This is a genomic window from Sphingomonas sp. CV7422 (genome assembly GCF_027945725.1).
Taxonomy (GTDB): Bacteria; Pseudomonadota; Alphaproteobacteria; order Sphingomonadales; family Sphingomonadaceae; genus Sphingomonas; species Sphingomonas kyungheensis.
Window position 1 is genome coordinate 396,522 of record NZ_CP115900.1, and the last position, 57,074, is coordinate 453,595.

Genomic DNA, 57,074 nt, shown 5'->3' on the forward strand with positions numbered 1-57,074 from the left:
CCCGGTTATCATCATCTTTCCGACACTTAGCCTCTCTCGGCAACCCGCATCGCACCCGGCGCCCACGCCGCCGCTTATACGTCTGATGACGTATCACGCCGCCGCGCACTTACCGACATAAGGCTGTCGGATCGTAGCGATGCGAGGTGCAGATGGACGGTGTTCGGGTAGGCAAGCGGGTGATCGGCGCGCAGGCGCCCGTCACCGTCGGATGGGAGAATATCCCGAAGGTCGAGGGCGGTCCCGCGAAGCGGCTGTTCTTCACCTGGTTCCAGCCGGTGATGCTGTTCGCGCTGCTCGCCTTCTGGTTCTACGCGCCCAACAGCATCGCCAAGGCGTCCACCGCCGTCGCGATCGGCGTCGGCTTCAAGGTGCTGCTGCTCGGGCTCGAATGGCTCGCGCCCCGTCACGACAGCTGGCGGCTGACCTGGAAGGAGCTGACCAGCGACCTGTTCTACGTCGGTCTCGGCTACACGTTGCTGCGCGTCGTCGACAGTTACATCGGCGATGGTGCGATCATCAAGGCGGTGCAGCATTCGTTCGACTGGGACAAACTGTCCTGGTTTACCAGCCTGCCGTTGCTGTTGCAGGCCTTCCTGATCTCGTTCGTCTTCGACTTCGGCCAATATTGGATGCATCGCGGCATGCACAATTGGCATCCGCTGTGGATCGCGCACGCGCCGCACCATTACATCACCCAGCTCAACATCAACAAGGGCGCGGTCGGCAATCCGGTCGAGCTGTTCCTGATCGGCCTCGGCGTCGGCGGCTTCTTCGACTTCGTGCCGCGCGCCGTGCTGCTTGCCGGCGCGTTCGGCCTCGCGGTCGGCACCTACCAGCATATCAACGTCCGCTTCAATTCGCCGCGCTGGTGGCGCTTCCTGTTCAACACCACCGAGCATCACAGCGTCCACCATTCGCAGGACTTTGAGGCGAGCCGCAGCAATTACACCAACACCTGGGTGATCATCGACCGGATGTTCGGCACCTGCGTCGACGGCGAGGCGGAACTGCTCGGCATGGAGGGCGGCCGGCCGATGTCGATCGGCGAGACGATGAGCTTCACCTTCGTGGAAGCCTGGAAGAGCATCAAGGCGCGGTTCTCGCCCAATGCCTATCCGCACGCGGTGCCGGCCGAATGACGACCGCCGCGATGATGACCGCCGACACCCTGCCGACCGGCGCAGCGCAGCCGGATGCGTCCGGAGCGCCGACGCTGCGTAAGCGGCTGACCGACTGGATCTGGCATATCCATGGCAGCGTGCCGCTCGACCCCGGTCAATCGCCGGACGAGGCGTTCGACCGGCTCGATCCGCTGTTCCGCACCACCGGCACCGCGCGCGAGCGGAACGGCGACACGCTGACCTTCAGCAAGCGCGACGCGGCGGCGCAGGACCGGATGGCGGTGTTCAGCGGCGGCATGCTGTGGATCGAGGCGCAGGCGGAGGGGCTGGTCCTGCGCTATCGGCTGCTGAGCAAGGCGTTGCTCTATTGCTTCCTCGCGCCTTTGCTGTTCCTCGCCTTCGCGCAGGCGACCGTCGCGCTCGGCAAGCTCGAATCCCCCAAGATCGAGGCCAAGAAGCCGAAGGCGAAGAAGACGCCGGCGCCGCTCAATCCGATCGACAAGGCGCTCGGCGCGCCGGCACCCGAGCAACCCAAGAAGAAGGGCGGCGATGACGACAAGGACAAGAAGCCGTCGCCGACCGCCGGCTATGTCTTCGCCGGGATCTTCGCCACGCTCTATGCGATCGGGCGGGTGTTCGAGGCGCGGCGGGTCGGGGCGCTGTTCCGGCGCAGCCTGCGCCAAGGCTGAGCAGCCGGACGGCGCGGCCCCGGTCGCGCGGATGGCAAGGGCGTTGCACGGGCAGGGCGCCCGGCTAAAGGTGTGCCGCACGGGGTTGCGGAGCTGGCCATGTGATCGACGACGTGATGCTGCCTGACAAGACGTTTGCCAGCCGCGTCGACTGGAACCTGCTGCGCACCTTCGTCGAGATCGTCCGCGCGGGCGGCATCGGCGCGGCGGCGCGCAAGCTCAACAGGCAGCAGCCGAGCATCAGCGCCGCGCTCAAGCGGCTCGAGGAACAGGTCGGCGTGCAGTTGCTCAACCGCTCGGCGGGGGGCGTCGAGATGACCGCCGCGGGAAGCGCGCTGCTCGCCTTGTGCGAGGAGATGCTCGAGGCAGCGCGGATGGTGCCGCACCAGGTCGCGCAGGCAACCAAGCGGATCGAGGGCGTCGTCCGCATCCAGCTGATCTCCGCGGTGTCGTCGCTCGAATTCGACGAGGCGATCGCCAGCTTCCATCGTCGCAACCCGAACATCCATATCGAGATCCGCGTCTCGCCGTGGCGCGCGGTGCTCGACGCGCTCGAACATGGCGAGGCGGAGATCGGCGTCGGCTATGACAGCAACGTGCGCGGCGGGCTGATCTACGAACCTTTACTGGTCGAGCGTCAGCAACTCTATTGCGCGCGCAGCCATCCACTGTTCGGGCACCGCGTCGAGCGGCTCGGCGAGCTCAAGGACGAAGGCTTCGTCCTGACCGGCGAGGACGAGCTGGAGACGATCACCCGGCTGCGCCGGCGTTACCGGCTCGGCACCCGCGCCACCGGCCGGGCGGAGGATATCAACGAGGCGATCCGGCTGATCTCGCTCGGCGTCGGCATCGGCTTCCTGCCGGTGCTCGCCGCCGAAAGCGCGGTCGCCAGGGGGCGGCTATGGCCGCTGCTCCATCCCGATGCGGAGCCGTCCTACGATATCTTCCTGCTCGCCCGCGCCGAACCCTCGCGCGACACCGCGACGCAGCTGTTCCTCGACGAGGTGATGCGCCGCAACCGGGCGCAGCGCAGGGCATAGACACGGTCTATGTCTTCCATCGGAATTTTGCCCCTTCATCGATGATCTCCGGCGCGGCAACCTTGGCGACGAGGGTAAGGCGCTGATGCGCGCATGATTTCGCCGGTGTCTTCAATGGCTTGGCGAGGGCGGGGCGCATCGGCACGGCAAAGGGACCGCTGAATGGTAGATCGACCGTGGCTCGGCGGCATGGCAGCGATAGCGGCATTGATCGCGCTGGGCGGGTGCGGCAGCAAGCCGGCCGGTTCGGCGGCGGGCGCCGGCGCCGTCAAGAAGGACTTTGCGATCGGCTGGTCGATCTACACCGGCTGGATGCCCTGGCCCTATGCGCAGCAGGCCGGCATCGTGAAGAAATGGGCCGACAAATACGGCATCACCATCCGCATGGTGCAGGTCAACGACTATGTCGAATCGGTCAATCAATTTGCCGCCGGCAAGCTCGACGGCGTCACCGCGACGACGATGGACGCGCTGACCATTCCCGCCGCGGGCGGCAAGGACACGACCGTCCTGCTGATCGGCGATTATTCCGACGGCAATGACGGCGTCGTGCTCAAGAACGGCCGGACGATGGCCGACATCAAGGGACGCTCGGTCAAGCTGGTCGAACTGTCGGTCTCGCATTTCCTGCTCGCCCGCGGTCTCGAGCTCAACGGGATGAAGCTCGCCGACGTCAAGACGGTCAACACCGGCGACGCCGATATCGTCGGCGCCTTCGCTTCGCCCGGCGTCACCGCGGTCGCCACCTGGAACCCGCAGCTGGCGACGATCCGCGCGACGCCGGGCGCGACCGAGGTGTTCGACAGTTCCAAGATCCCCAACGAGATCCTCGACACGCTCAACGTCAGCACCGAGACGCTCAAGGCCAATCCCAACCTCGGCAAGGCGCTCGCCGGCATCTGGTACGAGACGATGGCGCTGATGACCCGCACCGACGCGACCGGCAAGGCGGCGCGCGCCGCGATGGCGAAGGCCGCCGGCACCACCGAGGCCAGTTTCGACGAACAGCTCAAGACGACGCATCTCTACGCCAACGCGAAGGATGCCGCGGCCTATGCCGAGAATCCCGACCTCATCACCGTCACCGACCGGGTGCGTCAGTTCGGCTTCGCGCACGGTCTGTTCGGGCCGAGCGCCAGATCGGTCGACGCGATCGGGATCAGCTTCGCCGGCGGCAAGTCGCTCGGCGATCCCAAGAACGTCAAGCTGCGCTTCGATCCCACTTACATGAAGCTGGCGGCGAGCGGGACGCTGTAGCCGCACCCTGAGCGAGAGACGGAGGCCGCCGGGGTGCCGCCCCGGCGAACGGAGCGCCGTGCCGGTGGCATGGCCGAACAGAAGGACGGGAATGGCACCGCGTACGACCATCACGACCCGGCCCGCGGCTCGGCCCGCCGCATGAGGCGGCTGGTCGACATCCGGCCGCAGCGCGCATCGCGGCTGTTGCTCGGCGCGCTGCCGATCGTCGCGCTGCTGCTCGTCTATCTGCTCGCCTCGGAGGCGCGCCACGCCGCCAATCCGGCCGACAAGGTGCTGCCGACCTTTGCGGCGATGGCGCAGGCGGCGCACGACTTCACCACCCAGCGCGACCCCGCGACCGATCGCATCCTGCTCGTCGCCGATACGCTGGCGAGCCTGTACCGCCTCGGCATCGGCCTCGCCATCGCCACCGCGACCGCGCTGATCCTCGGCCTGCTGCTCGGCACCGTGCCGCTCGCCCGGGCGCTGCTCGGGCCGATGGTGGCGATCATCGCGGTCATTCCGCCGGTCGCGGTGCTGCCGATCCTGTTCATCGTGCTCGGGCTCGACGAGGCGTCGAAGATCGCGCTGATCGCGATCGGCATCGCGCCGTTCATGACGCGCGACCTGACCGGCTTCGTCACCGGGCTGCCCGCCGAGCAGTTCGCCAAGGCGCAGACGCTCGGCGCGAACAGCTGGCAGCTCGCGATCCGCGTCGCGCTGCCGCAGCTGATGCCGCGGCTGATCGAGGCGTTGCGGCTGTCGATGGGGCCGGCCTGGGTGTTCCTGATCGCCGCGGAGGCGGTCGCCTCCGACGTCGGGCTCGGCTATCGCATCTTCCTCGTCCGCCGCTATTTCGCGATGGACATCATCCTGCCCTATGTCGCCTGGATCTCGCTGCTCGCGATCCTCGCCGATGCGCTGCTGATGGCGATCAGCCGCCGCGGCTTCCCCTGGGCGCACGGAGCAGGCCGATGACGCCGCTGCTCGAACTGCGCAACATCTGGGTCGAATATGGCGACAAGATCGTGCTCGAACGCGTCTCGCTCCAGCTCGACGCGGGCAGTTTCGTCGCGGTGGTCGGCCCGTCGGGGGCGGGCAAGAGCACCTTCCTGCGCCTCGTCCTCGGGCAGGAGGCGCCGACGCGCGGGCAGGTGCTGCTCGACGGCCGGGCGATGCCGGCGGCCTGCGGCCCCGATCGCGGCGTCGTCTTCCAGCGTTATTCGGTCTTTCCGCACCTCACCGCGCTCGGCAACGTGCTGTTCGGGATCGAATGCGCCGGTGCGCCGCTGACCGCGCGGCTGTTCGGCGCACGGCGGCGGGCGGCGCGCGACCGCGCGGTCGAGATGCTCGCCGCGGTCGGGCTCGACCATAGTCTCGACGTCTATCCGGCGCAGATGTCGGGCGGGATGCAGCAGCGGCTGGCGATCGCGCAGGCGCTGGTCAAGCATCCGCGCATCCTGTTGCTCGACGAGCCGTTCGGCGCGCTCGATCCCGGCATCCGCCTCGACATGCACGCGCTCATCACCCGGCTGTGGCAGGATCACGGCCTGACCATCGTCATGGTGACGCACGACATCGGCGAGGCGTTCAAGCTCGGCACGCGTGTGCTCGCCTTCGACAAGCGGCGCCACGATCCGCACGCGCCGCACCGCTTCGGCGCGACCGTCACCTACGACCTGCCGCTCGATCGCAAGACACCGCCGCCGCCCGCGCTGCTCGCGGCGCTCACCACGGACCCGTCCGGGAGACCCATTGCATGACGACGACCACCGCCGACCCCTCCGGCGCGCGCGATCATGCCCGCGCGATGGCGGGCACCCGGGTGGAGGCGATGCCGACATTGCCCGCCGCCGCCGCCGATGCGCCCGGAGACGTGATCTGGGAGGAGACGATCGCGCCGGGCGGCTATGCCGCACGGCGGATCGCGCGCGGCACCCGGCTGCGGCTGATCGACCTCAACGGCGATGCCTGCGCGGCGATGCTGCTGTTCAACGCCGACATGCCGACCGAGCGGCTCAACGTCGCCGATACGGTCAAGGTGCAGTGGAACGGCTATCTCGGCGCCGGGCGGCTTTTGCTGTCGGACATGGGCCGGGTGATGATGTCGATCCTCGACGACGAAGCCGGTACGCACGACGCCTTCTGCGGCGCGTCCAATGCCGCGTCGAACGCGCGCCGCTATGGCGTGGGCAGCAATTACGGGCCGTATCCCAATGCCCGCGACCGGTTCATGCTCGCCGTCGCCAAGCACGGGCTTGGCCGCAGGGACGTCCACCCCTGCGTCACCTGGTTCAAGGGCGTGCGCATCGCCGACGATGGCGCCACCGAGCCGCAGATCGGGCCGTTCGCACCCGGCCGGACGCTGGTGCTGCGCGCCGAGATGGAGCTGATCGTCGCGCTCGCCAACTGCCCGCACGTGCTCGATCCGCGCGACGCCTATACCGTTACGCCGCTGCGCGCGACCGCGTGGCGCGGCGCGCCGGCGGCGACGGACGATCCGCTGCGCCAGGCGACGCCGGAAGGCCTGCGCGCCTTCCTCAACACCGAAGACCTCTACGCGCGCTGAAGGATGACGATGACCCTTGCCCCTCTTCCCGGCGCCATCCGCCACGACGAGACCGTTCCGGCGCGGGCGCCTTGGATGCACCGCATCGCCGCCGGCGAGACGCTGCGCATCATCGACCTTGAAGGCAATCAGGCGGTCGATTTCCTGATGTACGCCGCCGCTGACGACGCCGAACGCTATAGCGCACAGGACACGATCGCGACGCAGCGCAACCTGTTCCTGCGCACCGGCGCGGTGCTGCTGTCCAACGAGGGGCGGGCGATGATGACGATCGTCGCCAGCGACGTCGCCTATCACGATACGATCGGCGGCGCCTGTTCGTGCGAATCGAACACGTTGCGATACGGCCACCACACCAAGGCGCAGCATAGCTGCGTCGACAATTTCCTCGACGCCAACGTCCGTGCCGGCCGCGGCAAGCGCGACATGGTGTCGAACATCAACTTCTTCATGAACGTGCCGGTCGAGGCGGACGGGACGCTGGGGATCGTCGACGGCATCTCCGCGCCCGGCCTCAGCGTCGATCTGCGTGCCGAGATGGACGTGATCGTCGTCGTCTCGAACTGCCCGCAGATCAACAATCCCTGTAACGGCTTCAACCCCACGCCGGTGCGCATGCAGGTGATCGGCTGATGTTCACCAAGGTCCTGATCGCCAACCGCGGCGCGATCGCCTGCCGCATCATCCGCACGCTCAAGCAGATGGGCGTCGGCTCGGTCGCGGTGTTCAGCGACGCGGACGCGGGCTCGGCGCATGTCGCGCAGGCCGACGAGGCGGTCCGCATCGGCCCCGCGCCCGCCGCCGAAAGCTATCTCGACGTCGCCGCGATCCTCGCCGCGGCAGAGGCGACGGGCGCGCAGGCGATCCATCCCGGCTATGGCTTCCTCTCGGAGAACACCGCCTTCGCCGAGGCCTGCGCCGCGCGCGGGATCGTCTTCATCGGCCCGACTCCCGAGAATATCCGTGCCTTCGGGCTCAAGCACACCGCGCGCGACCTCGCCGCCGCGCACGGCGTCCCGCTCGCCCCCGGCACCGACCTGCTCAGCGACGAGGCCGCCGCGCTCGCCGCGGCGGAGCGGATCGGCTATCCGGTGATCCTCAAGGCCACCGCGGGTGGCGGCGGGATCGGCATGAAGGTCTGCACCGACGCCGCCGACGTGCGCGACGGCTTCGCCACCGTGGCGCGGCTCGGCGCGGGCAATTTCGGCGACGGCGGCGTCTTCCTCGAACGCTATGTCGCGCGCGCGCGTCATATCGAGGTGCAGGTGTTCGGCGACGGCGCAGGCCACGTCGTCGCGCTCGGCGAACGCGACTGTTCGCTCCAGCGCCGCAACCAGAAGGTCGTCGAGGAAACCCCCGCGCCGCTGCTGCCCGAGGCGACGCGCCGCGCGCTGATCGACGCGGCGGTGCGGCTCACCGCCGCCGCCGACTATCGCTCGGCCGGCACGGTGGAGTTCCTCTACGACGCGGAGCGCGACGATTTCTTCTTCCTCGAGGTCAACACCCGGCTTCAGGTCGAACATGGCGTCACCGAGCAGGTGACGGGCGTCGATCTGGTCGAATGGATGGTGCGTGGGGCGGCGGGCGATACCGGCTTCCTCGACGGCTTCGTGCCCACGCCGCAGGGCGCCTCGATCCAGGTCCGCCTCTATGCCGAGGACCCGGCGCAGGACTATCGGCCGAGTTCGGGCCGGCTGGTCGGCGTCACCTTTCCGGAGGGGCCGCGCGTCGATCACTGGATCGCCGCCGGGACGGAGGTGTCCGCCTGGTACGATCCGATGCTCGCCAAGCTGATCGTCACCGCGCCGACCCGCGAGGCGGCGGTCGCCGCGATGCAGGAGGCGCTCGACCGGACGAGCATCGCCGGGATCGAGACCAACCTCGACTGGCTGCGCACCGTGGTGCGCTCCGACGTGTTCACCTCCGGCGCAGTATCGACGCGCGCGCTCGCCGACATCGCCTATACTCCGCGCACGATCCGCGTGCTGGCGGGCGGCGCCTTGACCACGGTGCAGGATCATCCGGGCCGGCTCCACCTGTGGCACGTCGGTGTGCCGCCCTCGGGGCCGATGGATTCGCTCGCCTTCCGCCTCGGCAACCGATTGATCGGCAATGACGAGGCGGCGGCGGGACTGGAGATCACCGCCGCGGGACCGACCCTGTTGTTCAACGCCGCGGCGCGCGTGTGCCTGACCGGCGCCGATTTTGGCGCGACGCTCGATGGCGTGCCGATCGGCTGCTACGCACCGGTCGACGTCGCCGCCGGGCAGACGCTCAGGATCGGCCGCGTCACCGGCGGCGGCATGCGCGGCTATATCGCGGTCGCCGGCGGGCTCGACGTGCCGCTGTTCCTCGGCAGCCGCAGCGCCTTCACGCTCGGCGAGTTCGGCGGTCATGCCGGGCGCGCGGTGATGACCGGCGACACGCTGCATCTCGCGCGCACCGATCCGCCCGCCGCCCCCGCGGCGGCGCTGGCCGCCGCAGACCGTCCGGCGATCACCCGCGACTGGACGCTGCACGTCCTCTACGGCCCGCACGGCGCGCCCGACTTCTTCACCGCCGACGATATCGCGATGCTGCGCGCCACCGCGTGGAAGGTGCATTACAATTCCAACCGCACGGGCGTCCGCCTGCTCGGCCCCAAGCCGCAATGGGCGCGGCAGGACGGCGGCGAGGCGGGGCTGCATCCGTCCAACATCCACGACAATGCCTATGCGATCGGCGCGGTCGATTTCACCGGCGACATGCCGATCATCCTCGGCCCCGACGGTCCGTCGCTCGGCGGCTTCGTCTGCCCGTTCGTCGTCGCGCAGGCCGATCTGTGGAAGGTCGGGCAGCTCGCACCGGGCGACAGCGTCCGCTTCGTGCCGATCGACACCGCCGCGGCGGTGGCGGCGGAGCAGGCGCAGGACCGGCTGGTCGCCACGCTGGCGGCGCCCCCGGCCGATCGCGCCGGCGCTCCCGGGGAGGAAACGCTCGGCTCGCCGATCCTGCACGCGATTCCGGCGCAGGGCGTCCGGCCGGCCGTGACCTATCGCCAGCAGGGCGATCGCAACCTGCTCGTCGAATATGGCCCGATCGTCCTCGACCTCGAACTGCGGCTGCGCGTTCACGCGCTGATGCTCGAGATCGAGGCGATGGCGCTACCGGGGATGATCGACGTGACGCCCGGCATCCGTTCGCTCCAGCTCCATTACGACAGCCGCCTGCTGTCGCAGCGGGACCTGATCGCCGCGCTGGTCGCCGCCGAGGAGCGGCTCGGCGGCCTCGACGATTTCGAGATCCCGTCGCGCGTCGTCCATCTGCCGCTGTCGTGGCAGGACCCGGCGATCTATCAGACGATCGACAAGTATATGGAATCGGTGCGCGACGATGCGCCCTGGTGCCCGGACAACATCGAATTCATCCGCCGCGTCAACGGGCTGGACAGCATTGACGAAGTCAAGCGGATCGTCTTCGACGCCGACTATCTCGTCATGGGGCTGGGCGACGTCTATCTCGGTGCGCCGGTCGCGACGCCGATCGACCCGCGCCACCGGCTGGTGACGACCAAATACAATCCGGCGCGGACTTGGACGCCGCCAAACGTCGTCGGCATCGGCGGCGCCTATATGTGCATCTACGGCATGGAGGGGCCGGGCGGCTATCAGCTGTTCGGCCGCACCATCCAGGTGTGGAACGCGTGGCGGCAGACCGACGCCTTCCAGGACGGCAAGCCGTGGCTGCTGCGCTTCTTCGATCGCATCCGCTTCTTCCCGGTCAGCCATGACGAACTGACCGAATGGCGGCGCGACTTCCCGCTCGGCCGCCGCGCGATCCGGATCGAGGAGGAGGTGTTCCGCCTCTCCGACTATCGCGCCTTCCTTGCGGAGAATGACGCGTCGATCGCCGCCTTTCAGGCGCAGCGGCAGGCGGCGTTCGATGCGGAGCGCGCCGCCTGGGAGCGGAGCGGCGAGTTCGATCGCGTCGCCGCGCTCACCGAGGAAGCCGACGCCGGCACCGCCACCGCCGAGATCGCGGTTCCGGAAGGCTGCGAGCTGGTCGAGGCGCCGTTCGGCGGCAGCCTGTGGAAGCTGCTCGTCACCGACGGCGCCAGCGTCAGCGCCGGCGAGACGATCGCGGTGATCGAGGCGATGAAGATGGAATCGCCGGTGGTCAGCCCGGTCACCGGCATCGTCCGCGCGGTCTATGTGCAGGAGAAACAGTCGCTCGCTCCGGGCGGCGCGATGCTCGCGGTGGAGGTGGCATGAGCGACGGACGTATCCGGGCCGGCGCGATCGCCGCGGCGGTGACCGCGGGAGAAACCAATGCGGTCTCGGTCGCCCGCGACGCGCTGGCGCGGATCGAGGCCTATGCCGCGATCCAGCCCGCGGTGTGGATCACGCGGCTGGCGGAGGCGGACGTGCTGGCGCGCGCCGCGGCGGTCGATGCCCGGATCGCGGCGGGCGAGACGCTGCCGCTCGCTGGCGTGCCCTTCGCGATCAAGGACAATATCGACCTTGCCGGCGTGCCGACCACCGCCGCCTGTCCCGACTTCGCCTATCGGCCGGCGGCATCGGCCGAGGTGGTGGCGCGGCTGATCGCGGCAGGCGCGGTGCCGGTCGGCAAGACCAACCTCGACCAGTTCGCCACCGGGCTCAACGGCACGCGCAGCCCCTATGGCGCGCCCGCCTGCGTGTTCAACCGCGCCTATGTCAGCGGCGGGTCGAGCTCGGGGTCGGCGGTCGCGGTCGCGGCGGGGCTGGTCGCCTTCGCGCTCGGAACCGACACCGCGGGCTCCGGGCGCGTGCCGGCGGCGTTCAACGGGTTGGTGGGCATGAAGCCGACCAAGGGGCGGTGGAGCACGACCGGGCTCGTCCCCGCCTGTCGCACGCTCGACTGCATCACCGTCCTCACCCACGACATCGCCGATGCCCGCGCGGTCGATGCGGTGGTCGCCGGCTTCGATGCCGCCGATGCCTATTCCCGCCCGGTCGCGGATCGGCCGGTCGCCCTGCGCCGGATCGGCGTGCCGCGGCCCGACCAGCGCCTGTTCCTCGGCGACGCCGCGTCCGAACGCCTGTATGATCAGGCGCTGGCGACGCTCGCCGCGAGCGGTGCCGAACTGGTCGAGATCGACATGGCGCCGCTGCGCGAGGCGGCGATGCTGCTCTACGGTGGGCCCTGGGTGGCGGAGCGCACCGCCGCCGCCCGGCCGCTGCTCGACGACCGGCCGGAGGCGATCGATCCGACCGTCCGCGCGATCATGGAACACGGGCGGACGGTCAGTGGCGTCGACGTGTTCGAGGGCCAGTATCGCCTCGCCGAACTCCAGCGCCACGCCGACGCGATGTGGCAGGACATCGACCTGCTCGCGCTGCCGACGACGCCGACCATCTACCGGATCGCCGAGATGCGCGCCGCGCCGATCGCGCTCAACAGCAACCTCGGCCTCTATACCAATTTCGTCAATCTGCTCGACATGGCGGCGCTCGCGCTGCCCGCCGGCTGGCGTGATAATCGCACCGGCTTCGGCATCACGCTGATCGCGCCCGCCTGGACCGACCGCGCGTTGCTCGACGCGGGGGACGCCTATCTCGCCGCCGCCGCGCTGCCACCGTCACCGCCCCTGACCACCGAGGACCCTATGGACATTGTAAAGCTCGCCGTCGTCGGCGCCCATCTCGACGGCATGCCGCTGCACTGGCAGCTGACCTCGCGCAATGCGCGCCTGGTGGCCGCGACCAACACCGCGCCGACCTACCGGCTCTACGCGATGGCCAACAGCACGCCGCCCAAGCCGGCGCTGGTCCATGCCGCCGACGGCGCGGCAATCGCGGTCGAGGTCTATGAACTCGACGTCGCCGCCTTCGGCAGCTTCGTCGTCGAGGTGCCGGCGCCGCTCGCGATCGGATCGGTGACGCTCGCCGACGGTTCGACGGTCAAGGGCTTCGTCGCCGAGCCGCGCGCGATCGAGGGCGCCGAGGACATCACCGCGCTCGGCGGCTGGCGCGCCTATATCGATGGTCTCGCCCGTCCGGGGGGATCATGATCGCGCCCACCGCCAGCGATCCGGCGATCCGCGCCGAACTCGAACGCGCCAAGGCGGCGAACGAGGCGAAGACGCGCTATCTCGCCGCGGTCAGCCACGAGATCCGCTCGCCGCTCAACGTCATCTACGGCTATGCCCAGTTGCTCGAACGCGATCCCGGCATCTCGGGCGCGGAGGCGGGGACGATCATCCGCCGCTCGGCCGAGCATGTCACCAACCTCGTCGAAGGGCTGCTGGAGATCTCGCGGATCGAAAGCGGCGTGATGACGATCCGCGCCGAGCCGATCGACATCCGCGCGCTGCTCCAGCAGGTCGTCGCCATGTTCCGGATGCAGGCGGCGGCCAAGGGCCTCGCGCTGACGCTCGAGATCGACGCGCGGCTGCCCGATCGGGTCAAGGCGGACGACAGGCGGCTGCGCCAGATCCTTATCAACCTCGTCTCGAACGCGATCAAATATACCGATGCCGGCAGCGTCGCGGTGCACGTCGGCTATCGCAGCCAGGTGGCGGACATCACCGTCCGCGATACCGGCATCGGCATCGCCGCGGAGGATCTCGACCGGGTGTTCGCGCCGTTCGATCGCGGCAGCTCGAGCGAGGCGCAGCGTCAGCCCGGGATCGGCCTCGGCCTCGCCATCACCCGCGTGCTGGCGAGCGTGCTGGGCGGCGACATCGCCGTGACCAGCACGCGCGGCGCAGGCAGCGCCTTCCGCTTCCGGGTGATGCTGCCGGCGGTCGATCGCGCCGTGCGCGGCGCCAACCCGGGCGGGGCGATCACCGGCTATCATGGCGCGCGCCGCACGGTGCTGGCGATCGACGACGATCCGGCGCAGCGAGCGATCCTGCACTCGCTGCTCGTCCCGCTCGGTTTCCGGGTCGAGACCGCGGCGAACGGCCCCGACGGCCTCGCGCTCGCTGCACGGATCGCGCCCGACATCGTCCTGCTCGACATCCAGATGCCGGGGATGACCGGCTGGCAGGTCGCCTCTCGGCTCCGCGCCGATCATGGCGGCGCATTGCGCATCGTGCTGGTGTCGGCCGATGCCCATGATCTCGGCGCGCCGCGCGAGGGGCGCGACAGCCACGACGCCTTCATGACCAAGCCGGTCGAACTCGATGCCCTTGTCACGTTGATCGGCAGCCAGCTCGACCTGCGCTGGGAGCAAGTGGACACGCCGGCGCCGGCGTCCGCCGACGATGCGATGCCGCGCGACGCCCTGCCGCCCGAAGCCGGGGCGCTGCTCGAACAGGCGCGCGCGCAGGCCGGGATCGGTCATGTCCGCGGCGTCGAGCGGGCGCTCGACGCGCTCGCGACGTCGGTTCCGGAAGCGGCGGGGCTCGTCGCCATCCTGCGCCGCCATTTGCAGGCGCTCGACCTGCGGTCTCTGGTACAGACGATCGACGATGCCGCATAGCGACCCCGCCGATCCCGTCCGGCCGGTGATCCTGGTCGTCGACGACACGCCCGAAGCGTTGCGCTTCCTCACCGCCACGCTGGAGAGCGCCGGGATGACCGTGCTGATCGCGATCGACGGGCTCGCCGCACTCGACTCGCTCAAGACGGTCGTCCCCGACCTCATCCTGATGGACGCGGTGATGCCGCGGCTCGACGGGTTCGAGACGACGCGCCGGATCAAGGACCAGCCCGGCCTGCGCCACCTGCCGATCATCTTCATGACCGGGCTGACCGAGACCGAACATGTCGTGCGCGGGCTCAGCGTCGGCGGCGTCGATTTCGTCAGCAAGCCGATCGTCGTGGACGAGCTGCTCGCGCGCATCCGCGTCCACCTCGCCACCGCGCGCGTCGCCCACGGCAGCCAGCTCGCGCTCGACACCAGCGGTCGCCCGGCGCTGGCGGTGGATCGCGCCGGCACGCCGCAATGGCTCACCCCGGCGGCGAGCCTGATGCTCGAACGGCTGTTTCCCGGCTGGTCGTCCGCCGCCGGCGGTCTGCCCGATCCCGTGCGCGCGGCGCTGCGCGACCTCCAGGCGGCACCGCCCGCACCCGGCGCACGGATCGCCGTCGCCGCGGGGGAGCGGACGCTCGAAGCCACGTTGCTGCGCTGCACCGCCGCCGGCCAATGGGTCTTCCGCCTCGCCGAGCGGCATGAGGGCGAGGAGCGCGAGATGCTCGCCGCGCAGCACGGCCTCACCGCGCGCGAGGCGGAGGTGCTGCTGTGGATCAGCCGCGGCAAGCAGAATCGCGAGATCAGCGACATCCTGCAGATCAGCCCGCGGACCGTGAACAAGCATCTCGAACAGATATTCGAGAAGATGGGGGTGGAGAATCGCGCGTCGGCGACGGCGATCGCGGTGACCACCCTGACCCGCTAGGAGGACGCCGCCGCATGACCTCTCCGTCACCGCGCGCCGCGACGATCCGCGCGCTGCTCGCCCGCGGCGAGACCGGCGCGGCCTTCGATGCCGCCACCCGCTGGCGGATCGAGGCGCCGCACGTCGCCGAGGCCTGGTTCCTCGCCGGCATCGCCGCGGCGTTGCTCGGCAAGGTGACGATCGCCATCGAGCTGGTCGAGGCGGCGGCGGGGCGCGACGGGCAGGGGGAATATCACGCGCAGCTCGCCCGCCTCTACACGCTGGTACGCCGCGACGACGACGCCGCGCGCGCGCTGCGGGCGGCAGAGGCCGCGCCGCCGGGCGACGCGCTCGGGCGCGACACGATGGGCTGCGTCTATGCCCGGCTCGGCGACCATGCCGCCTCGCTGCCGCATTTCGACGCGGCGGTGCGGCTGGAGCCGGGGAACGTCGAGTTCCGCTACAATCAGGCCGCCGCGCTGAGCTTCGTCGGCCGGCAAGAGGCGGCGGAGCAGGCGGTGGAAGCGCTGATCGCGCGGTCGCCGGGCCATGCCCGCGCGCATCACCTGCTCGCCGGGCTGCGCCGGCAGACGCCGGAGCGCAACCATGTCGACCGGCTGACCGAAGCACGCCGCGCCGCGCGGGCGGGGCCGGACCGGCTGCTGCTCGGCTATGCGCTCGCCAAGGAGCTCGACGATCTCGGCGAGCCGATCACCGCCTTCGCCGCGCTCGCCGAGGCCAATGCCGAGCATCGCGCCGCCTTGCCCTATCGCTTCGCCAGCGACGCCGCCAATTTCGATGCGGTCGAAGCGCATTGGCTGCGGCCCGCCGCCGCGCCGGCGAGTCCGGCGCCGGGCGCGCGGCCGATCTTCATCGTCGGCATGCCGCGGACCGGGACGACGTTGGTCGATCGCATCCTGTCGTCGCATCCCGAGGTCGAGAGCGCCGGCGAGCTGCAGGCGATGCCGCTCGCGGTCAAGCTGGCGAGCGGCACGCGCAGCCGCACCGTGCTCGATCCCGAGACGATCGCCGCGGCGGCGGCCGTCGATCCGGGTGCGATCGGTCGCGATTACCTCGCCCGCGCCGCCGCGCACGTTGCCGGCGCGAAGCCGCGCTTCATCGACAAGTTTCCCGGCAATATGATGTACATCGGCCTGATCGCCCGCGCGTTGCCCGATGCCGCGATCGTCTGCCTGCGGCGCAATCCGATGGACACGATCCTCGCCAACTTCCGCAACCTGTTCGCGATCGGCTCGCGCTATTACGATTATAGTTACGATCTGCTCGACATCGCGGCTTACTATCATCGTTTCGACCGGCTGATGGCGCTGTGGCGCGAGGTGCTGCCGGGGCGGGTGCTCGAACTCGGCTATGAGGATCTGGTGGCGAACCAGGAGCAGGCGACGCGCCGGCTGCTCGCCCATTGCGGTCTCGACTGGTCGGACGCCTGCCTCTCCTTCCAGAGCAATGCCGCGCCGGTGTCGACGCCGAGCGCGGCGCAGGTCCGCCGCCCGCTCTACCGCGATGCGGTGGATCGCTGGCGCCGCCATGCCGAGGCGCTCGCGCCGGCCCGCGCCTTCCTCGCCGAACGCGGTATCGTTGTCGAATAGTCGCGTGCGCGCGCCAGCCGCGGCTACGTCATTTGCCCACCTGTGCTGCCGGTCCGCCGCCTTATCGTCTGCGCTGCGGCCGGCCCCGTGGCGCCGGCAGATCGGGCGGAACACGATGACGACGACCCTCTTGCGCTATGTGCAGCCGATGATGGTGGCGGCGGTGCTGTTCGGCTGGGCGGTCGCGCCCGCCGCGGTGACCGGTAATCCCTGGTCGATCGTCCTCGCGACGTTGCTCACCACCGCGCTGATCCAGGGCCTCGAATGGGTCAGCGAGCGGCACCGCAGCTGGCGCCTCACCCGGCAGGAGTTCCTCACCGACCTGTTCTACCTGACGCTCAACTATACCGCGATCGCCTGGCTGTCGCGCACGCTCGCCGATGCGCCGCTCACCGCCGCCAAACATGCGCTCGGCATCACCACCGCCTGGGCGATGCACCTGCCGTTCGTGGTCCAGGTCGCGATGGTGATCGTGCTGATCGAATTCGGCCAATATTGGATGCACCGGCTGATGCACAATCAGGCGTTCTTCTGGTCGACGCACGCGCCGCATCACCATCTGACGCAGCTCAACGCGATGAAGGGAGCGGTGGGCAATCCGATCGAGCTGTTCCTGATCAGCCTCAGCGTGCTGGCGCTGTTCGACCTGCCGCTCGCCGCGGAGTTCTGCGCGCTCAACATCCTCGCAATCGTCTCCACCTTCGCGCACGCCAATACGCGCTGCGATCCGCCGCGCTGGTACGCCTATGTCTTCACGACGATCCGCAACCATAGCCTGCACCATTCGGTCGGCTATGAGGAGACGCGGTGCAATTACGGCAATTCGCTGATCCTGCTCGACCGCATCTTCGGCACCTATTGCGACGGCGAGGCGGAGGCGGTGGGGCAGGACGCGCGCCGGCGGCTGACGATCCGCGAGCAGTTCCTGTTCCCGGCGCAACCGCTGATCGCGCGGGCGCGCTGGCGCCGCGACGCCGCGGAGCAGACCGAAGCCGCGATCTGATCGCCATCGTTGACGGGGGACTATGTGCGCATGACAGCGAAGACGTGGGTGGCGGCAGTGATCTCCGCCTGCCTGATGATCGCGCCTGCGCTGGCCGCGACGCCGTCCGCGCGCGTGCTGACCGTGCCGGGCTTTGCCGATTTCCTCGCCGTCGACGGCAAGAGCGTCTGGGCGACCAACGTCGGCCGGGTCGAGCGCTGGTCGGTGCACGGCAAGCAGGCGGCGGTGGCGATGGCGCATCCGTGCGGCGCGATGACGATCGCTTATGGCTCGCTCTGGGTGGCGGATTGCAAGGCGCTGACGCTCAACCGCATCGATCCGAAGACCGCGACGATCACCGCGGTGATCGGCACCGGCATCGCCAATCCCAAGGGCGAACTCAACGTCGCCGCCGGGGCGGGCGCGATCTGGGTGGCGAGCGACGCGGGCGGCGTCATCGCGCGGATCGATCCCGCGACCAACGGCGTGATCGCTTCGATCCCGGTCAATCCGGACAGTTTCTATCTGGCGTTCGGGGAGGGCGCGTTATGGGCGGTGAGCGGCACCGGCCGCAGCCTGCAACGCATCGATCCCGCGACCAATACGGTCACCGCGACGGTTGCGCTGGGTCGTGAGCCGGGCTTCCTCGCGGTGGGCGAAGGCGCGGTCTGGGTGCAGGAACAGGGGGACGGCACCGTCGCGCGGATCGACCCCGCCGGCGCCACGGTGACCGGCCGGGTCAAGGTCGACGAGACGTTGAAATACGGCGATATCGATACCGGCGGCGGCAAGGTCTGGCTGCGCACCACCGCCGGCCAGACCTTCGTCGTCATCGATGCGCGGACGCTCGCCATCACCGCGCGGGTCGGCGCGGCGGCGGGCAGCGGCGCGTTGCGCTACACGCGGGCGGGCGTGTGGACGAGCGCGCACGACGCGCACACGCTGTCGTGGTGGAAGAGCCCCAAGTCGATCGGCCGCTGACCGCGGCGCGATCAGCGCGGCTTGGGATCGATGGGGTAGACGATGAAATCGGCGTGGCGATCGATCGCCGGCGGCGTCGCGGCCGCATCCACCGCCGCGTCGAGCTCCGCGATCGCCGTCGGCGGCAGCGCCAGACCATGTTCGGACGGATGCGACGCGGCCTGCATCGGATAGTCGCGCCCCGGCGTCGTCGTCATCTCGATATGCGCGCCGAGCAGGGCGCGGATCGGATGCGTGCGGGCGAAGGCAGCGAGCCGGTCGGCGCTGGCGCGGAAGACGGCGAAACGGTCGCGCGGCACGTAGAGGCGGCCCGGATAGAGCATGTCGCCCGAGAAGAGCAGCCGCGTGCGCGCGTCGTAGACCATGATATGCGCGGGTTCGTGCCCCGGCGTCGGCAGGATCGCGAGCGGGCGGCCGCCGAGGTCGTAATGGCCGATCGTCCGGGGCCAGTCGCGAACCGCGAAGACGGCGGCGACCTGTTCGGGGGCGAGGCCGACGATCTGCGTATCCGGGCGGTCGCGGAATTCGTCGTCGCCGGCGTGATGATCGCCATGACCGTGCGAATGCGCGACGATCAGGCGGATCGGCCGGTCGCCATGGCGCCGGCGCCAGTCGGCGATCAGTCGGTCGACGACGGGCCGGATGCGCAATCCGCCGGCACCGCTGTCGATCAGCAACGCGCGGTCGCGTCCGAACAGGAGGTAGAGGAACGGCGCCTCGAAATTGGTGCGCACCGACTGGCGGATCACGACGGTGTCGGCGTCGATGCGTTGCACCTGCGTTTCGGGCTCGCCCGGCGTGGTGCCGTCGATCCAGGGCGCAAATGACGGCCCGCCGGGCGCCGCCGCGCCGAGTGTCAGCCACGCCGCAGTGGCGAGCATGAGCGCCCGACGGACCGAAGGCCCGACCGGTCTGCTAAACATGGCTGACGAAGGCATCATCCCGTCAGCCTAGGCGGAGCGATCCGCGCGGCCATGGGGCGTTTGACGGAGCCGGAATGCGGCTCCGTCGACGCCTCAGCGCATCGCCAGCTGCGTGCCGTGCGCCTCGCCGCGCGCCGCGGTCGCGGCGGCGATGCGGGTGCGGATGTCGGCGATCACGTCGGCACGGCATTCGCGCGCCTGCGCACCGAGCGCGAGATGGACGCTACTCAGCTTCTCGCCGCAGACCGTGCTGGCGACCTGATCCATCCGGATCGCCAGCCGCTGCTGGCCGTCGACGGTGGTCAGATCGAGCCCGCGCAGGTTGAGCACGGCGCTGTCGGCCGAGAAGGGGTTGCCGCCGGGTGCGGCGAGGGCCGGCGTGGCCGCCAGAACAGCGGCGAGCGCCGCGACACCGAGTTTCATCATCATCTCCTGCATTCGGGCCTGTCGCTCTTCCGGCAACACGGTCGCATGAATGTAGGAGTGATGGTGCCCGTCGACAAGCACCCGGCCGCCGCCACCGCGGCGCGGATCAGTGGGCGGCGATGACCAGCGAGGCGAGCTCCAGCCGGCCGCCGAGCGATCCGGGCGGCAGGGCCACGGTCGCGGTGCGCGCCTGATCGTCGTCGCCGTCGGCAAAGGTGATCGGCACCGCATAATGGCGCGTGATCGGCCAGCTCCGGGCGGTCGCCAGCGGCACGACGATCCGCCAGCGGCGTCCACCCTCGACGGCGAGCGCCCGCCCGCCGATCCGCACCGGGGTGGCGGCATCGGCGCGCTCCCCCGACAGGCGCAGGCAGGTCTCGGTGCCGCAATGCACCAGCGTCGCACGCGGCGCTGCCGCCGCGGCAGAGGGCAGGGCAGCGACGGTCGCCGCAAGCAGGAAGAGCCGGATCGCCATGGGTCCTGGCTAGCGCGACACGCGGCACGGCGGCATCCGCCGTTTGACGTAGGCGGTGCGGACGATCGGCCGGTTACGTCAAACGCCCCATGTCGGTTCGCCGCCAATATCCACACTCTGCTGCACACGCGAACGGCCCGATCGGGACGCCGGCACCGACCGGCAAAGCCTCGGCGGCCGTTGGTTTTGTGACAAGGGGGCGTTGATGGCAGTAGGTTTTTCCCGCGCAGGCTTGATGGGCGCGACCGCGCTGATGAGCATCCTCAGCGCGCCGGCGCTGGCGCAGGAGGCGCCGGCGAATGCTGCGGGGGCGGCGGACCCGTCGATCGTCTCGGACGCGAACGACATCGTCGTCACCGGCAGCCGGCGGCGGACGACGTTGCAGGACGCGCCGATCAACATCAGCGCCGTCTCCGCCGAGACGATCCAGACGCAGCGGCTCGACGACATCCGCTCGCTCGCCTCCTTCACGCCGGGCGTCACCGTCGCCGACACCGGCCCGGGCTCGACCGGCGCGATCATCCTGCGCGGCATCGCCTCGGGCGACACCAGCGTGGGCGGCGCAGACAGCGGCAATGCGGTCGGCGTCTATCTGGGCGAAGTGCCACTCTACCTCGACTTCAAGCTGATCGACGTCGCGCGCGTCGAGGTGCTGCAGGGGCCGCAGGGCACGCTCTACGGTCTCGGCACGCTCGCCGGTGCGGTGCGCTACATCCCCAACCGTCCGGAGACCGACCGGATCACGATCGACGCGCACGGCCGCGGCTATGCCCAGTCGCATTCGGGGGATTTCGGCGCGCTCGGCGACGTCGCGATCAACGTGCCGATCGTCAAGGACCACATCGCCTTCCGCACCTCGACCGGCTATTACGACAATGCCGGCTTCATCGATTACAATTACCTGCTCCAGCAGCCCGGCGTGTCGGACCCGCAGCCGGGCCGCGCGGCGACCGGCGCGGCCGGATCGCTGGGCAGCAACGCCGATTACGGCGCCAACTTCACGCGCAGGCGCGACGTCAATTACGAACACACCTTCACCACGCGCAACCAGTTGCTGCTCGAGGTCAATCCCGACATCAAGGCGTATCTCACCTACGCGCATCAGACGACCAAGACCGGCGGCCGTCAGGCGAATGGCGCGGGCGTGCTCGGCACCGGCGATTACGAAGGCCCGTGGCGCTATCTGGAACCGGTCGACCGCCGGGCCGATCTGTTCTCCGCCGAATTCAACATCAACCTCGGCCGGATCGCGCAGCTGGTCAGCACCACCGCCTATACCAAGCAGCATATCACCAGCACCGACGACAATACCGATCTGCTGCTCGACCTCGATTACGGCTATGAGGCGTTCCCGCAATTCTCCTCCTATGCCAACAATGAACAGCGTTACCGGCAGTTCAACCAGGAGGTACGGATCGTCTCCGCGCATGGCGGGCCGTTCAACTGGGTGATCGGCGGCTTCTACAATCGGCTGAAGTTCGGCAGCACGCGCAACGAATATACGCCCGGCTTCGCCGCCTTCGCCGGCATCAACCGGCCCGACGACCTCGAATATATCTCGCTGGTCAACAGCAAGACGACCGAGAAGGCCGCCTATGGCGAAGGCACGCTGCACCTGACCCAGGCGTGGCAGGTCACCGGCGGCATCCGCTATTTCAAATATGACGCGAGCGTCGAGGGCGGATCGGACACGCCGCTGTTCGGCGGCGGCCTGACGCGCATGCCCTATCCGTCGACCACGATCGCCGCGAGCCGCATCCGCACCGGCGATACCGCCAAGGACGGCGTGGTGTGGAAGGGCAATACCTCGTACAAGTTCAGCGAGAACCTGCTCGCCTATTTCACCTATTCGACCGGTTATCGCGTCGGCGGCGTCAACCGCGTCGTCCCCTGCATCCAGCCGCTGCCCGCCGGCCAGAACCTCTGCGCGCTGCCCAATGAATTGGTCTACGGCCCGGACCGCACGCGCAACAAGGAAGTGGGCATCCGCGCCAGCCTGTTCGACAAGAGGCTGCAATTCACCGTCGACGGCTATGAGATCAACTGGACCGGCGTGCAGGTACCGAGCCAGACGGTCAACGGCGCGATCGGCATCACCGTCAACGGCGCCGACGCCGTGTCGCGCGGCTTCGACGTCCAGACGACGGTGCGGCCGGTGCGCAACCTGTCGCTGACCGGCACCTATTCCTATGTCGACGCGCATCTGACGCAGGATGTCGCCGGGCTCGTCGTCAGCCAGGGGGTGCGCTACGATGCCTTTGCGGGCGATCGCCTGCCCGGATCGGCGAAGAACAGCGGCAGCCTGCAGATCAACTACACCTATCCGCTCGGCGACGGCCGCCGGATCGAGGCGAATTGGGCGTCCGTCTATCGCGGCGGCATCTATTCGCGCGTCGGCCTGCGCGGCAACGGCGAACGCATCCCCAGCTATGTGACGCACGGCGCGTCGTTGAACTACGTCACGTCGCAATATGAGTTCGGCCTGTTCGCCGACAATATCTTCGACAAATATGCGGTGACCGCGATCAGCAACGACATATCGTCGTACAATCAGGTGCGCACCGATGTCGTCGAGCGCTATTACGCGCGCGGGGTGCTGACGCCGCGGCGCGTCGGCGTCGAATTCCGCCTTCATTATTGATCCGCCGATCGACGGGTGCCGTCCGCCCCGCGGCGGCGGCATCCCGCAGACCCGCGACACAGCCAAGACCAGGACCCCATGACCCGATTGATCGTCACGACGCGCGAGGGTGACACCCGCGCCCTTGAAACCGCGCCCGGCCTCTCCGTGATGGAGGTGATCCGCGAGGCGGGGATCGACGAACTGCTCGCGCTGTGCGGCGGTTGTCTGTCCTGCGCCACCTGCCACGTCATCGTCGACCCCGCCGACGCCGCGCGTCTCGCCCCCGCGAGCAGCGAGGAAGAGGATCTGCTCGACGGTCTGGACGACCGCGCACCGACATCGCGGCTCGCCTGCCAGATCCCCTTCGACGCCCGGCTCGACGGCCTGCGCGTGACGATCGGGGCGGAGGCCTGACCGGCTGACCGCGGTCGGACCCGTCGCAGCGGAGCCGTCGGTGAACGGCGTCGCAGCGCCGATTTTCGACGTGCCTCCCGGCGGATCGGCGCATAGCCTGCGGCGCGACCGCTTCCTCGCCCGGCTGGGCGGGCAGGCGGTCGGATCAGGCGACAGGGCGGACAGCCCGGCGATGGAGAGGACGGATATGACCGAAGGCGATATATTTGCCGTGCCGGCCGCGGTGGAGACGGCGGTGTCGCGGCGGCATCTGGTGGCGGGCTCGCTCGGCGTCGGCGCAGCGCTCGCCGCGCCGGCGCGTGCGGCGCAGACGCCGGGACGGACCGCGCCGCTGACGAGCATCGGCCTCGACCTCGCTTATGAGGCGATCGTGACGCTCGGCCCGGTCGAACAGGTCGGGATCACCCCGGTCGGCAAGCGCGTGCGCATCCCGATCACCGGCGGCACCTTCGCCGGCCCGCGGCTGTCCGGCACCATCCTGCCGGAGGGGATGGACTGGCAGGTGGTGCGCAGCGACGGCTTCACGATGGTCGAGGCGTCGTACCTGATGCGCGAGGCGGACGGCACGCTCATCCACATCTATAACAAGGGACTGGCCGGCAAGGATTATGTCCGCACGACGCCGGTGTTCGAAGTCCCGATGGGCAAGCATGGCTGGCTTAACCAGGCGGTGTTTCTCGGTATGATCGGCCCGGTTCCCGAACGCCGCGATCCGGCGGTGCGGATCACCGTCTACCGGGTCGCCTGAACCGGGTTTCGCGAGAGGAGCTTGCCGTGACGCACCGACTGCTGCTGGCGACGACCTCCGCTTTGTGCCTCACCGTCGGCGCCGCGGTCGCGCTGCACGGCGCGCCGGCGCCGGCCGCGGCGGCGCAGGCCGATGCCGGCCGCAGCGGGACTCGCTGCGCCGCGCTCGCCTCCTGGTCGCGCGGCGGGATTCGCATCACTGCGGCCACCCCGCATGCGGCGGGCCTCGTCGTTGACATCGGGCGTGGCGCACAATCCGCGCCGCTGCCGGCGCATTGCGAGGTCAGCGGGATGCTGGCGGAGCATGTCGGCCGCGACGGGCAGCGGTATGCGATCCGCTTCAAGATGCGGCTGCCCGACCAGTGGAACCGGCGCTTCCTGTTCCAGGGCGGCGGCGGCACCGACGGCAATGTCGACGAGGCGCTCGGCGTGATCGCGGAAGGCCAGCCGCTCGGGATCAGCCGCGGCTATGCGGTCATCACGCAGGATGCGGGGCATTCCAACACGTCCAACGCGGATCCGGCGCGCGGCGGCATGGTTGCCTTCGGCGCCGATCCGCAGGCGCGCGCCGATTACGGCCATGCTTCGCTCAAGGCGAGCTATGATGCCGCGCGCGCGATCATCGCTTATGTCTATGGCGGCGATCCGGTCCATTCCTATTTCGCCGGCTGTTCGAAGGGCGGGCAGGAGGGCATGGCCTTCGCGCAGCGCTATCCTGACGCGTTCGACGGGATCCTGGCCGCGGCACCCGGCTTCGCCCTGCCCAAGGCGGCGATCGCCGAGGCGTGGAACACGCAGCAATTCGCCGCGATCGTCCGCCGGGCGGGCGAGGCGAGCGTGCCGATCGCGCGCCTTGCCGAGAGCTTCTCGGACGCCGACCTGCGCCTCGCCCGCGATGCGGTGCTGGAGGCGTGCGACGCGCGCGACGGCCTCAGGGACGGCATCGTCGGGGCCTTCGCGCAATGCCGCACCGATGCGGTACTCGGCCGGCTGCGCGCGCGCGTCTGCCACGGCGACAAAGCGGCCGGCTGCCTCGCGCCGATTCAGATCGACGCGCTGGCGAAAGCCTATGCCGGGCCGCACGACAGCCGGGGCAGGGCGCTCTACGCCAGCTTCCCGTGGGACGCGGGCCTGTCCGATGACGGCTGGCGGGTGTGGAAGATCGGGCTGGCGGCGCAGGGGCCGCGGCCGATGATCCCGGCGATCAACGCCGCGATGGGCGCGCCCGCGCTGGCGACGATCTTCTCGACCCCGCCGCGCCTGCTCGCCGCGACGCCGCAGGCAGGGATGGATTACCAGCTTGCCTATAACGTCGATCGCGATGCGCCGGCGATCTTCGCCACCGCGCCGGGCTTCGCGCGATCGGCCTGGTCGGATATCGCCGCGCGATCCGAGGATCTGTCCGCCTTCCGCCGCCATGGCGCCAAGATGATCGTGCCGCACGGCGGCTCCGATCCCGTCTTCTCGATCAACGACACGATCGCCTGGTGGAGCGGCGTCGATCGCGCGACGGGCGGCAAGGCGGCGTCGTTCGTCCGCGTCTTCCCGGTGCCGGGCATGGGCCATTGCTCGGGCGGCCCGGCGACCGACCGGTTCGACGCCTTCGATGCCCTGGTCGCCTGGGTCGAGCGGGGCGTCGCACCCGACCGGATCGTCGCCCGTGCGAACCCCGCCTCGCCCTGGCCGGCGCGCACCCGTCCGCTCTGCCCCTATCCGAAGATCGCCAGACCGCGGCAGCCCGGCCACGCCTCCGAACGGGCCGAGGACTTCCTCTGCAGCTAGGCCGCCGCGTCGGGCATGGGTACGGCGACGCGCCGCCGACGCCCGTGCGGGCGCCGGCGGCCGGGCGTCAGTTGCTGTTGAGGCGGACGGTCAGCCCGATCGTCCGCGGCCGTGGGCCGGCGAGCAAGGTCGGGCCGTTGGCCGCGGTCGGGCCGCGATAATCCGAGATATTGTCGGCGAACAGCCGCACCTCGTAGCGATCGAACCGCACCCCGACGCTGGCGCGGTAGAGCTGATACGGATCGAGCGTATCGACCGTCGCATCGCCGTTGCGGGACCGCCCGATCGCGGTGACCGATCCGGTCGCGAACAGGTCGTAGCCGCCGATATCGTGATCGTAGGTGACGTCGCCGCGCCAGTTGAACGGCGGCGTGTTGAGCAGGCGCTGTCCGTCGCCGATGCGCGGATTGGCGGTGCCGAAGGCGGGCAGCACGCGGCTGAACTTCGAATCGTTGACGTTGCCGACCACCGACAGGACCAGCCCCTTGGCGGGCGTCCGCCACGTCGCCTCGACATCGAGTCCGCGCGAATAGCCGTCGCCGAGATTGGCGAAGGCGGCGAGCCCGATCGACGTGTTGAAGGCGCTCTGGATGTTGGTGTAGCGGATGTCGTACAGGCTGACCGCCAGCCGCAGCCCGCCGCCGAACAGCGTCGCCTTCGACCCGATTTCGAGGTTGCGCAACCGGTCTGGGGTCAGCGACAGCGCGCTCGGCACGCCGTCGGCGATCACCGCATCGGCCTGCGCCTTGGATTGCAGGATGCCGCTGCGAAAGCCGGTGCCCGCGTTGAAGAAGACCATCAGATCCTGATCGGGATAATAGGCCAGATTGGCGCGCCAGGTGACCGCGTCGGGATTGGCGTTGCTGAACACGCGGGTGCCGTTCGACAGCGAGTCCGACGTGCGATGATCGTTGAAATAGCGCAGCCCGACCAGCGGCACGAGCTTGCCGCCGAACAGCTGGTAGCTCACCTCCGAGAAGATCGCGTAATTCTCGGTCTTGGTGACGGTGTTGCCCGACAGCGCGAGCGCCGGGAAATTGATGTCGAAGGTATAGAGGCCGGTCGCATTCTGGTAGAAGACGCCGGCGACGCCGTGGAACGGGCCGGACCCGGCGGTGGCGACGCGGAATTCGTTGACGAAGTTCTTGGCGTCGCCGCCATTGTTGAGCACCCCGATGCCGAGCGGGGCGCCGAGGTTGAGCCCGACCTGGAAACCGCCGGGCAGCGACTTCTGATAGGAGGTCGCATTGGTCAGCGTCACCTTGCCGATGTCGCGCGTGACGGTGCCGGAGAAATAGAGGGCGCGGCGGCGGTCGTAGCCGACGACGTCGCCCTGATAGGCGGCATAGGGCGGATCGACCGAATTGGTGACGTTGAGGTAATTCTGGTCGGTGCTGAAATACCAGCCGCGCAGGCGGACGGTGGTCAGCGCGTCGGGCTTCCACAGCAGCACCGCCTGCAGGTCCTTGGCGACGACGTCATTGGCGTTGCGCGCGCGGGGCGTGCCGGTCGGCGCGCCGGCATAGATGTCGGCAATGCCGGCCTTGTAATCATATCCGCCGCTGATCCGCAGGCCGAGCGTGTCGGTGATCAGCGGCAGCGAAAAGGCCGCCGCGGCGCGATAGTTGATCTTGCTGGCATCGTTGGTCGTCGACACCTCCGCTTCGCCGGCTTCGGTAACGCGGCGCAGATCGGGGTTCTTGGTGTGGTAGATGATCGTGCCGGCGGCCGAGCCCTGGCCGTAGAGCGTGCCCTGCGGGCCGCGCAGCACCTCGACCCGGTCGAGATCGAAGTAATTGACCGGCGGCGCGCTCTGGTTGTTGGGGACGCCGAAGGGCGTGTCGTCGAGATAATAGCCGACCAGCCCGTCGCCGATCGGTCCGCCCGCGCCCGATCCGCGGAAGGAGAAGATGCGATAGCCCGCGCCGATCTCCTGCGCCTGCGATGCGCCGGGGATGAGCTGGATCAGGTCGGCGCCGTCGCGGACGTTGCGCTCCTTGAGCGTCGCGCCGGTGAACGCCTGGATCGCCTGCGGTACGCGGTTGAGCCGCTCGGCGCCTGTCTTCGATGCGGTGACGATGATGTCTGAGCCGTCGGGGGTCGGCACGTCGCTGGTCGATTGCGGTGCGGTGTCGACCGCCGTCGCGGTGGCGGTGGCGGTGGCGGTCGCCGTCGTCGGCGCGGACGTATCCTGCTGCGCCACGGCCGGGGTCGCGGCGAGCGCGATCGCGCAGGCGCCGAGCGATGCGCCGAGGTGGAGGCGCAGCGCGCCACGGGCATGCGACGGGCTGGCGTCTCTGCCAAGCCGGGCGGCACGCATGAAGATCATCATGCTATCCTCTCCTGATCGACCGACTGTCTTACGCAATCGGTTGCGCTGGCGTACCACGGCATCCAAAGCCATGCAATACGGCCTGATTTATGTCAGGCCGATGCGGCGAATGCGGCGCGCAGCGCGCCTTTCCAGGCGGTGGTGAAGGCGATGGCGACGCGGGCCTTGGGCGCGATGCCGTCAAAGCCGTGATAGGCGCCCGGCGTGACGTGCAATTGCGTCGCCACCCCGGCGTCGATCAGCCGCGTGGCATAGGCAATGTCCTCGCCGACGAAGAGATCGAGCGACCCCACGCCGATGAACGCAGGCGGCAGCCCCCTCAGATCGTCGACCCGCGCCGGCACCGCGCCGGTCGGCACCTGGACGCTGCCCGCCGGCCGGCCGAGGAAGCTGGTCCAGCCGAAGCGGTTGGCCGCCGCATTCCAGCCGATCGTGCCGATGAACGGCGGCACGGCCCGCGTGCTGCCGGTGCGATCGTCGAGCATCGGATAGATCAGCAGCTGATAGCAGAGCGGCACCGTGCGCCGGTCGCGCGCCGCGATCGCCAGCATCGCCGCCAGCCCGCCGCCGGCGCTCTCGCCCATCACCGCGATCCGCCTGGCATCAACGCCCAGCTCGGCCGCATGGGCGTGGAGCCAGACGAGCGCGCTGTGGCAGTCGTCGAGCGGCCCGGGAAACGGCGTCTCGGGCGACAGCCGGTAATCGGCTTCGACCACCACGCAATCGAGTTCCTCCGCCAGCCGCTGCGACGCGACGATCGTGTCGGCGACCCGGCCGAGGATCATGCCGCCGCCGTGGATATGGAGGATGGCGGGGCGGGGCGGCGTGCCGGACTTGCGGTTGATGACGATGACGCCGACCGGCGGGGATCCGGCGATGCCGGGCGCGACCCGTCGTTCGACCGCGGCGGCGGGCGGCGGCAGCGGAGACGGCGCCGGCGGCAACGTCCGACGGATGGCGCGGACCGCGTCGGGGGTCAGTGGATCGGGCAACGGGCGGGAAAGGATCATCCTCGCGCCCTCGCGCAATTCGGGATCGACCCGCGCCAGGATCGCTGCGTCGCCTGCCGGCGATTGCGCCGCTGCCAACGACGGCAGCGTCGCCGCCGCGGTGATCAGGCCGAAGTGGAAATCCCGCCGTGTCAGGTCCATCGCTGCATCCTCCCGATATCCGGCGCTGTCGCGCTCTCGTCGGCAGGGTGATCGAAAACGCCGTCTCCGACAAGAGCTTAGCGGCAAAACTCGCAAACGATTGCGAGCAGCCGTCAGTGACGGTGCATCCAGACATCGAACAGCGCCAGCCACGCACCGTTCGGCGCGCCGGGCGTTCCCAGCCCGAAGCCGTGGCCGCCGCGCTCGAACAGGTGGATCTCCGCCGGAACCTTCGCCGCGCGCAGCGCCGCCAGCATCATCAGGCTGTTCTCGGGCGGCACCGCCGTGTCGTCGAGCGCATGGACGAGGAAGGTCGGCGGCGTCGTCGCATCGACGTGGCGGTCGGGCGAGCGCTGCGCGACCAGCGCCTCGTCGGGGGCGGGGCCGAGCAGGTGCGCCGCGCTCGCCGCATTGGTGTAGCGCGCGGCGAGGGTGATGACGGGGTAGATGAGGCCCGCCGCCGCGGGACGCGGATCGATCGTGTCGATCGCGTCGCGCGCCGCATAGACGCGCTCGCCGAATCCCGTCGCCAGCGAGGCGGCGAGGTGGCCGCCCGCCGAATAGCCGACCACCGCGACCGCCTGCGCATCGAAGCGATATCGTCCCGCCGCCGCGCGGATCACGCGCATCGCGCGCTGCGCATCCTGCAGCGGTACGGTCGCGCGGTGGCTCCACCCTTCGCCGGGCAGGCGGTGGATGAGCACGAAGACGGTATAGCCGCGCGCCGCCAGCGCCTGCGCGGTGTCGCCGCCTTCATGCGTGCCGACGATGAACGTATAGGCGCCGCCGGGGATCAGCAGCACCGCGCGGCCGTTGCCCGACTGCGGCCGGAAGACGTGCAGCGTCGGGCACGCGACGTTGCGGAAGAACCCAGGCGGGCTGTCCGGCGGCAGCGGCTGCGGGGCGAAGCCGGTCTCCGGCGGCGTGCCCGGCCACAGCGGCAGCGTCTCCGCCGCCCGCCACGCCGCCGACAGCGGCCCGAGCGGCCCCGGCGCAGGTTCGGGCGCACGCTGCGCCGTCGCGGCCTGCGGCAGCGCCAGCCCCGCGCCGGTCGCGGCGAGCAGGGTGCGGCGGTCGATCGTCGGTGGGAAGCGCATCAGCCGCGCCCCCCGAAGGCCGTGGCGGGCCCGCACGGCCACGCGCCGGTGCAGTCGCGCGCGACCCGCGCCTGCGACGCCCCGGCATCGAAGGCGTCGGGCGTGACATGGGCATGGGTCGGCCCGCCCGCGGCGATCCGCCGATGCCCTTGGCGTCGTGTCAGCATCGTCTCCCCTCCGCCGCAGCCGCTGCAATCGATTGTTCAGAACTTATCCCGCTTCCGGCAGCATCGCAACAGACGCGGCGCGACCGCATCGCGGCAGCGCCTCGACGCCGCGCTCCTGACCGGACCACGCACCGCATCGATGGTTCACCAGCGATTCAAACGATTATCATCGCTGCTTCGTCCGGCTTACCCTCATCGCAAACAGCCGAGCCGGAGACATTCGTCGGGCGATCATCCGCCCGCGGCCGTCATTTGCCGGCGCAAGCAGGAGAGACCTCGCATGACGACCATAGACCGGCGGGCCATGATCGCGAATGCGGCGATGATACCGCTGGCCGGCGCGGCGGCGACGGTCGGCCTGACCCCCGCGCCGGCGGCCGCCGCGCCGCGCGTCTTCCCGCCCTCCTTCCTGTGGGGCGTGGCGACCTCCGGCCACCAGACCGAGGGCAATAATACCAACAGCGACGTCTGGGCGGTCGAGCATCTCACCCCGTCCAACTTCAAGGAGCCGTCGGGCGATGCCTGCGACAGCTTCGAGCGCTGGCCGGTCGACCTCGACATCGTCCGCGGTCTCCACCTCGACAGCTATCGCTTCTCGCTGGAATGGGCGCGGATCGAGCCGGAGCCCGGCCAGTTCTCGATCGCGATGCTCGATCACTACAAGGCGATGATCGACGGCTGCCGGTCGCGCGGGATCAAGCCGATCGTGACGTTCAGCCACTTCAGCTGCCCGCGCTGGTTCGCCCTCGCCGGCGGCTGGACCAACCCGGAGGCGCCGCAGCTGTTCGCGCGCTTCTGCGACCGCGCGGCGCGGCATCTGGCCGGTGCCATCCACGCCGCGGCGACGCTGAACGAGCCCAATCTGATGCGCCTGCTGCGCTACAAATTGCCCGCCCGCGCGCTGGCCGGCAGCGATGCGGTGCGCGCGGCGGCGGCGCGGGCCTATGGATCGGACCGCTTCGTCGCGATGATGATCGAAAGCGCCGCGCAGACCGAGGCGGCGCTGCCGATCATGATCGCCGCGCATCACGCCGGGCGGGCGGCGATCAAGGCGGTGCGCTCCGACCTGCCGGTCGGCGTGACGCTCGCCATCGAGGACGATCAGGCGGTCGGCGCACCCGAGGCGCGCGATCGCAAGCGCCGCCTCTGCTATGCCGACTGGCTCGAGGCGGCGCGCGGCGACGATTTCGTCGGCGTGCAGAATTACGAGCGGTCGCGCATCGGCGCGGAGGGCCGGCTGCCGCCCCCCGCAGGGGCGATGCTCAATGCGTCCGGCGCGGAAATCTATCCACCCTCGCTCGCCGGTGCGGTGCACTATGCCTGGGACGTGGCGAAGGTGCCGGTGCTCGTCTCCGAACATGGCGTCAACACGCAGGACGACCGGCAACGCGCCGCGCTGATCCCGGCGGCGCTGGCGCACCTGCACGACACGATGGCGCAGGGCGTGCCGGTGCTGGGCTATTGCCATTGGTCGCTGCTCGACAATTTCGAATGGATCTTCGGTTACGGCCCCCGCTACGGGCTGGCGAGCGTCGACCGGACGACGTTCCGGCGCACGCTCAAGCCCAGTGCGCATGTTCTCGCCGCGATCGCCCGGCGTCGCGCGGTCTGAACACCCGCGCATATGCCAGGCGATGGTAAATCCTGGCTCCCTGCGCCATTCCGGTAGCAGGAGAGGGCGTCGGCGGCGGCACGAGGCCCGGCGGAGAAGCGCATGCGGCTGGACAAGTTCGACCTCAATCTGCTCGTCGCGTTCGAGGCGCTGATGGCGGAGCGCAGCGTGACGCGCGCGGCGCAACGGCTCAATCTGACCCAGTCGGCGACCAGCGCCTCGCTCAAGCGACTGCGCGAGGCGTTCCAGGACGAATTGCTCGTCCTCCACGGCAAGACGATGATCCCGACCCCGCATGCCCTGTCGCTCGCGCCCGAGATCGCCAGCGCGATCGTCCTGCTCAAGAATTTGATCTCGTCCGCGACCGGCTTCGATCCCGCCGTCTCCGAGCGGCGGTTCCGCATCGTCGCGTCGGATTACACCACCACGGTGTTCATCCAGCCGCTGCTCGCCCTGTTGCGGCGCGAGGCGCCGCACGTCCGGCTCGACCTGCTGTCGCCCCGCGAGGACACGTCCGATCGATTGGCCAAGGGCGAATATGATCTGTCGATCGTGCCGATCGAATTCGCCGACCTGCGCCACCCGACCGAGGAATTGTGGCGCGAGCGGCACGTCGTCGTCGGCTGGCGCGACAATCCGATCTTCGCGCAGCCGATCGGCGTCGACGCTTATGCCGCCGCCGGTCACGTCGTCGTCCAGATCGACGGCCGCAACACCTTCATCGAAAACGCGCTGTCGCAGCGTGGCCTGCTGCGCAAGGTGGAGGTGGCGGTGCCGTCCTTCCTGCAGGTGCCCTGGCTGTTGCCGGATACGCTGCGGCTGTCGCTGATGCACGAACGGCTGGCGATGCTGATGGCGGAGCGGCTCGACCTGCGCATCGCGCCGTTGCCGTTCGATATTCCGCCGATGATCCAGGTGCTGCAATATCATTCGACCCGGCATCTGGACCAGGGCCTGCGCTGGCTGCGGACGCGCTGCCACGCCGTCGCCAGATTCGCGCCGCCGCCGCCGGATCACAAATCGGAGTGATGGAAAACGAGCTAAATTAACAATTTTCCCGAATGCCGCCGGTTCCATATCACCCTGTCAACAGACGGCGACAACGCCGGAACATTGGGAGGATGTATGAAGCGCACTGCGGTTCTGCTCGCGTCGGCGGCTGCCCTGGTCGGATCGCCGGCCTTTGCCCAGGCGGGCCAGATCGTTCCGACCGAAACGCCCGGCGCGACCCGGCCCGATCAGCCGGCCGAGGCGGATCAGGGCGTCGGCGCCAATGCGCAGGCGCAGGCCGCGGCGCAGGACAGCGGTCAGCTCGAGGACATCGTCGTCACCGCGCAGAAGCGCGAACAGCGGCTGCGCGACGTGCCGGTCGCCGTCACCGCGCTCACCGCCGACACGCTGATCGCCCGCGGCATCAACGACGTCGCCGCCGTCACCCGCGCGGTCCCGAGTCTCACCGTCACGCAGACGGATGTCGCGACCTCGAACAGCATCAACATCCGCGGCATCGGCACCAATGCGTTCAGCATCGGCGTCGAACCGGCGGTGGCGGTGGTGCTCGACGATGTCGCGCTGCTGCAACAGGCGCAGGCCTTCTCCGGCCTGTCCGACATCGCCCGGATCGAGGTGTTGCGCGGGCCGCAGGGCACGTTGTTCGGCAAGGGCGCGTCGGCGGGCGTGGTCAACATCGCCTCGCAGGCGCCGTCGTCGAAGCTGGAAGCGGGCGTCGCGACGCAGCTCACCACCGATCAGGAATTCCGGCTCGACGGATCGATCTCCGGCCCGGTGACCGACTGGCTCGGCGTGCGCGCCAATTTCTTCGTCGTCGACCGCGACGGCTATATCAACAATCGCGCCGGCGGCGACCGGCTCGGCGGCGAGAAGAGCAATGGCGTGCGCATCCGCGTCGACATCGATCCGACCTCGCGGCTCAACGTCGCGCTGATCGCCAGCACCTCGCGCAACGTGACCGAGCCGGTCCGCACCTTCCGCTATATCCAGTCCGCCAATACGCGCATCTTCGCGGTGCAGCCCTATTTCGCCGGCAATCTGCTCGCGCCCGGACTGGTCGGGATCGTGCCGGGGACCGGCAATTACGACACGCGGGTCAACGTCCGGCCGAAGAGCGACAGCGAGCAGTCGCTCTACATCGGCCGCGCGACGCTCGACCTCGGTTTCGCCAATCTGATCGCGGTGACGGGGTATCAGACCTGGGATCTGACGACGCGCGAGGACACCGATCTGACCGACCTCGCCTCGATCGCCGGCAATGCCGGCGGCGTCAGCCAGATCTCAGACTATAACGCGCGGCAATTCTCGCAGGAGCTGCGCCTCGTCTCGAGCGGCGGCGGGCCGTTCAGCTATGTCGGCGGCCTCTATTACGCCAACGGCCATACCGATCGCAGCTTCCAGCGCTTCGCTTTCGGGCCGGGCGCGCAGCAATGGACGGGCCGGGCCGGGACCGAGAGCTATGCCGCCTTCGGCCAGGCGACGCTCAACATCACCGGCACCACCCATGTCGACGGCGGCATCCGCTTCAACCGCGAAACCATCAACGTCCGCTTCACCGATCTGCGGTCGAGCGCGACCGCGGCGACCTGCGGCACCGGCTGCGCCGGCGACAGCAGCGACGACCAGATCACCTACAAGGCGGCGCTGCGCCAGGACCTCAACCGGTCGACGATGGTCTATGCCTCCTATGCCACGGGCTACAAGGGGCAGGGCTATGACGTGTCGAGCGGCTTCACGCCGACCCGCGCGTCGACGCCGATCCGCCCCGAACATTCCAAGGCCTATGAGGTCGGGCTGAAGGGCCAGTTCTTCGACAATCACGTCCAGCTCAACCTCGCCGGTTTCTGGACCGACTATAAGGATTTCCAGACGCAGACCGCGGCCAATGTCGGCGGCGTGCTGACCTTCCTGCTCGCCAACGCGCCGCGCCTGCGCAGCCGCGGCATCGAGGGCGACGTGTCGATCCGCCCGTTCCGCGCGCTGCGCCTCGACGGCGGAGCCTCCTACACCGACGCGCGCATCCAGGAATTCTCGACCGCCACCTGCTATCCGGGCGAACCGTTCGTCGTCGGCACGGTGGCGACCACGCCGGGCGTCTGCGTCGGCGCGACGACCTCGACCGGCGTGCAGAATCTCGCCGGTGCGCGGCTCGCCAATGCGCCGAAGTTCAAATACACCGTCTCGGGGACGTATGACGTCACCCTGCCCAGCCTGCCGTTCGATGGCTTCGTCCAGGCCGACTGGTCGTATCAGAGCTCCGTCAATTTCGACATCGGCGGCAATCCGCTGACTTTCCAGCGTGGTTATGGCGTGCTCAACGGCAGTATCGGGCTGAAGGCCGATGACGGGCGCGGCTATCAGATCAGTCTCTTCGCCAACAATCTTCTCGACAAACATTATGCGACGCAGATCACCGCCGCATCGGGAAGCAACACCGACGCCGGCGTCACCAACGCCGGGCTGGCGACGGCACAATTCCTCAGCCGCGACTCGCGCCGTTACTTCGGCATCCGGGCGCGGGTGCGGTATTGATCGGTGGTTCGCCGGGTGAAATCTCAGGGGGAGGCGAAACGATGGATGCGATGAAGATCCTCGTGATCGGCGGCGGGATCGGCGGACTGACCGCGGCGATCGCCTTGCGCCGGCGCGGCGACACGGTCGAGGTGGTCGAGCGCGATCCGGGCTGGTCGGTCTATGGCGTCGGCATTATCCAGCAGGCCAATGTCGTCCGCGCGATGGCGCAGCTCGACCTGCTCGACGATTATCTGTCGGCGGGCGTCGGCTTCGACGCGGTCGAGGTGTTCGTGCCGAGCGGGCAGAAGGTCGCGCGCATCCCGTCGCCGCGGCTGGTCGAGGACCGGCCGGCGAACGTCGGGATCGGCCGACCGGCGCTGCACCGCGTGCTGGGCGACCGCGCGCTGGCGAGCGGCGCGACCGTGCGGCTGGGGATCATGCCGACCGATCTCGCCGATGACGGCGACGGCGTGACGGTGACCTTCTCCGACGGTAGCCGCGGCCGCTACGATCTCGTCATCGGCGCGGACGGCGCCTATTCGCAGACGCGGGGCAGGCTGTTCCCCGATGCGCCGGTACCCGAATTCACCGGCCAGGCGGTGTGGCGGTACAATCTGCCGCGGCTCGCCGACATGGACGCCTTGCAGGTCTATAACGGGCCGAACGGCGTCGGGCTGGTGCCGATCTCCGCGACGCTGATGTACCTGTTCGTGACCACCAGCGAGCCGGGCAATCCCTTCTACCCGACCGAGGGGCTGGCGGCGGCGATGCGCGGCAAGCTCGCCGCCTCCGCGCCGGCGATTCGCGCGCTCGCCGAGGGGATCACCGACGATGCCGGCGTCGTCTACCGCCCGCTCGAAGCGCTGCTGGTCGAGGGGCCATGGCACGAGGGGCGGGTCGTGCTGCTCGGCGACGCGGTGCATGCGACCACGCCGCATCTCGGGCAGGGCGCGGGGATGGCGATCGAGGATGCGATCGTGCTCGCCGACGAACTCGGCCGGCATGACACGCTGGCGGCGGCGCTGACCGCCTATCGCGACCGGCGCTTCGATCGCTGCGCCTATATCGTGCGCTCGAGCCTCGCCATCTGCCACGGCCAGATCGGGCGCGCCCCCGCGGTCGACAATGCCGCCGCGACCAAGGCCATGTTCGACATGGTCGCCGCCCCGATCTGACCCCCCCCCCCCATCGACATGATTGCGCACAGGAGCTGATGTGATGAGCCGAGTGACCGAAATCCGTTACGTTGGCTATGCGGTGGCCGACCTCGACGCCGAACGTGCCTTCTATCGCGACGACTGGAAACTGATCGACGCGGGCGAGAAGGACGGGATGGTGCATTTCGCCGCCGAGGGCCATGACGAGAATTATGTCGTCCGGTTGCGGGCCGACGACACCAACAGCATCGACGTCATCGCGCTCGCCGCCGACGGCGATGCCGATGTCGAGGCGCTGCACGACCGGGTCGTCGCCGCCGGCTGCCGGGTGATCTTCGCCCCGCGCGCGCTCGATACGCTCGGCGGCGGCTATGGCTTCCGCTTCTTCTCGCCCGACGGGCTGCCGTTCGAAGTGTCCGCCGGCGTCGACCGGCGCACGCCGCGCCAGCTCAACCGCTGGGAAGGCATCCCGCAGAAGATCAGCCATATCGTCCTGCATTCGCCGGATCATCGGGCGATGGTGCGCTTCTTCGTCGAGGTGCTGGGCTTCCGGGTCAGCGACTGGCTCGGCGATTTCATGTGCTTCCTGCGCTGCAACAGCGCGCATCACCGGCTCGCGCTGCTGCCGGGGCCGGCCTGCCTCAACCACGTCGCCTATGACATGCTGACGGTGGACGACATGATGGCGGGCATCCGCCGGCTGAAGCGTGCCGGCACCGACATCCTGTGGGGACCGGGGCGGCATACCGCGGGCAACAACACGTTCAGCTATTTCACCACGCCGAACGGCTTCGCGGTCGAATATAGTTCGGAGCTGGAGCACGTCGATTTCGACGCGCATGTCGATCAGGTCCATGCCCCCGGACCGACGACGATGGACCAATGGGGGATCGGCGTCGGCGGCCCGCAGACGATGCCGCATCCCAAGCCCGATCCGCGCCTGTTCACCGCGGCGGGGGTCTGATCCGATGGCGTTGTTCGAATATTTCCCGAACTACATCTGGAATCTGTCGGTCGCGATCGCGCTGGAGAGCGGCGGGCGGATCGGTGAGATCGTCGATATGTGCCAGCCGATCCGCGATGCGGCGGCGGGCGGCGGCGATGCCGGCACGCCGCAGTTCATGGCGCGCTGGGTCGAGATGGGCGACCGGCTGATCGGCCTCGCCGACGAGGATGTCGCGGCGGGCCACGGCTATTCCGCCGCCGCCAAGCTCGACCGCGCCGCTCTGTACCTGCTCGTCGCGGAGCGGATGCAGGCGCATGGCTCGGCGGGGCGCGAGGCGACCTATGCGCGTGCGCTCCGGGCCTTCGGCGATGCGACGCGGCTCGGCGGCCTCAGCCGCGAACGGGTCGAGATCCCGCTGGAGCAGGGCCATATGCCCGCGCTCTTCACCCGCGCACCAGGGGCGGGGCGGAAACCGGTCGTCGTCTATTGCAACGGGCTCGACAGCTGCAAGGAGCTGCTGTTCTGGTCGGGCCTGCCCGAGGCGCTGGCGCGGCGCGGCATCTCGACCCTGTGCGTCGACCAGCCGGGCACCGGCGAGGCGCTGCGCCTGCAAGGCCTGCCGGTCGATCCGCACAGCGAGCATTGGGCGTCGCGCGCCGTCGACTGGCTGGAGGCGCAGGACGCGGTCGATCCGGCGCGGATCGGCATGACCGGCATCTCGCTCGGCGGTCATTTCGCGCCGCGCGCGGTCGCCTTCGAACCGCGGTTCGCGAGCGGTGCGGTCTGGGGTGCCAACCACAATTGGGCCGAGGTGCAGCAGAAAAGGCTGCGGCGCGAGGGCGAGAACCCCGTCCCGCATTATTGGGCGCACGTCATGTGGACCTTCGGCGCGGCCGACATGGACGATTTCCTCGCCAAGGCCGAGGCGATGACGCTGGACGGCGTGCTCGACCGCATCCGCGTGCCCTTCCTCGTCACCCATGGCGAGAAGGATCGCCAGATCGCGCTCGATTATGCGCATCAGACGCGCGCCGGGCTGGTCAACAGTCCCAGGGTCGGCTTCAAGATCTTTACCGCCCGCGAAGGCGGCGTCGAACATGTCGGCGCGGACAATATGAGCTACGGGCGGGACTATATCGCCGACTGGTTCGCCGACACGCTCGGCGGCCGCGCCGGATGAATGCCGTCGCCGCCCCGCGCCCGGTCTTTCCCGATGCCGGCTATCTGTACCGCGAGACCGCGATCAGCGTCGCGATCAATGCGGTGTTGAGCCTCATCTTCTTCCTGCTGGTCTTCGGCACCCCGGCCAGCGTGCGCGTCGCGGGGGCGGGCGGCTATGGCATGGATTTCGTGCCGCAGAGCCTGATGATCGCGCTGATGGCGTCGCTCGTGCCCGGCGCGATCGCGGCGGCGAAGCTGCGCCGCGCCGGGCTGGCGGCGGCGGCGGAAGCGCGCGCGGCGTTGCTGCGTCGATCGCTGGCGACCGCGCTGCTGGGCGCAGGCGTGGGGGCGGCGATCGGCTGGCTGTTCGCCCTCCTCCTGCCCGTCGCGGCGATCCCGCTCATGCCGGCGCTGTTCGCCAAGATCCTCTACGGCGCGCTGCTCGCCGCGATCGTCACTCCCATCGGCCTGCGCCGGGCGCTGCGCCGGCCGTACCGCACCAAGGAACCGCGATGACCCGCCGCCTCATCGATCTGTCGATCACGCTCGATCCCGACGTCATCACCGATCCGCCGTTCATGCGGCCGTCGATCACCTATCAGACCCATGCCGAGACGGTCGCCGAGGTGCAGGGCTTCTTTCCCGGCCTGACGGCGGAGCAGATCCCCGGCGGCCTCGGCTTCGCCGCGTCGGAGACGCTGACGCTGACCACGCACAACGGCACGCATCTTGACGCGCCGTGGCATTATCACCCGACGATGGACGGCGGCGCGCGCGCGATCACCATCGACGAGGTGCCGCTCGACTGGTGCCTGCGCCCCGGCGTCAGGCTCGACTTCCGCCATCTGCCCGACGGACATGTCGTCACCGCGGCGGAGATGGCGGCGGAATTCGCGCGGATCGGCTATGACCTGCAGCCGTTCGACATCGTCCTGGTCAACACCGCCGCCGGCGCGGCGCTCGGCGGGCCGGACTTCCTCGGCAAGGGCTGCGGCATCGGCTATGAGGCGACGATGTGGCTGACCAGCCGCGGCGTCCGCGTCACCGGCACCGATGCGTGGAGCTGGGACGCGCCCTTCGCGCTGACCGCCCGCAAGGTCGCCGAGACGGGCGACACCTCGCTGATCTGGGAGGGGCACAAGGCCGGCCGCGACATCGGCTATTGCCATATGGAGAAGCTCACCAACCTCGACCAGCTGCCCGACTTCGGCTTCACCGTGTCCTGCTTCCCGGCCAAGGTGAAGCGCGGTTCGGCGGGCTGGACGCGCGCGGTCGCGATTTTCGAGGAGGCGGCATGAAGCTCGCGACGCTCGCCGACGGCAGCCGCGACGGGACGTTGCTCGTCGTCTCCGCGGATGGCCGGCGCCAGTCGCGCGCCGGTGCGATCGCGCCGACCTTGCAGGCGGCGGTCGACGATTGGGCGACCGTCGCACCGTCGCTGCGGGCCTTGGCGGCGCGGCTCGATGCGGGCGGCGGCGATCCGCTCGATCCCGCCGCGCTGCTCGCGCCGCTGCCGCGCGCCTGGCAATGGCTCGACGGGTCGGCGTTCACCACGCACGGCACGCTCATGCAGCAGGCGTTCGGCCATGATCCGATCGCTACCGATCGGCCGCTCATGTACCAGGGGCTGTCGCACCGCTTCCTCGCGGCGCAGCAGGACGTGCCTTTCCCGTCGGAGGCCGACGGCATCGATTTCGAAGGCGAGTTCGGGATCATCACCGACGACGTGCCGATGGGCTGTTCCGCCGCGGACGCGCTGGCGCATGTCGTGCTGATCGTCCTTATCAACGACTGGTCGCTGCGCGCGATCGCCCCGATCGAGATGAAGACCGGTTTCGGCTGGGTGCAGGCCAAACCCGCCTGCAGCATGGCGCCGTTCGCGGTCACGCCCGATGGCCTGGGCGACGCATGGCGGCACGGGCGCGTCTGCCTGCCGCTGCGGGTCGAGGTCAACGGATCGTGGTTCGGCGATCCGGACGGCGGCGCGATGGCGGTCGGCTTCCATGATCTGATCGCGCATGCGGCCCGCACGCGCGACCTGCCGGCGGGGACGATCATCGGTTCGGGGACGGTTTCCAATCCCGATTACGATCGCGTCGGCTCGACCTGCCTGTCGGAGCGTCGCGTGATCGAGATGCTGGCACGGGGCCATGCACAGACGCCCTTCCTGTCCTTCGGCGATCGCGTCGCGATGACGGCGGGCGGCGCGGCGACGTTCGGGCGGCTCGATCAGCGGGTGGTGCAGGCGGCCATGCCCGGCACGGCGGCGGTATGACGGCTCGGGCGGGCGGCTGCGCGAGCGGTCAACCATCAGGATATGCGGAAGGACGGGCATCATGCGCGCACGCTCACTGTCGATGATCCTCATGCCGGCGATGGCCGCTGCGGCATCCGCCAGCGAGCCGGCGCCGGTGGTGCGGACAAACGCGGGCCCGGTGCGCGGCCTCGTCGCGGATGGCGTGCGGCAGTGGCTGGGCATCCCCTTCGCCGCGCCCCCGACCGGCCCCGACCGCTGGCGCGCGCCGCAGCCGGTGGCGCGCTGGTCGGCGGTGCGCGAGGCCCGGGCATACGGCCACGATTGCGCGCAACAGCCGTTCCCCAGCGACGCGGCGCCGCTCGGCACGGCGCCGTCGGAGGATTGTCTCGTGCTCAACGTCTGGGCGCCGCGCAGCCCGCGCGCGCGACTGCCGGTGATCGTCTGGTTCTATGGCGGCGGCTTCGTCAACGGCGGCTCGTCGCCGGCGACCTATGCGGGCGCACGCCTCGCGCGGCAGGGCGCGGTGGTCGTCAGCTTCAACTATCGCGTCGGGCGGTTCGGCACCTTCGTCCATCCCGCGCTCGAAGGCCCAGCGAGCGCGCGCGCATCGGGCAATTACGGCTATATGGACCAGCTCGCCGCCTTGCGCTGGGTCCAGGCCAATGTCGCCGCCTTCGGTGGTGATCCGCGCAACGTGACGATCGTCGGCGAAAGCGCCGGCGGCATGTCGGTGCACACGCTCATCACCTCGCCGATGAGCGACGGCCTGTTCGCGCGCGCCGTCGTGATGTCGGGCGGCGACGGCGAGAGCGGCGCGGCCACCCGCGATGCGGCGCAGGCGGCTAGCCTCGCCTTCGCCGCGGGCCAGGGCATCGCGGCCGACGCCCCCGACGCGGCGGCGCGATTGCGCGCGCTCACCACGGATCAGGTCGTCGACGGCCTGACCATGCGCGCGCTGTTTCCGGGGAGCGGCACGCCGCGTACCTTCGCCTCGCCCTATCCCGACGGCACGATCGCGCTGCCGGTGGCGGCGACCTATCGCCGCGGCACGTTCCGGCATGTCCCGGTCATGATCGGCGCGACCAGCAACGACATCGGCGGACCGGACGGCATGATGATCCGCGGTGCCCGCACGCTCGCCGGGCTGATCGCGGATGCCGGGGTGCCGACCTATTATTACCGTTTCTCCTATGTGGCCCAAGCCGCGCCGGGCGGTAGTGGCGGCGGTGCCGGCCACGCCACCGACGTCCCCTTCTTCTTCGCTACGCAGCGCGTCAAATATGGCGCGGCGACGACCGCGCGGGACGACGCCATGGGCCGCCTCATCAGTCGCTACCTCCTCAATTTCGCCACCACCGGCGATCCCAATGGTGACGGCCTGCCGGCGTGGCGGCGCTATGACCGCAACGTCGCGCCGATGATGGACTTCACCGCGAGCGGCACGGCCGTGGCGGGCAGCGAGGCTGCACGTTAGTCATGCGGACGGCCCGGACGCACAATGCCCCGCACCGGCCGGCGCGCCAGCGCCGTCCACGATGCGGTCGAACGAGGAGAGGCAGATGACATCCCGATGGATTGCCGCGGCGATCGGCATGGCGATCGCCGTACCGGCGGCGGCGCAGGCCGATCGCGCCACCATGACGCTGGCGCAGGGCTGGCAATTCCAGCGCGGCGGCACGGTCGATCCTGCCGCGGCAGCGACGGCGGGCGGGGCATGGCAGCCGGTGTCGGTGCCGCATACGTGGAACCGCGTCGGCTATTATCTCCCCGATCCGCAGCAGCATCGCAATCACGCCGATACGGTCGACAAATATCAGGGCGTCGGCTGGTACCGGCTGAGCTTCACCCCCGATGCCGCCTTCGCCGGCCGCCGCGCCTGGTTGCAGTTCGACGCGGCGAGCCGCACCGCCGAGGTCTGGCTCAACGGCCGGCGGCTCGGCGCGCATCGCGGCGGCTTTTCGCGCTTCCGCCTCGACGCGACCGACGCGCTGCGTGCCGGCGAGACGAACGTGCTGCTGGTCAAGGTCGACAACAGCCAGCCCGAGCCCGGCTCGTCGACCGCCGACGTGCTGCCGCTGGCCGGCGACTTCTTCGTCCATGGCGGGCTCTACCGCCCGGTCAGCCTGATCGCCACCGACCCGGTCCATATCGACATGATGGAGGACGGCGGCAGCGGCATCCTCGCCGCCACCCGCGCGATCACCCCCGCCGGCGCGACGATCGACGTGCGCGTCCGCGTCCGCAACGATCGCGCCCGCCGGCAGGATGCCGTCACCACCGTCCGCCTGCTCGATGCCGACGGCCGGACGGTGGCGCGCGCGACGCGCCGCGCCGGGCTCGCCGGCCATGCCACCGCGGCGGTCGCGCAGTCGCTCGCGGTCGCCGATCCGCATCTGTGGAACGGCGTCGCCGATCCCTATCTCCACCGGCTGGTGGTGGAGGTCACCACCCCGTCGGGCGCGGTGCTCGACCGGGTCGAGCAAGCCTTCGGCATCCGCGAGCTGCGCGCCGATCCGCAGCGGGGCTTCCTGCTCAACGGCAAGCCGCTGCGCCTGCACGGCGTCGGCTATCACCAGGATCGCGAGGGCAAGGGCTGGGCGATCAGCGACGCCGATGTCGAACAGGATGTCGCGATCATGCGCGAGATGGGGGTCAATACGATCCGCCTGACGCATTACCAGCACGGCCAGACGATCCACGACCTCGCCGACCGGTACGGCCTGATCGTCTGGGACGAGATCCCGCTCGTCTCGAAATGGACGCTCGGCAACGATCTGGTCGCCACCGACGCGCTGCGCGCCGACGCGCGCCAGCAGCTGCGCGAACTGATCCTTCAGAATGCCAACCACGCCTCGGTGGTCAGCTGGGGCATCGCCAACGAGGTCGATTTCGGCAAGTCGATCCCGGCGTTCATCACCACCCGCGACGGTGCCGCGCCCGATCCGCTGCCGCTGCTGCGCGAACTCGACGCGCTCGCCAAGGCGGAGGATCCGTCGCGCGCCACCGCGCTCGCCACCTGCTGCGAGCGCAATATCGGTCCCACCTCCGACGTGCCGATCACCGCGGTGGCGGCCGATCTCGGCGGGGCGAACCGCTATTTCGGCTGGTATTACGGCAAGCCTGCGGACCTCGGCCCGCACCTCGACGAACTGCACGCCAAGCGACCGGCGCAGCCGCTCTCGGTCACCGAATATGGCGCGGGCGGCGCGACGACGATCCACACCGATGATCCGCTCGGCGGGCCGATCGATGCGCGCGGCCACGACCAGCCCGAGGAATTTGAAAGCTACATCCACGAACAGGCCTGGGCGACGCTGGCGCGCAAGCCGTATCTGTGGGCGAGCTGGCTGTGGAATTCGTTCGACTTCGCGACGACGGTGCGGCGCGAGGGCGATGCGGTCGACATCAACACCAAGGGCCTCGTCACCTACGACCGGCAGATCCGCAAGGACGCTTATTATTTCTACAAGGCGAACTGGACCGAGACGCCGACCGTCCATATCAACGGCCGCCGCTACGTCGACCGCGCCTATCGCGTCACCGACGTGCGCGTCTACAGCAACGCCCCGCGCACCGAGCTCAGCGTCAACGGGCGGGTCGTCGGCACGATGAGCGATTGCGCGGAGCGGATCTGCGTCTGGCGCGATGTCGCGCTCACCGCCGGCGCCAATCGCGTCGTCGCGCGCGGCCTGTTCGCGGGCGGGGCGCAGGACGATCGCGTCGACTGGCAGCTGTCGCCCGACGCGGCGCAGGCGGTGCGGATCGACAGCGGTGCACTCGTCGCGCCGCAGGTCGCCGGCAAACGCTTCGGTTCCGATGCCTTTTTCGACGGCGGCACCGCGGGCAGCGTCAACCCCGCCGCCGGCTATGGCCCGCCGCCGCCGAGGAAGGTGGTGACCGGCACCGCGGGCGGGGTCGTCGCCGAAACCTATCGTCAGGGTCGTTTCGGCTATCGCATCCCGCTCGCCCCCGGCCGCTACGCGCTCGACCTCACCTTCGTCGAACCGTCGCTCGCGGCGGGGGCGCGCCAGTTCGACGTCACCGTCAACGGCCGCCGGGTCATCGCCGCGCTCGACGTGGCGGCGGCAGCCGGCGGGCCGTTGCGGGCGATCACCCGGCGCGTGCCGGTCGAGGTCGGCGACGGCGTGCTTGACGTGCGCTTCGTGCCGGTAAAGGGCGAGGCGATCGTATCCGCGCTGGAGATTTCGCGATGACCGCAGACGTCACCCGAGCCACCGCCTCGGCCGCGGCATCGTCGCGATGACCGGACAGGCGCGCGGGTGGCGCGCGATACCACTGCGCTGGCGCCTGATCGCGCTCGTCACCTTGGGGACGATCCTCAACTATCTCGCGCGGTCGACGCTGTCGGTCGCGGCACCGCAGCTCAAAACCGAATTCGGCATGACGACCGAGGATTACAGCTGGGTCGTGCTCGCCTTCCAGGCGAGCTACACGGTGATGCAGACGGTGGCGGGCAGCGTGCTCGACCTGCTCGGCACGCGGCTCGGCTTCTTCCTGTTCGCGGTCGGCTGGGCGCTCGCCAACATGGCGCATGCGCTGGCGACCGGCTGGCCGAGCCTCGCCGCCTTCCGCGCCTTGCTCGGCGCGAGCGAGGCGGCGGCGATTCCGGCGGGGGCGAAGGCGGTGTCCGAATGGTTTCCGCCGCGCGAACGGCCGCTCGCCACCAGCGTGTTCCAGATGGGCACCAGCGTCGGCAATATGGTGGCGCCGCCGCTCGTCGCCTTCTGTATCCTGGCGTTCGACTGGCAGGCCGCCTTCGTGGTCACCGGCGGGCTGAGCCTCGCCTGGGCGCTGCTCTGGTATTGGGGCTATCGCAGCCCGGCGGACCATCCCGCACTCGGCGAGGCGGAGCGTGCCACGCTGGCGGCGGCACAGACCGAGGACGTCGGCGACAAGCCGGCGACGCGCGCCGACCTGCTGCGCAGCCGCAGCTTCTGGGGAATCGCCATCCCGCGCTTCCTCGCCGAACCGGCGTGGCAGACGTTCAACTTCTTCATCCCGCTGTATCTCGTCTCGGTCTGGCACCTCGATCTCAAGAGCATCGCGCTCTGGGCGTGGATGCCGTTCCTCGCCGCCGATTTCGGCAGCCTCGCGGCGGGGCTGCTCCCCGGCTGGCTGATGCGGCGCGGCGTGCCGCTGGTCGCCTCGCGCAAGATCACGATGACCGTCGGCGCCGCCTGCATGATCGGGCCGGCGTGCATCGGCCTCGCCGCAACGCCCGGCATGGCGATCCTGCTGTTCTGCGTCGGCGGTTTCGCGCATCAGATGCTCAGCGGCGCGCTCATCACCCTGTGCGCCGACATGTTCGACAGCCGCACCGTCGGCACCGCGAGCGGCATGGCGGGCACCTCGGCCTGGGTCGGCGGCATGCTGTTCACGCTGCTGATCGGGCAGAGCGCCGACGCCTTCGGCTACGATCCGCTGTTCGCGGCGCTCGCTGCGCTCGACCTCGCCGCCGCCGCGGTGCTGTGGAGCCTGTTGCGCGCGGCGCGGCGGGGGTGAGGGACGCGGCACGCGGCGGCCGGACGCGGCTCGGCCCTCAGGGTTGCAGCCAGGTCAGCGCGTCGAACTCGCGGGCGAAGTGGACGCGCGCCGCACGGCCATAGACGCGCTGGCCGCCGGCGCCGTTGGTCAGCACGACGAGGCTGGTGCCGGCGCTCAGATCGGTGACGAACAGGTTGCAGACGCCGTCATTCTGCCCCCAATGCCAGGCGAAGCGCCGCGCGCCCGCCTGTTCGAGGCCCCAGCCCAGCCCCCAGGAGAGTGCGCCCGCGACGCGCACGGTCGGCGTGTTCATCGCCGGTAAGCGGCGCGCGAAGCGGAGGAAGCGGGCATAGTCGCCCGCGGTGGTCCACAGGCCGGCGGCCATGTTCGGTATCAGGAAGAGCGGCAAGGCCGGCTTGCCGAGCGCCTGCGCCGCAGCGACCCTGTCCGCCTCCGTCCAGCGTTCGACGGATCGCGCGGGCCCCGCGTCGCGCGCCGTGCGGAAGGCGGCAGGGCCCTTGTCCGTCATCACCGCGCCGCCGGCATCATGCGGCCAGGCGACCGCGCCACCGTCGCCGATCCAGCCGTAGCCGCTCCGCGTCATCCCCGCCGGCACCAGCACCAGCCGGCGGACCAGCGCGGCGGCACTCTCGCCGGTGATCGTCTCGGCCAGCCGGGCGAGCAGCGCATAGCCTTCGCCCGAATAACGGAACGCCGATCCGGGCGTGAAGCCGCTGACGAGGTCGCCGGGCTCGGTGCGCCAGTTGAGCAGGCCACCGGCATGGGCGAGCAGATGGCGCGGGGTGACGGCGCGGGTCGCGGCGTCGCGGGTGAAGGGGATATGCGCGACGACGGGTGCGTCGAGATCGATCCGGCCTTCGGCGACGAGCGCGTGGATCGCTGCGGCGAGCACGGGCTTGGACAGCGACGCCGCCTCGAACACCGTGTCGACGGTGGCCGGGGTGACACCCGCCCTCGCGTCGCCTTCCGCATAGCTGTCGATCCGGTCACCGTCGAGCAAAGCCCAGCTCGCCCCCGGCACGTCGGCCAGTGTCATCCACGGCTTGAGGAGGAACGGCGGCGGTACGGCGCCGCGTGCCGATGCCGGTTCCGGGGCCGGCGCGACCGTCGCGGCGAGGCCGCCGGCAAGCACAAGGCGGCGTGTCGGCGGGCGCGTGGAGCGGTCGGTCATCCGCCGGCGCTACCGCACGCCGCCCACTTTGCAAGAGCCGGCGTCGCTCGGGCGTAGCGCGACGGAGACGGCGCTGGTGCAGCCGATCCGCCCGCGGGGCCGGTTACGGCGCAGGCGGCGCTGTCGGTGCGATCCATCCTCCCGCAGTCGCGACGTAGAGGCGGGCGACGTTGAGGAACTGCCGCGTCCGCGCGACGACGAGGCCGTTGCTGGCGCGCTGGTAGAGGCGTTCGGTCTCCAGCACCTGGAGGATGCCCGAATTGCCGACCTCGAAGCTGCGCCGCGACAGGTGGCGCGAGCGTTCGGCGACTGCGACCGACGCCTGCTGGTCGGCGACCGAGCGGGTGTCGTTCCGCATCGCCGAGAGCAGATCGGCGACCTGGCTGAACGCGACCAGCACCGTCTGTTCGTAGCGCGCCTGGCTGGCGCGGGCTTGGTCGACCGCCGCCGCGCGCTCGGCCTTCAACGTGCCGCCGTGGAAGATCGGCGCGGTCAGGCCAGCGAACAAATCGTAGCCGCGGAAGGCGTTCCTGACGAGGTCACCGACCGCCGGGGCGCCCTGCGTCAGCGTCGCGCCCAGGGTGATGTCGGGATAGAGGCGCGCGGTGGCGACGCCGATCGCCGCGGTGGCGGCGTGCAACTGCGCCTCCGCCTGGAGGATGTCGGGGCGGCGGTGGACCAGCGCGGACGGCAGCGCCACCGGGATCGTCGCCGGCAGCGTCAGCCGGTCGAGCGCGACATCGGTGGGCGGCAGCGTGTCGGGCGTGGTGCCGATGAGGGTGGCGAGCAGGTGCCGCGCTTCGGCGAGCTGCTGGTCGAGCTGCGGCAGGTCGCCGCGGTCGGCGGCATATTGGCTCTGCGCGTTGAGCACCTCGACCAAAGTGCCCTCGCCGCCGGTCCGGCGCTTCTGCGTCAGGTCGACGTTGCGCTGGTCGTCGGCGAGCAGCGCGCGGGCGGTGGCGATCTGCGCGTTGAGCGCGGCGATGGTCAGCACCTGATTGACCACCTGTCCCGCGATCGAGAGGTGTGCCGCCTCGGTCTGGCGCTGCTGCGCCTCCGCCTGCGCCGCGCTCTGCTCGACGCGGCGGCGCAGCCCGCCGAACAGGTCGAGGTCGTAGCTGACGCCGCCGCCGACGGTGTAGAGGTTGAATTCCGGATTGCCGCCGGGCGCGAGCGGATTGCTGCCGGAGAAGCCGAAGGCGGCGAGGTTGACCTGCTGCTGGTCGGCGCGGCCATTGGCGTCGACCTGCGGCAGGCGGCGGCCGGCGATGGCGCGGACCTCGTCGCGGCTGGCGGCGAGCGTCGCGTTGCTCGCGGCGAGGCTGCGGTTGTGCGCGATCGCCTGATCGACCAGCGCGTCGAGCTGCGGCGAGCCGAAGGCGGTCCACCAATGTTGCTCCGGCCCGTCGCCGAACGCGACGCGCGGCGGGGCCGCCTCGCCGGCGGGCTGGTAGCCGCTCGCGGCGGGGGCCTGCGGCCGCGCGAAATCGGGGCCGACGGTGCAGCCGGCGAGCGCGGCGGCCGCGACGGCGGTGAGGATCAGGGGGGCAACGCGCATCGGATCAGTCCATGTGGATCGTCGGGCCGTCGCCGCCGCCGGCGCGGGGGCGGCGCATCAGCAGCAGCAGCGGGATGACGGCGAGGGTGAGGATGAAGAGCAGCCAGAAGGCATCGACATAGGAGACCATCGCCGCCTGGCGCGTGATCTGCGCGTTGAGCATCGCGACCGCCGCCGGCGCGTCGAAGTCGAAGCCCGACGGCAGCAGCGGATTGTCCGGCCGCACGCCCTCGACCAGCCGCGCATGCACCGTCGCGCCGTTGCGGATGGTCAGCGCCTGCAGCATCGAGATGCCGACCGCCGAGCCGATGTTGCGGGTCAGCGTGAACATCGCCGCGCCCTCGTTGCGGTAGCGCGCGTCGAGCGTCGCGAAGGCGATCGTGGTCAGCGGGACGAAGACCAGTCCGGTGCCGATGCCCTGGATGAAGCCCGAGACGATCACCAGCCGCTCGTTCATGCCGAGCGTGAAGCCCGACATGATGTGCAGCGAATAGGCCGCGATGGCGAAGCCGGCGAAGATCAGGATGCGCGCGTCGACCGTCTTGATCAGCCGGCCGACGACGATCATCGAGATCAGCGTACCGATACCGCGCGGCGCGGTGACCAGCCCGGTCAGCACGACCGGATAGCCCATCAGCGTCTCCAGCATCGTCGGCAGCAGCGCGAGCACGCCGAACAAGACGGTGCCGAGGAAGAAGCCGAAGATCGAGCCGGTCAGGAAGTTGCGGTCCTTGAACATGCCGATGTCGATGAACGGCCGGCGCGCGGTCAGCGTGTGGACGACGAACAGATAGCCGAAGAACAGGCCGAGCGCCGCCTCGAGGCAGATCTCGGTCGAGCTGAACCAGTCCTTGGTCTGGCCGCGGTCGAGCATCAGCTGGATCGAGCCGATCGCCAGCGCGAGCATCGCGAAGCCGAACAGGTCGAGCCGCGGCCGCATCGCATCCTTGGTCTCGGTCAGGAATCCCGACAGGCCGGCGAAGGCGAGCGCGCCGATCGGCAGGTTGATGTAGAAGACCCAGCGCCACGACAGATTGTCGGTCAGCCAGCCGCCGAGCGCCGGGCCGATGATCGGCCCCAGGATCGCGCCCATTCCCCACACCGCCATCGCCGGGCCGTGGCGTTCGGGCGGGTTGATGTCGAGCAGGATCGCCTGGCTCATCGGCACCAGCGCCGCGCCGAACACGCCCTGCAACAGGCGGAAGCCGACCAGCTCGCCGAGGCTGTTGGCGATGCCGCACAGGCCGGAGACCGCGGTGAAGCCGACGATCGACCACAGCATCAGCCGCTTGCGCCCGAACCGCCCGGCCAGCCAGCCGGTCAGCGGGGTCATGATCGCGGCGGCGACGATGTAGGAGGTGAGCACCCAGGTGATCTCCTCGCCCGAGGCGGAGACGCTGCCCTGGATATGCGGCAGCGCGACGTTGGCGATCGTGCTGTCGAGCGAGTTCATCACCGTCGCCGCCATCACCGCGGCGGTGATGAAGCGTCGCGAGACCGGATCCGGATAGGCGCCGGTCATCGTGTTGCGGCGTCACCGCCGAACAGGTGGCGGCGATGGCCGGTGTCGACCTCGACCTCGACGCTGAGCCCGGCGTGCAGCGGCACGCCCTGCGGCAGGCGGTCGATGCTGAATTCGACCGGCAGGCGCTGGACGACCTTGACCCAATTGCCCGTCGCATTCTCCGCCGGCAGCAGCGCGAAGCTGTTGCCGGTGCCGGGGCTGAAGCTGGTCAGCCGGCCGGTCAGTTCCAGATCGGGGAAGGCGTCGACGTGGAAGGTGGCGCGCTGGCCGACGCGCATGTGGTTGAGCTGGTCCTCCTTGAAATTGCCCTCGACCCACAGGCGCGTGCCGGCGAGCGTGAACACCGGCTTGGCGGCGGTGACGTAGCTGCCGCGCTGGAGCTGGTCGACCTTGGTGACGATGCCGTCCTGCGCGGCGCGCACCACGGTGTAGCCGAGGTTGAGGCGGGCGCGCTCCAGCGCCGCCTCGGCCCGCTGCACCGCCGGCTGCGCCGCGGTCGGCGCGTCGACGCTGCCGGTCAATGTCGCGGCGACGCCGGCATTCTGCTGGACCGAGGTCTGGATCTGCTGGCGCGCGGTCTGCGCGGCGAGCACCGCCTGATCGTACTGGTTCTGCGACGAGATGCCCTCGGCGAGCAGCGACTTCTGCCGCGCCGCCTCGCGCTCCGCATAGGCGAGCCGCGCGCGGGCGGCGGCGAGGCCGGCCTCGCCCTCGCGGTAATTGGCGCGCAGCGACGACACCTGCGTGCGGGCGTTGGCGAGCTCCGCCGCCGCCTCGTCGACCGCGGCCTGGAAGGGAGCGGGGTCGATGCGGAACAGCACGTCGCCGGCGCGGACCTGCTGGTTGTTGTGCACCATCACCGCGATCACCGGCCCGCTGACGCTGGCGGCGACCGGCACGAGGCCCGCCTGGAGATAGCCGTTGTCGGTCGACTGGTAGCGACCGCCGCTCAGGTAGAAGAACAGGCCGACCGCGATGGCGACGATCGGCGCGGCGAGCAGCAGCGGCAGGCGCAGCCGGCTGCGCCGGGTGGGCGTCGGATCGGCCGCCTGCACGACGGGGGCGGGATCGGTGACCGGCGGCGCTTCCTCGAGCGCGGTCGGATCGGGGCGATGATCGGGGTCGTCCAGGCTCATGATACCTCACGGATCCGGGGACTCGCCCCGATGATCTCGATTAACGCAAGCGCCGGTGGACCCGATGGGAATGGAAAGCAACCTGATTATGAGGCGGCTTACAGATAAGTTACATTGACCTTTTGGCCCGCTGCCGCAAAGCGCTGACATCATTATCGCCAGCGGTATAGGAGGCCGACACCGCCATGGTGCGAACAGAAGGACGACCGATGACCGCTCCCGTCGGAGCCGAAGCTCTTCCAGATGCGGGGCAGCGCAGCTTCGCGACGCAGGTCTCGCTGATCGCCCGCCTGCTGCGCAAACGGTTCGACGAGCGCGCGCGGGCGATGGCGCTCGCCGAAGGCGAGGCGCTGACCCAGGCGCAATGGCGGGCGCTCGCCTCGATCTATCTCCATCCCGGCTGGACGCAGAAGGAGATGGCGGAAAAGCTCGAGATCGGCCCGGTCGCGATCGGCCAGACGCTCGACCGGCTCGAGGCGCTGCAATGGGTCGAGCGGCGCGCCGACCCCGGCGATCGTCGCGTCAAGCGGCTCTATGCCACCGAGGCGGCGCAGCCGGTGGTGGCGCGACTGGGTCTGCTGGCCGACCGGGAGGATCATTATGCCGGCATCAGCCTGGCGCCCGAGAAGATGCAAATGCTGACCACGCTGCTCGACGAGGTGATCGACAGCCTGTCCAAGCCGGCGTGAGGCGGGATCGTCGCGACGTGCACGCCATTGCCAGGTTGCACTGATAGGCTCGCCTCGTCGGAACCGTCTCCAACAGCCTCCGTACCGCCCCGCCGAAGGCCGGGGTCCAGCTGGGAGGGCGGCGTGGGTCATTCCAAAACTCCACCACACTGGACCCCGGCCCCCCGCCGGGGTGGTACGTGGTGGGTGATACCGCCGTTTACGCAGGGTGGCGGGGACGGAGGTTGCGACCGCGTATCCTGATGACAGGCGCCCAAAACAAACACCGGGCTCCCGCCGGCGCCGAAGCGCTGATAAGGCCTCTGCACCGGTCGCGCGGGATGCCGGCCGAAGAGAGGATCGGGATGCAGCAATTCGATATCGTCATCGTCGGCGCGGGCCATGCCGGCGCACAGGCCGCGATCGCGCTGCGCCAGCGCAAGTTCGCCGGCACGATCGCGCTGATCGGCGACGAACCCGATCTGCCCTATGAACGCCCGCCGCTGTCGAAGGAGTATCTCGCGCAGGACAAGCCGTTCGAGCGTATCCTGCTGCGCCCCGCCGCCTTCTGGGCCGACAAGCAGATCACGGTGCTGACGGGTACGCGGATCGTCGCGATCGATGCGGAGGCGCATCGCGTCACCACCGCGGACGGTGCGGCGATCGGCTACGGCACGCTGATCTGGGCGACGGGCGGCGCGCCGCGGCGGCTGAGCTGCGCCGGCCACGATCTCGCCGGCGTGCATGCGGTGCGCACCCGCGCCGATGTCGACCGGTTGATGGCCGAGCTGCCGACGACGCAGCGGGTGGTGGTGATCGGCGGCGGCTATATCGGGCTCGAGGCGGCGGCGGTGCTGACCAAGCTCGGCAAGCCGGTGACGCTGGTCGAGGCGCTGCCGCGCGTGCTGGCGCGCGTCGCCGGCGAGCCGCTGTCGCGCTTCTACGAGGCGGAGCATCGCGCGCGGGGCGTCGACATCCGCCTCGCGACGCAGGTCGATTGCATCGTCGAAGCGGAGGGGCGCGCCACCGGCGTGCGGCTCGCCGACGGCACGGTGCTGCCCGGCGAGATGGTGATCGTCGGCATCGGCATCGTGCCCGCGGTCGAACCCCTGCTCGCGGCGGGGGCGGCGGGGGGCAATGGCGTCGCGGTCGATGCGACGTGCCGCACCAGCCTGCCCGACGTCTTCGCGATCGGCGATTGCGCGCTGCACGCCAATGCCTTCGCCGACGGCGCGGCGATCCGGCTCGAATCGGTGCAGAACGCCAACGACCAGGCGACGGTGGTGGCCAAGGCGCTGACCGGCGCGGCGGAGGGTTATGCCGCGGTGCCGTGGTTCTGGTCGAACCAATATGACCTCAAGCTGCAGACGGTGGGCCTGTCGACCGGCCATGACGCGGCGGTGCTGCGCGGCGATCCGGCGACGCGCAGCTTCTCGCTCGTCTATCTGCGCGACGGCCGCGTGATCGCGCTCGACTGCGTCAATGCGGTCAAGGATTACGTCCAGGGCCGGGCGCTGGTGGTCGGCGGCGCGCGCGTCGCGCCCGATCGTCTCGCCGATGCAGCGGTGCCGCTCAAGGAGATGGCATAGCCCCATCCGGCGTGAGCGCGATGCCGCGCCGCGCAGCGATGCGGCGTGCCGCGCGGACCTGCGCCGCGGGGACGATCACCGCGAGCAGCCCGACCACCGCCGCGTCGAGCAGCAGCAGCGCGGCCTGCATCGCCGGCGCCTGCCCCGCCGACCAGATGTTGAGCCGCGCATGCAGCTGCGACGCCGGCACGCGCGCGATCAGGACGAGCAGCAAGGCCCAGACGTAAAGCCAGCGCGTCGTCTTCGCCGAAACGAACGGGCCGAACGCTCGCGAGCCCAGGGCGGCGTGGACGAACCAGAGGCACAGCAACGGCTCGCTCAACTGCTGCGCGAGGCCGGCGGTGAGGCGGATCGCCATGACGCCGGAAGCGCTGGCCGCGAACGATCCCGCCTGGATGATCGCCACCGCCGGGATCAGCTGGAACAGCACCACCCAGACGTAGCGCCGCAGCGCCTGCGGCGGCGGGCGCAGCGCGCGATGCGGGTCGCGCAGCACGCACCAGCGGATCGCGATGAAGCCGACCGCATAGAGCGTCAGCATCTTGGGCCAGCCGAACGCCATGCGCAGCGGCGCGGTGGCAGCCTGTCTGTGGAGCGCGGCATCGCCGGCGAAGAAACCGAGCCGCCATTCGACCGCATGCTGCGCGAGTTCGATCCCCGCCATCGCCAGCACCAGCCACGGCAGCGCGCGCGCCAGCGTCCAGCCGTCGCGATAGGCCGCCGCCACGTCGCCGAAGAAGGTCCGGATCATGGCTCATCCCCCTCGATCACCGTCAGAATGTCGCCAGGCTGGCAATCGAGCGCGCGGCAGATCGCCTCCAGCGTCGAAAAGCGGATCGCCTTGGCCTTGCCGGTCTTGAGGATCGACAGGTTCGCCAGCGTGATGTCGACGCTCTGCGACAGTCCGGTCAGCGTCATGCCGCGGGCGGCGAGCATCGCGTCGAGCGTGACGATGACTGCCATCAGACCGTCATCGCCAGATCGTCGCGCATCGCCGCCCCGACCTGAAAGACGCGGGCCAGCGCGAACACCATGACGACGGCGATCCAGCCGGTCAGGCCCGGCGCCCAGGTCGGATGGTCGACGCCCATCCGGTCGAGCAGTACGATGATCGCGCCGGCGGCGAGGTTGAGCAGCTGCAGGGAGAGCAACGCCCAGCCGATCCGCCGCAGCCGCGCCGCATTGTCGATGATGAAGGGATCGCCGGCATCCACCGTCGCGACGATCGCGAGCAGCCGCGTGAAGATCTGATGCGCCGCGACCGCGGCGACGATGGCGAGCAGCCCAATCACCCGCACCACCGCGATCGTCCCGGCGATATCGCCATGCGGATATTTCGCGACCAGATGCGCGGCGAGCCGGTCACCCAAAGGGAAGGAGACGAGCAGCGCCGCGAGCGTCGCGATCCCGAACAGCCAGTTGATGCCATTGCCGGCGCGCAACACACCGCGCGCCACGGTCAGTCCCCGATCCCGCATGATTCATCCCCTTATCGATAAACAATATGTATCGTTTATCGATAAGGGTCAAGCGGGATCGGGCGGGGGTTATTCGCCTCCCGCGGCGCGCTGCTGGGCGGCGCGCTCGGTGAGCGTCTTGAGCGTCTCGTCGAAACGGCCCTCGCGCTCGGCCTGGCGGAGGAACTGGACCTCGTCGACCAGGATCTCGCGCGGCGTCGGCTGCTGCGCGAACTGCGCGGCGACCGCGTCGGCGAAGGCCTCGAGCGGCATGTAGCCGGGGCGCTTGGCCTGACCGGGGGTGAGGTCGGTCTGTACGCCCGGCGGGGCGAGCTCGATCACCTCGACCTTGCCGGCGAGCTGCGTGCGCAGTGACACGGTATAGGAATGGATCGCCGCCTTCGACGCCGAATAGGTCGGCGCGGCGACCAGCGGGACATAGGCGAGGCCCGAGGTGACGGTGACGATCGCCGCATCGGGCTGGCCGGCAAGATGGTCGATCAGCGCGTTGGTCAGGCGGATCGGGCCGAGGATGTTGATCGCCACCGTCGCCTCGGCATCGCCGAGGTCGCGCGCCGCGGTCAGATCCTCGAACTTCATGATGCCGGCGTTGTTGAACAGCACGTTGAGATCGGGGAAGTCGGCGACGATCGCGCGGGCGAAGGCCTCGGTCGCAGCGGCATCCTCGACGTCGAGCGTGCGGGTGTGAATGCGCGCGCGGCCCTCGGCGGCGCGGTCGAGTGCGTCCTGGCGACGGCCGGCGATGATCACCGTGTCGCCGCGATCGTGGAAGCGATGCGCCAGCGCCTCGCCGATGCCGCTGCCGCCGCCGGTCATCAGAATGGTGTTGCCGCTGGTCTTCATCGTCTCGAACTCCGCAACCCGATGTCGCGGGCTGATAATGCGTGCCGCGGCATTTCGTTCACCGCGGTCGGCGGCTCAGGCGGCGCGAGCCTCGGTCGGCGCGGGGGTCGCGATCGCCGTCACCGCCTCGGCGAGCGAGCCGATATACTGATCCGCGCCGAGCGCCTGGATCGCCGCGTCGCGCAGCGCCGGATCCTCCGACGCCCA

General features: G+C 69.9%; 49 protein-coding genes (1 of these 49 only partly in view). 33 read left to right on the forward strand and 16 right to left on the reverse strand.

What is annotated here, in order from left to right; translation table 11 throughout:
- Positions 1–152 precede the first annotated feature (152 nt).
- From PBN85_RS01970 to PBN85_RS02040, 15 genes are all read left to right on the forward strand, one after another.
- Positions 153–1,142 carry a sterol desaturase family protein gene (locus PBN85_RS01970; protein ID WP_271300822.1) on the forward strand — a complete coding sequence of 330 codons (990 nt, stop codon included), beginning with the start codon at positions 153–155 and terminating at the stop codon, positions 1,140–1,142.
- Positions 1,139–1,813 (forward strand): hypothetical protein, encoded by a 675-nt coding sequence (locus PBN85_RS01975; protein ID WP_271299986.1) that lies wholly within the window; start codon positions 1,139–1,141, stop codon positions 1,811–1,813. Before PBN85_RS01970 ends, PBN85_RS01975 begins: the two co-directional genes overlap by 4 nt.
- Positions 1,814–1,929: 116 nt before the next feature.
- Positions 1,930–2,853, forward strand: a complete 924-nt coding sequence (locus PBN85_RS01980) for a LysR family transcriptional regulator (protein WP_037531860.1) — start codon at positions 1,930–1,932, stop codon at positions 2,851–2,853.
- A gap of 162 nt (positions 2,854–3,015) precedes the next feature.
- Entirely contained in the window at positions 3,016–4,110 is a 1,095-nt protein-coding gene (locus tag PBN85_RS01985; protein ID WP_271299987.1) for a putative urea ABC transporter substrate-binding protein, read from the forward strand.
- A gap of 141 nt (positions 4,111–4,251) precedes the next feature.
- Positions 4,252–5,070 carry an ABC transporter permease gene (locus PBN85_RS01990; protein ID WP_037531742.1) on the forward strand — a complete coding sequence of 273 codons (819 nt, stop codon included), beginning with the start codon at positions 4,252–4,254 and terminating at the stop codon, positions 5,068–5,070.
- Positions 5,067–5,855: an ATP-binding cassette domain-containing protein gene (locus PBN85_RS01995; protein WP_271299988.1), complete on the forward strand. Its 789-nt coding sequence runs from the start codon at positions 5,067–5,069 to the stop codon at positions 5,853–5,855. Before PBN85_RS01990 ends, PBN85_RS01995 begins: the two co-directional genes overlap by 4 nt.
- Complete coding sequence (locus PBN85_RS02000; protein ID WP_271299989.1) at positions 5,852–6,661, forward strand: urea amidolyase associated protein UAAP1; 810 nt, start codon at positions 5,852–5,854, stop codon at positions 6,659–6,661. The genes PBN85_RS01995 and PBN85_RS02000 overlap by 4 nt, the downstream gene beginning before the upstream one ends.
- 9 nt (positions 6,662–6,670) lie before the next feature.
- Positions 6,671–7,294: an urea amidolyase associated protein UAAP2 gene (locus PBN85_RS02005; RefSeq protein ID WP_373276492.1), complete on the forward strand. Its 624-nt coding sequence runs from the start codon at positions 6,671–6,673 to the stop codon at positions 7,292–7,294.
- On the forward strand, positions 7,294–10,911 hold the full coding sequence (gene uca / locus PBN85_RS02010; RefSeq protein WP_271299991.1) for an urea carboxylase: 3,618 nt from the start codon (positions 7,294–7,296) through the stop codon (positions 10,909–10,911). The genes PBN85_RS02005 and uca overlap by 1 nt, the downstream gene beginning before the upstream one ends.
- Positions 10,908–12,692, forward strand: a complete 1,785-nt coding sequence (atzF, locus tag PBN85_RS02015) for an allophanate hydrolase (protein ID WP_271299992.1) — start codon at positions 10,908–10,910, stop codon at positions 12,690–12,692. The genes uca and atzF overlap by 4 nt, the downstream gene beginning before the upstream one ends.
- Positions 12,689–14,107: a hybrid sensor histidine kinase/response regulator gene (locus PBN85_RS02020; protein WP_271299993.1), complete on the forward strand. Its 1,419-nt coding sequence runs from the start codon at positions 12,689–12,691 to the stop codon at positions 14,105–14,107. Before atzF ends, PBN85_RS02020 begins: the two co-directional genes overlap by 4 nt.
- Positions 14,097–15,026, forward strand: coding sequence for a response regulator transcription factor (locus PBN85_RS02025; RefSeq protein WP_271299994.1), 930 nt, complete (start codon positions 14,097–14,099; stop codon positions 15,024–15,026). The genes PBN85_RS02020 and PBN85_RS02025 overlap by 11 nt, the downstream gene beginning before the upstream one ends.
- Before the next feature lie 14 nt (positions 15,027–15,040).
- Positions 15,041–16,615, forward strand: coding sequence for a tetratricopeptide repeat-containing sulfotransferase family protein (locus PBN85_RS02030; protein WP_271299995.1), 1,575 nt, complete (start codon positions 15,041–15,043; stop codon positions 16,613–16,615).
- 115 nt (positions 16,616–16,730) lie between these two features.
- Positions 16,731–17,618: a sterol desaturase family protein gene (locus tag PBN85_RS02035; protein ID WP_271299996.1), complete on the forward strand. Its 888-nt coding sequence runs from the start codon at positions 16,731–16,733 to the stop codon at positions 17,616–17,618.
- A gap of 30 nt (positions 17,619–17,648) precedes the next feature.
- Complete coding sequence (locus PBN85_RS02040) at positions 17,649–18,578, forward strand: Vgb family protein (protein ID WP_443026760.1); 930 nt, start codon at positions 17,649–17,651, stop codon at positions 18,576–18,578.
- Positions 18,579–18,589: 11 nt separating this feature from the next.
- Here PBN85_RS02040 and PBN85_RS02045 read toward each other — a convergent pair whose 3' ends face one another.
- The 3 genes from PBN85_RS02045 to PBN85_RS02055 form a co-directional block, all read right to left on the reverse strand.
- On the reverse strand, positions 18,590–19,459 hold the full coding sequence (locus PBN85_RS02045; protein WP_271299997.1) for an MBL fold metallo-hydrolase: 870 nt from the start codon (positions 19,457–19,459) through the stop codon (positions 18,590–18,592).
- Between the two features lie 135 nt (positions 19,460–19,594).
- On the reverse strand, positions 19,595–19,924 hold the full coding sequence (locus tag PBN85_RS02050) for a UrcA family protein (protein ID WP_200870339.1): 330 nt from the start codon (positions 19,922–19,924) through the stop codon (positions 19,595–19,597).
- A gap of 109 nt (positions 19,925–20,033) precedes the next feature.
- Complete coding sequence (locus PBN85_RS02055; protein WP_037531759.1) at positions 20,034–20,402, reverse strand: hypothetical protein; 369 nt, start codon at positions 20,400–20,402, stop codon at positions 20,034–20,036.
- Positions 20,403–20,655: 253 nt separating this feature from the next.
- On the opposite strand from PBN85_RS02055, the gene PBN85_RS02060 reads away from it, so the two are divergent.
- From PBN85_RS02060 to PBN85_RS02075, 4 genes are all read left to right on the forward strand, one after another.
- On the forward strand, positions 20,656–23,043 hold the full coding sequence (locus tag PBN85_RS02060) for a TonB-dependent receptor (RefSeq protein ID WP_271299998.1): 2,388 nt from the start codon (positions 20,656–20,658) through the stop codon (positions 23,041–23,043).
- Positions 23,044–23,121: 78 nt separating this feature from the next.
- Complete coding sequence (locus PBN85_RS02065) at positions 23,122–23,439, forward strand: 2Fe-2S iron-sulfur cluster-binding protein (protein ID WP_271299999.1); 318 nt, start codon at positions 23,122–23,124, stop codon at positions 23,437–23,439.
- Between the two features lie 40 nt (positions 23,440–23,479).
- A complete protein-coding gene (locus PBN85_RS02070) occupies positions 23,480–24,187 on the forward strand; it encodes a DUF3237 family protein (RefSeq protein WP_271300000.1) in 708 nt (235 codons plus the stop codon).
- 26 nt (positions 24,188–24,213) lie between these two features.
- Positions 24,214–25,968 carry a tannase/feruloyl esterase family alpha/beta hydrolase gene (locus PBN85_RS02075; RefSeq protein ID WP_271300001.1) on the forward strand — a complete coding sequence of 585 codons (1,755 nt, stop codon included), beginning with the start codon at positions 24,214–24,216 and terminating at the stop codon, positions 25,966–25,968.
- A 67-nt stretch (positions 25,969–26,035) separates the two neighbouring features.
- On the opposite strand, the gene PBN85_RS02080 is transcribed toward PBN85_RS02075, so the two are convergent.
- From PBN85_RS02080 to PBN85_RS02095, 4 genes are all read right to left on the reverse strand, one after another.
- Entirely contained in the window at positions 26,036–28,300 is a 2,265-nt protein-coding gene (locus tag PBN85_RS02080; RefSeq protein ID WP_271300002.1) for a TonB-dependent receptor, read from the reverse strand.
- Positions 28,301–28,392: 92 nt separating this feature from the next.
- Positions 28,393–29,451 carry an alpha/beta hydrolase gene (locus PBN85_RS02085; protein WP_271300003.1) on the reverse strand — a complete coding sequence of 353 codons (1,059 nt, stop codon included), beginning with the start codon at positions 29,449–29,451 and terminating at the stop codon, positions 28,393–28,395.
- Positions 29,452–29,564: 113 nt separating this feature from the next.
- Entirely contained in the window at positions 29,565–30,548 is a 984-nt protein-coding gene (locus PBN85_RS02090) for an alpha/beta hydrolase (protein ID WP_271300004.1), read from the reverse strand.
- Positions 30,548–30,715, reverse strand: a complete 168-nt coding sequence (locus PBN85_RS02095) for a hypothetical protein (RefSeq protein WP_271300005.1) — start codon at positions 30,713–30,715, stop codon at positions 30,548–30,550. Before PBN85_RS02095 ends, PBN85_RS02090 begins: the two co-directional genes overlap by 1 nt.
- 280 nt (positions 30,716–30,995) lie before the next feature.
- Here PBN85_RS02095 and PBN85_RS02100 point away from each other — a divergent pair, with 280 nt between their 5' ends.
- From PBN85_RS02100 to PBN85_RS02155, 12 genes are all read left to right on the forward strand, one after another.
- Entirely contained in the window at positions 30,996–32,327 is a 1,332-nt protein-coding gene (locus PBN85_RS02100; protein WP_271300006.1) for a family 1 glycosylhydrolase, read from the forward strand.
- A 102-nt stretch (positions 32,328–32,429) separates the two neighbouring features.
- On the forward strand, positions 32,430–33,356 hold the full coding sequence (locus tag PBN85_RS02105) for a LysR family transcriptional regulator (protein ID WP_051583243.1): 927 nt from the start codon (positions 32,430–32,432) through the stop codon (positions 33,354–33,356).
- A 96-nt stretch (positions 33,357–33,452) separates the two neighbouring features.
- A complete protein-coding gene (locus PBN85_RS02110) occupies positions 33,453–35,870 on the forward strand; it encodes a TonB-dependent receptor (protein ID WP_271300007.1) in 2,418 nt (805 codons plus the stop codon).
- Positions 35,871–35,911: 41 nt separating this feature from the next.
- Positions 35,912–37,027 carry an FAD-dependent oxidoreductase gene (locus tag PBN85_RS02115; RefSeq protein ID WP_271300008.1) on the forward strand — a complete coding sequence of 372 codons (1,116 nt, stop codon included), beginning with the start codon at positions 35,912–35,914 and terminating at the stop codon, positions 37,025–37,027.
- Positions 37,028–37,070: 43 nt separating this feature from the next.
- On the forward strand, positions 37,071–37,973 hold the full coding sequence (locus PBN85_RS02120; RefSeq protein ID WP_037531771.1) for a VOC family protein: 903 nt from the start codon (positions 37,071–37,073) through the stop codon (positions 37,971–37,973).
- A 4-nt stretch (positions 37,974–37,977) separates the two neighbouring features.
- On the forward strand, positions 37,978–39,135 hold the full coding sequence (locus tag PBN85_RS02125) for an alpha/beta hydrolase family protein (protein WP_271300009.1): 1,158 nt from the start codon (positions 37,978–37,980) through the stop codon (positions 39,133–39,135).
- A complete protein-coding gene (locus tag PBN85_RS02130) occupies positions 39,132–39,632 on the forward strand; it encodes a hypothetical protein (RefSeq protein WP_271300010.1) in 501 nt (166 codons plus the stop codon). Before PBN85_RS02125 ends, PBN85_RS02130 begins: the two co-directional genes overlap by 4 nt.
- Positions 39,629–40,414 carry a cyclase family protein gene (locus tag PBN85_RS02135; protein WP_037531774.1) on the forward strand — a complete coding sequence of 262 codons (786 nt, stop codon included), beginning with the start codon at positions 39,629–39,631 and terminating at the stop codon, positions 40,412–40,414. The genes PBN85_RS02130 and PBN85_RS02135 overlap by 4 nt, the downstream gene beginning before the upstream one ends.
- The gene (locus PBN85_RS02140; RefSeq protein WP_271300011.1) at positions 40,411–41,391 is read left to right on the forward strand and encodes a fumarylacetoacetate hydrolase family protein; all 981 of its coding nucleotides are present in this window, start codon (positions 40,411–40,413) and stop codon (positions 41,389–41,391) included. The genes PBN85_RS02135 and PBN85_RS02140 overlap by 4 nt, the downstream gene beginning before the upstream one ends.
- Before the next feature lie 61 nt (positions 41,392–41,452).
- Positions 41,453–42,847, forward strand: coding sequence for a carboxylesterase/lipase family protein (locus PBN85_RS02145; RefSeq protein ID WP_271300012.1), 1,395 nt, complete (start codon positions 41,453–41,455; stop codon positions 42,845–42,847).
- Between the two features lie 85 nt (positions 42,848–42,932).
- Complete coding sequence (locus PBN85_RS02150) at positions 42,933–45,587, forward strand: glycoside hydrolase family 2 TIM barrel-domain containing protein (RefSeq protein ID WP_271300013.1); 2,655 nt, start codon at positions 42,933–42,935, stop codon at positions 45,585–45,587.
- Between the two features lie 46 nt (positions 45,588–45,633).
- Positions 45,634–46,896: an MFS transporter gene (locus PBN85_RS02155; RefSeq protein ID WP_037531781.1), complete on the forward strand. Its 1,263-nt coding sequence runs from the start codon at positions 45,634–45,636 to the stop codon at positions 46,894–46,896.
- A gap of 37 nt (positions 46,897–46,933) precedes the next feature.
- Here PBN85_RS02155 and PBN85_RS02160 read toward each other — a convergent pair whose 3' ends face one another.
- The 4 genes from PBN85_RS02160 to PBN85_RS02175 form a co-directional block, all read right to left on the reverse strand.
- On the reverse strand, positions 46,934–48,070 hold the full coding sequence (locus PBN85_RS02160) for a serine hydrolase domain-containing protein (RefSeq protein ID WP_271300014.1): 1,137 nt from the start codon (positions 48,068–48,070) through the stop codon (positions 46,934–46,936).
- Between the two features lie 103 nt (positions 48,071–48,173).
- Entirely contained in the window at positions 48,174–49,628 is a 1,455-nt protein-coding gene (locus tag PBN85_RS02165; protein ID WP_271300015.1) for an efflux transporter outer membrane subunit, read from the reverse strand.
- 4 nt (positions 49,629–49,632) lie between these two features.
- Positions 49,633–51,150: a DHA2 family efflux MFS transporter permease subunit gene (locus tag PBN85_RS02170; RefSeq protein WP_271300016.1), complete on the reverse strand. Its 1,518-nt coding sequence runs from the start codon at positions 51,148–51,150 to the stop codon at positions 49,633–49,635.
- Positions 51,147–52,289 (reverse strand): HlyD family secretion protein, encoded by a 1,143-nt coding sequence (locus tag PBN85_RS02175; protein ID WP_271300017.1) that lies wholly within the window; start codon positions 52,287–52,289, stop codon positions 51,147–51,149. Before PBN85_RS02175 ends, PBN85_RS02170 begins: the two co-directional genes overlap by 4 nt.
- A 209-nt stretch (positions 52,290–52,498) precedes the next feature.
- On the opposite strand from PBN85_RS02175, the gene PBN85_RS02180 reads away from it, so the two are divergent.
- A complete protein-coding gene (locus PBN85_RS02180) occupies positions 52,499–52,978 on the forward strand; it encodes a MarR family winged helix-turn-helix transcriptional regulator (RefSeq protein ID WP_271300018.1) in 480 nt (159 codons plus the stop codon).
- A gap of 344 nt (positions 52,979–53,322) precedes the next feature.
- Complete coding sequence (locus PBN85_RS02185) at positions 53,323–54,546, forward strand: NAD(P)/FAD-dependent oxidoreductase (protein WP_271300019.1); 1,224 nt, start codon at positions 53,323–53,325, stop codon at positions 54,544–54,546.
- On the opposite strand, the gene PBN85_RS02190 is transcribed toward PBN85_RS02185, so the two are convergent.
- From PBN85_RS02190 to PBN85_RS02210, 5 genes are all read right to left on the reverse strand, one after another.
- Positions 54,530–55,297 carry a hypothetical protein gene (locus PBN85_RS02190; protein WP_271300020.1) on the reverse strand — a complete coding sequence of 256 codons (768 nt, stop codon included), beginning with the start codon at positions 55,295–55,297 and terminating at the stop codon, positions 54,530–54,532. The genes PBN85_RS02185 and PBN85_RS02190 overlap by 17 nt on opposite strands.
- The gene (locus PBN85_RS02195) at positions 55,294–55,509 is read right to left on the reverse strand and encodes a helix-turn-helix domain-containing protein (RefSeq protein ID WP_037531794.1); all 216 of its coding nucleotides are present in this window, start codon (positions 55,507–55,509) and stop codon (positions 55,294–55,296) included. Before PBN85_RS02195 ends, PBN85_RS02190 begins: the two co-directional genes overlap by 4 nt.
- Entirely contained in the window at positions 55,509–56,024 is a 516-nt protein-coding gene (locus PBN85_RS02200; protein WP_271300021.1) for a DUF2975 domain-containing protein, read from the reverse strand. Before PBN85_RS02200 ends, PBN85_RS02195 begins: the two co-directional genes overlap by 1 nt.
- 69 nt (positions 56,025–56,093) lie before the next feature.
- Complete coding sequence (locus PBN85_RS02205; RefSeq protein WP_037531798.1) at positions 56,094–56,867, reverse strand: SDR family oxidoreductase; 774 nt, start codon at positions 56,865–56,867, stop codon at positions 56,094–56,096.
- A gap of 75 nt (positions 56,868–56,942) precedes the next feature.
- Positions 56,943–57,074: the end of an AI-2E family transporter gene (locus PBN85_RS02210; RefSeq protein WP_051583245.1), read on the reverse strand. It continues 1,728 nt past the right edge of the window; only the last 132 of its 1,860 coding nucleotides appear in the window; the start codon falls outside the window, past its right edge; it ends in the stop codon at positions 56,943–56,945.

Excerpts from the sequence above, each read along its gene's own strand:
- PBN85_RS01970 (WP_271300822.1), top strand. The coding sequence starts at position 153 with ATGGACGGTGTTCGGGTAGGCAAGCGGGTGATCGGCGCGCAGGCGCCC.
- PBN85_RS02080 (WP_271300002.1), bottom strand. The coding sequence starts at position 28,300 with ATGATGATCTTCATGCGTGCCGCCCGGCTTGGCAGAGACGCCAGCCCG.
- atzF (WP_271299992.1), top strand. The coding sequence starts at position 10,908 with ATGAGCGACGGACGTATCCGGGCCGGCGCGATCGCCGCGGCGGTGACC.
- PBN85_RS02065 (WP_271299999.1), top strand. The coding sequence starts at position 23,122 with ATGACCCGATTGATCGTCACGACGCGCGAGGGTGACACCCGCGCCCTT.
- PBN85_RS02095 (WP_271300005.1), bottom strand. The coding sequence starts at position 30,715 with ATGCTGACACGACGCCAAGGGCATCGGCGGATCGCCGCGGGCGGGCCG.
- PBN85_RS02150 (WP_271300013.1), top strand. The coding sequence starts at position 42,933 with ATGACATCCCGATGGATTGCCGCGGCGATCGGCATGGCGATCGCCGTA.
- PBN85_RS02050 (WP_200870339.1), bottom strand. The coding sequence starts at position 19,924 with ATGAAACTCGGTGTCGCGGCGCTCGCCGCTGTTCTGGCGGCCACGCCG.
- PBN85_RS02030 (WP_271299995.1), top strand. The coding sequence starts at position 15,041 with ATGACCTCTCCGTCACCGCGCGCCGCGACGATCCGCGCGCTGCTCGCC.
- PBN85_RS01980 (WP_037531860.1), top strand. The coding sequence starts at position 1,930 with ATGCTGCCTGACAAGACGTTTGCCAGCCGCGTCGACTGGAACCTGCTG.
- PBN85_RS02165 (WP_271300015.1), bottom strand. The coding sequence starts at position 49,628 with ATGCGCGTTGCCCCCCTGATCCTCACCGCCGTCGCGGCCGCCGCGCTC.
- PBN85_RS02110 (WP_271300007.1), top strand. The coding sequence starts at position 33,453 with ATGAAGCGCACTGCGGTTCTGCTCGCGTCGGCGGCTGCCCTGGTCGGA.
- PBN85_RS02120 (WP_037531771.1), top strand. The coding sequence starts at position 37,071 with ATGAGCCGAGTGACCGAAATCCGTTACGTTGGCTATGCGGTGGCCGAC.
- PBN85_RS01975 (WP_271299986.1), top strand. The coding sequence starts at position 1,139 with ATGACGACCGCCGCGATGATGACCGCCGACACCCTGCCGACCGGCGCA.
- PBN85_RS02045 (WP_271299997.1), bottom strand. The coding sequence starts at position 19,459 with ATGCTCGCCACTGCGGCGTGGCTGACACTCGGCGCGGCGGCGCCCGGC.
- PBN85_RS02195 (WP_037531794.1), bottom strand. The coding sequence starts at position 55,509 with ATGGCAGTCATCGTCACGCTCGACGCGATGCTCGCCGCCCGCGGCATG.
- PBN85_RS02020 (WP_271299993.1), top strand. The coding sequence starts at position 12,689 with ATGATCGCGCCCACCGCCAGCGATCCGGCGATCCGCGCCGAACTCGAA.
- PBN85_RS02175 (WP_271300017.1), bottom strand. The coding sequence starts at position 52,289 with ATGAGCCTGGACGACCCCGATCATCGCCCCGATCCGACCGCGCTCGAG.
- PBN85_RS02035 (WP_271299996.1), top strand. The coding sequence starts at position 16,731 with ATGACGACGACCCTCTTGCGCTATGTGCAGCCGATGATGGTGGCGGCG.
- uca (WP_271299991.1), top strand. The coding sequence starts at position 7,294 with ATGTTCACCAAGGTCCTGATCGCCAACCGCGGCGCGATCGCCTGCCGC.
- PBN85_RS02025 (WP_271299994.1), top strand. The coding sequence starts at position 14,097 with ATGCCGCATAGCGACCCCGCCGATCCCGTCCGGCCGGTGATCCTGGTC.
- PBN85_RS02115 (WP_271300008.1), top strand. The coding sequence starts at position 35,912 with ATGGATGCGATGAAGATCCTCGTGATCGGCGGCGGGATCGGCGGACTG.
- PBN85_RS02100 (WP_271300006.1), top strand. The coding sequence starts at position 30,996 with ATGACGACCATAGACCGGCGGGCCATGATCGCGAATGCGGCGATGATA.
- PBN85_RS01985 (WP_271299987.1), top strand. The coding sequence starts at position 3,016 with ATGGTAGATCGACCGTGGCTCGGCGGCATGGCAGCGATAGCGGCATTG.
- PBN85_RS02135 (WP_037531774.1), top strand. The coding sequence starts at position 39,629 with ATGACCCGCCGCCTCATCGATCTGTCGATCACGCTCGATCCCGACGTC.
- PBN85_RS02205 (WP_037531798.1), bottom strand. The coding sequence starts at position 56,867 with ATGAAGACCAGCGGCAACACCATTCTGATGACCGGCGGCGGCAGCGGC.
- PBN85_RS02145 (WP_271300012.1), top strand. The coding sequence starts at position 41,453 with ATGCGCGCACGCTCACTGTCGATGATCCTCATGCCGGCGATGGCCGCT.
- PBN85_RS02085 (WP_271300003.1), bottom strand. The coding sequence starts at position 29,451 with ATGGACCTGACACGGCGGGATTTCCACTTCGGCCTGATCACCGCGGCG.
- PBN85_RS02200 (WP_271300021.1), bottom strand. The coding sequence starts at position 56,024 with ATGCGGGATCGGGGACTGACCGTGGCGCGCGGTGTGTTGCGCGCCGGC.
- PBN85_RS02005 (WP_373276492.1), top strand. The coding sequence starts at position 6,671 with ATGACCCTTGCCCCTCTTCCCGGCGCCATCCGCCACGACGAGACCGTT.
- PBN85_RS02060 (WP_271299998.1), top strand. The coding sequence starts at position 20,656 with ATGAGCATCCTCAGCGCGCCGGCGCTGGCGCAGGAGGCGCCGGCGAAT.
- PBN85_RS02190 (WP_271300020.1), bottom strand. The coding sequence starts at position 55,297 with ATGATCCGGACCTTCTTCGGCGACGTGGCGGCGGCCTATCGCGACGGC.
- PBN85_RS02140 (WP_271300011.1), top strand. The coding sequence starts at position 40,411 with ATGAAGCTCGCGACGCTCGCCGACGGCAGCCGCGACGGGACGTTGCTC.
- PBN85_RS02125 (WP_271300009.1), top strand. The coding sequence starts at position 37,978 with ATGGCGTTGTTCGAATATTTCCCGAACTACATCTGGAATCTGTCGGTC.
- PBN85_RS02185 (WP_271300019.1), top strand. The coding sequence starts at position 53,323 with ATGCAGCAATTCGATATCGTCATCGTCGGCGCGGGCCATGCCGGCGCA.
- PBN85_RS02155 (WP_037531781.1), top strand. The coding sequence starts at position 45,634 with ATGACCGGACAGGCGCGCGGGTGGCGCGCGATACCACTGCGCTGGCGC.
- PBN85_RS01990 (WP_037531742.1), top strand. The coding sequence starts at position 4,252 with ATGAGGCGGCTGGTCGACATCCGGCCGCAGCGCGCATCGCGGCTGTTG.
- PBN85_RS02040 (WP_443026760.1), top strand. The coding sequence starts at position 17,649 with ATGACAGCGAAGACGTGGGTGGCGGCAGTGATCTCCGCCTGCCTGATG.
- PBN85_RS02160 (WP_271300014.1), bottom strand. The coding sequence starts at position 48,070 with ATGACCGACCGCTCCACGCGCCCGCCGACACGCCGCCTTGTGCTTGCC.
- PBN85_RS02180 (WP_271300018.1), top strand. The coding sequence starts at position 52,499 with ATGACCGCTCCCGTCGGAGCCGAAGCTCTTCCAGATGCGGGGCAGCGC.
- PBN85_RS02170 (WP_271300016.1), bottom strand. The coding sequence starts at position 51,150 with ATGACCGGCGCCTATCCGGATCCGGTCTCGCGACGCTTCATCACCGCC.
- PBN85_RS02130 (WP_271300010.1), top strand. The coding sequence starts at position 39,132 with ATGAATGCCGTCGCCGCCCCGCGCCCGGTCTTTCCCGATGCCGGCTAT.
- PBN85_RS02055 (WP_037531759.1), bottom strand. The coding sequence starts at position 20,402 with ATGGCGATCCGGCTCTTCCTGCTTGCGGCGACCGTCGCTGCCCTGCCC.
- PBN85_RS02105 (WP_051583243.1), top strand. The coding sequence starts at position 32,430 with ATGCGGCTGGACAAGTTCGACCTCAATCTGCTCGTCGCGTTCGAGGCG.
- PBN85_RS02000 (WP_271299989.1), top strand. The coding sequence starts at position 5,852 with ATGACGACGACCACCGCCGACCCCTCCGGCGCGCGCGATCATGCCCGC.
- PBN85_RS02090 (WP_271300004.1), bottom strand. The coding sequence starts at position 30,548 with ATGCGCTTCCCACCGACGATCGACCGCCGCACCCTGCTCGCCGCGACC.
- PBN85_RS01995 (WP_271299988.1), top strand. The coding sequence starts at position 5,067 with ATGACGCCGCTGCTCGAACTGCGCAACATCTGGGTCGAATATGGCGAC.